57 protein-coding genes and 1 riboswitch (1 of these 58 running past the window's edge) are annotated in these 55,826 nt (G+C 61.6%); of the genes, 30 read left to right on the top strand and 27 right to left on the bottom strand.

Annotation, left to right across the window (positions count from 1 at the left end; genetic code table 11):
• Positions 1-93: the 3' end of a murein transglycosylase A gene (mltA, locus tag LVD08_RS02565; protein WP_247267311.1), read on the top strand. It extends 1,092 nt beyond the left edge of the window; the window shows 93 of its 1,185 coding nt (coding positions 1,093-1,185); the start codon falls outside the window, past its left edge; its stop codon occupies positions 91-93.
• A 140-nt stretch (positions 94-233) separates the two neighbouring features.
• On the opposite strand, the gene LVD08_RS02560 is transcribed toward mltA, so the two are convergent.
• A complete protein-coding gene (locus LVD08_RS02560) occupies positions 234-617 on the bottom strand; it encodes an MAPEG family protein (RefSeq protein ID WP_027610617.1) in 384 nt (127 codons plus the stop codon).
• A gap of 39 nt (positions 618-656) precedes the next feature.
• On the bottom strand, positions 657-1,490 hold the full coding sequence (locus tag LVD08_RS02555) for an EamA family transporter (RefSeq protein ID WP_247267310.1): 834 nt from the start codon (positions 1,488-1,490) through the stop codon (positions 657-659).
• A 155-nt stretch (positions 1,491-1,645) separates the two neighbouring features.
• Here LVD08_RS02555 and LVD08_RS02550 point away from each other — a divergent pair, with 155 nt between their 5' ends.
• Complete coding sequence (locus LVD08_RS02550; protein ID WP_247267309.1) at positions 1,646-2,908, top strand: cation:proton antiporter; 1,263 nt, start codon at positions 1,646-1,648, stop codon at positions 2,906-2,908.
• Between the two features lie 30 nt (positions 2,909-2,938).
• Here the strand turns inward: LVD08_RS02550 and LVD08_RS02545 are convergent, their stop codons facing one another.
• Positions 2,939-3,802 (bottom strand): LysR family transcriptional regulator, encoded by an 864-nt coding sequence (locus tag LVD08_RS02545; RefSeq protein WP_247267308.1) that lies wholly within the window; start codon positions 3,800-3,802, stop codon positions 2,939-2,941.
• A gap of 91 nt (positions 3,803-3,893) precedes the next feature.
• Between LVD08_RS02545 and LVD08_RS02540 the strand changes: the two genes are divergently transcribed.
• A complete protein-coding gene (locus LVD08_RS02540) occupies positions 3,894-4,307 on the top strand; it encodes a VOC family protein (protein ID WP_027610613.1) in 414 nt (137 codons plus the stop codon).
• 39 nt (positions 4,308-4,346) lie between these two features.
• Positions 4,347-5,636, top strand: a complete 1,290-nt coding sequence (locus tag LVD08_RS02535; RefSeq protein ID WP_247267307.1) for a cation:dicarboxylate symporter family transporter — start codon at positions 4,347-4,349, stop codon at positions 5,634-5,636.
• A 2-nt stretch (positions 5,637-5,638) separates the two neighbouring features.
• Here the strand turns inward: LVD08_RS02535 and LVD08_RS02530 are convergent, their stop codons facing one another.
• Together LVD08_RS02530 and LVD08_RS02525 are read right to left on the bottom strand one after the other, a co-directional pair.
• Positions 5,639-6,535: a formate/nitrite transporter family protein gene (locus tag LVD08_RS02530; RefSeq protein WP_247267306.1), complete on the bottom strand. Its 897-nt coding sequence runs from the start codon at positions 6,533-6,535 to the stop codon at positions 5,639-5,641.
• 174 nt (positions 6,536-6,709) lie between these two features.
• Positions 6,710-7,117 carry an acyl-CoA thioesterase gene (locus LVD08_RS02525; RefSeq protein WP_027610610.1) on the bottom strand — a complete coding sequence of 136 codons (408 nt, stop codon included), beginning with the start codon at positions 7,115-7,117 and terminating at the stop codon, positions 6,710-6,712.
• Between the two features lie 196 nt (positions 7,118-7,313).
• Positions 7,314-7,412: riboswitch (S-adenosyl-L-homocysteine riboswitch) on the top strand.
• A gap of 23 nt (positions 7,413-7,435) precedes the next feature.
• Here LVD08_RS02525 and ahcY point away from each other — a divergent pair.
• The 4 genes from ahcY to LVD08_RS02505 all read left to right on the top strand — a co-directional run bounded on the left by ahcY (position 7,436) and on the right by LVD08_RS02505 (position 12,894).
• The gene (gene ahcY, locus LVD08_RS02520; protein WP_096795737.1) at positions 7,436-8,845 is read left to right on the top strand and encodes an adenosylhomocysteinase; all 1,410 of its coding nucleotides are present in this window, start codon (positions 7,436-7,438) and stop codon (positions 8,843-8,845) included.
• Between the two features lie 160 nt (positions 8,846-9,005).
• A complete protein-coding gene (gene metF / locus LVD08_RS02515) occupies positions 9,006-9,851 on the top strand; it encodes a methylenetetrahydrofolate reductase [NAD(P)H] (protein WP_003229047.1) in 846 nt (281 codons plus the stop codon).
• 146 nt (positions 9,852-9,997) lie between these two features.
• On the top strand, positions 9,998-10,810 hold the full coding sequence (locus tag LVD08_RS02510) for a substrate-binding periplasmic protein (protein WP_123588961.1): 813 nt from the start codon (positions 9,998-10,000) through the stop codon (positions 10,808-10,810).
• A gap of 221 nt (positions 10,811-11,031) precedes the next feature.
• Positions 11,032-12,894, top strand: a complete 1,863-nt coding sequence (locus LVD08_RS02505; RefSeq protein ID WP_103369196.1) for a DEAD/DEAH box helicase — start codon at positions 11,032-11,034, stop codon at positions 12,892-12,894.
• Between the two features lie 249 nt (positions 12,895-13,143).
• Here LVD08_RS02505 and LVD08_RS02500 read toward each other — a convergent pair whose 3' ends face one another.
• The 3 genes from LVD08_RS02500 to LVD08_RS02490 form a co-directional block, all read right to left on the bottom strand.
• Positions 13,144-13,737: a YceI family protein gene (locus LVD08_RS02500; RefSeq protein WP_096795740.1), complete on the bottom strand. Its 594-nt coding sequence runs from the start codon at positions 13,735-13,737 to the stop codon at positions 13,144-13,146.
• Positions 13,738-13,768: 31 nt separating this feature from the next.
• Positions 13,769-14,320 (bottom strand): cytochrome b, encoded by a 552-nt coding sequence (locus tag LVD08_RS02495; RefSeq protein WP_096795741.1) that lies wholly within the window; start codon positions 14,318-14,320, stop codon positions 13,769-13,771.
• Positions 14,321-14,660: 340 nt separating this feature from the next.
• A complete protein-coding gene (locus LVD08_RS02490) occupies positions 14,661-16,448 on the bottom strand; it encodes a flavin monoamine oxidase family protein (protein WP_247267305.1) in 1,788 nt (595 codons plus the stop codon).
• A 224-nt stretch (positions 16,449-16,672) separates the two neighbouring features.
• Between LVD08_RS02490 and LVD08_RS02485 the strand changes: the two genes are divergently transcribed.
• Complete coding sequence (locus LVD08_RS02485; protein WP_024164438.1) at positions 16,673-18,079, top strand: adenosylmethionine--8-amino-7-oxononanoate transaminase; 1,407 nt, start codon at positions 16,673-16,675, stop codon at positions 18,077-18,079.
• A gap of 142 nt (positions 18,080-18,221) precedes the next feature.
• Positions 18,222-18,941: a 16S rRNA (uracil(1498)-N(3))-methyltransferase gene (locus LVD08_RS02480; RefSeq protein WP_098966038.1), complete on the top strand. Its 720-nt coding sequence runs from the start codon at positions 18,222-18,224 to the stop codon at positions 18,939-18,941.
• Positions 18,942-19,061: 120 nt separating this feature from the next.
• Here LVD08_RS02480 and trhA read toward each other — a convergent pair whose 3' ends face one another.
• A complete protein-coding gene (gene trhA / locus LVD08_RS02475) occupies positions 19,062-19,679 on the bottom strand; it encodes a PAQR family membrane homeostasis protein TrhA (protein ID WP_007964065.1) in 618 nt (205 codons plus the stop codon).
• A gap of 142 nt (positions 19,680-19,821) precedes the next feature.
• Here trhA and LVD08_RS02470 point away from each other — a divergent pair, with 142 nt between their 5' ends.
• On the top strand, positions 19,822-20,736 hold the full coding sequence (locus LVD08_RS02470; RefSeq protein WP_247267304.1) for a LysR family transcriptional regulator: 915 nt from the start codon (positions 19,822-19,824) through the stop codon (positions 20,734-20,736).
• A 111-nt stretch (positions 20,737-20,847) separates the two neighbouring features.
• Here LVD08_RS02470 and madM read toward each other — a convergent pair whose 3' ends face one another.
• The 16 genes from madM to pilG form a co-directional block, all read right to left on the bottom strand.
• Positions 20,848-21,612 (bottom strand): malonate transporter subunit MadM, encoded by a 765-nt coding sequence (madM, locus tag LVD08_RS02465; protein ID WP_115988712.1) that lies wholly within the window; start codon positions 21,610-21,612, stop codon positions 20,848-20,850.
• A gap of 1 nt (position 21,613) precedes the next feature.
• Complete coding sequence (gene madL / locus LVD08_RS02460; protein ID WP_003229065.1) at positions 21,614-22,030, bottom strand: malonate transporter subunit MadL; 417 nt, start codon at positions 22,028-22,030, stop codon at positions 21,614-21,616.
• Between the two features lie 66 nt (positions 22,031-22,096).
• Entirely contained in the window at positions 22,097-23,017 is a 921-nt protein-coding gene (gene mdcH / locus LVD08_RS02455; RefSeq protein WP_247267303.1) for a malonate decarboxylase subunit epsilon, read from the bottom strand.
• Complete coding sequence (locus LVD08_RS02450) at positions 23,014-23,634, bottom strand: malonate decarboxylase holo-ACP synthase (RefSeq protein ID WP_247267302.1); 621 nt, start codon at positions 23,632-23,634, stop codon at positions 23,014-23,016. Before LVD08_RS02450 ends, mdcH begins: the two co-directional genes overlap by 4 nt.
• Positions 23,628-24,413 carry a biotin-independent malonate decarboxylase subunit gamma gene (gene mdcE / locus LVD08_RS02445; protein WP_247267301.1) on the bottom strand — a complete coding sequence of 262 codons (786 nt, stop codon included), beginning with the start codon at positions 24,411-24,413 and terminating at the stop codon, positions 23,628-23,630. The genes LVD08_RS02450 and mdcE overlap by 7 nt, the downstream gene beginning before the upstream one ends.
• A complete protein-coding gene (locus LVD08_RS02440; RefSeq protein WP_247267300.1) occupies positions 24,410-25,261 on the bottom strand; it encodes a biotin-independent malonate decarboxylase subunit beta in 852 nt (283 codons plus the stop codon). Before LVD08_RS02440 ends, mdcE begins: the two co-directional genes overlap by 4 nt.
• Positions 25,254-25,553 carry a malonate decarboxylase subunit delta gene (locus LVD08_RS02435; RefSeq protein WP_003229075.1) on the bottom strand — a complete coding sequence of 100 codons (300 nt, stop codon included), beginning with the start codon at positions 25,551-25,553 and terminating at the stop codon, positions 25,254-25,256. Before LVD08_RS02435 ends, LVD08_RS02440 begins: the two co-directional genes overlap by 8 nt.
• Positions 25,553-26,425: a triphosphoribosyl-dephospho-CoA synthase gene (locus LVD08_RS02430; protein WP_247267299.1), complete on the bottom strand. Its 873-nt coding sequence runs from the start codon at positions 26,423-26,425 to the stop codon at positions 25,553-25,555. The genes LVD08_RS02435 and LVD08_RS02430 overlap by 1 nt, the downstream gene beginning before the upstream one ends.
• Entirely contained in the window at positions 26,425-28,095 is a 1,671-nt protein-coding gene (gene mdcA / locus LVD08_RS02425) for a malonate decarboxylase subunit alpha (RefSeq protein ID WP_247267298.1), read from the bottom strand. Before mdcA ends, LVD08_RS02430 begins: the two co-directional genes overlap by 1 nt.
• A gap of 202 nt (positions 28,096-28,297) precedes the next feature.
• Positions 28,298-28,663 carry a DUF6124 family protein gene (locus LVD08_RS02420; protein ID WP_247267297.1) on the bottom strand — a complete coding sequence of 122 codons (366 nt, stop codon included), beginning with the start codon at positions 28,661-28,663 and terminating at the stop codon, positions 28,298-28,300.
• Between the two features lie 508 nt (positions 28,664-29,171).
• The gene (locus LVD08_RS02415; RefSeq protein WP_096795755.1) at positions 29,172-29,642 is read right to left on the bottom strand and encodes a chemotaxis protein CheW; all 471 of its coding nucleotides are present in this window, start codon (positions 29,640-29,642) and stop codon (positions 29,172-29,174) included.
• Positions 29,635-35,535: an Hpt domain-containing protein gene (locus LVD08_RS02410; RefSeq protein ID WP_247267364.1), complete on the bottom strand. Its 5,901-nt coding sequence runs from the start codon at positions 35,533-35,535 to the stop codon at positions 29,635-29,637. The genes LVD08_RS02415 and LVD08_RS02410 overlap by 8 nt, the downstream gene beginning before the upstream one ends.
• An 11-nt stretch (positions 35,536-35,546) precedes the next feature.
• Positions 35,547-37,601, bottom strand: a complete 2,055-nt coding sequence (locus LVD08_RS02405; RefSeq protein ID WP_247267296.1) for a methyl-accepting chemotaxis protein — start codon at positions 37,599-37,601, stop codon at positions 35,547-35,549.
• 154 nt (positions 37,602-37,755) lie between these two features.
• Positions 37,756-38,295: a chemotaxis protein CheW gene (locus tag LVD08_RS02400; protein WP_007964098.1), complete on the bottom strand. Its 540-nt coding sequence runs from the start codon at positions 38,293-38,295 to the stop codon at positions 37,756-37,758.
• A 10-nt stretch (positions 38,296-38,305) separates the two neighbouring features.
• On the bottom strand, positions 38,306-38,671 hold the full coding sequence (gene pilH, locus LVD08_RS02395) for a twitching motility response regulator PilH (protein WP_025109154.1): 366 nt from the start codon (positions 38,669-38,671) through the stop codon (positions 38,306-38,308).
• Positions 38,672-38,731: 60 nt separating this feature from the next.
• Positions 38,732-39,136 (bottom strand): twitching motility response regulator PilG, encoded by a 405-nt coding sequence (gene pilG / locus LVD08_RS02390; protein WP_003229093.1) that lies wholly within the window; start codon positions 39,134-39,136, stop codon positions 38,732-38,734.
• A 225-nt stretch (positions 39,137-39,361) separates the two neighbouring features.
• Between pilG and gshB the strand changes: the two genes are divergently transcribed.
• The 7 genes from gshB to LVD08_RS02355 all read left to right on the top strand — a co-directional run bounded on the left by gshB (position 39,362) and on the right by LVD08_RS02355 (position 45,412).
• On the top strand, positions 39,362-40,333 hold the full coding sequence (gene gshB / locus LVD08_RS02385; RefSeq protein WP_095137531.1) for a glutathione synthase: 972 nt from the start codon (positions 39,362-39,364) through the stop codon (positions 40,331-40,333).
• Between the two features lie 107 nt (positions 40,334-40,440).
• Positions 40,441-41,340 (top strand): energy transducer TonB, encoded by a 900-nt coding sequence (locus tag LVD08_RS02380; protein ID WP_007964106.1) that lies wholly within the window; start codon positions 40,441-40,443, stop codon positions 41,338-41,340.
• A 173-nt stretch (positions 41,341-41,513) separates the two neighbouring features.
• Positions 41,514-42,086, top strand: coding sequence for a YqgE/AlgH family protein (locus LVD08_RS02375; RefSeq protein WP_247267295.1), 573 nt, complete (start codon positions 41,514-41,516; stop codon positions 42,084-42,086).
• Positions 42,086-42,523 (top strand): Holliday junction resolvase RuvX, encoded by a 438-nt coding sequence (gene ruvX / locus LVD08_RS02370; RefSeq protein ID WP_003229101.1) that lies wholly within the window; start codon positions 42,086-42,088, stop codon positions 42,521-42,523. The genes LVD08_RS02375 and ruvX overlap by 1 nt, the downstream gene beginning before the upstream one ends.
• 81 nt (positions 42,524-42,604) lie before the next feature.
• Entirely contained in the window at positions 42,605-43,111 is a 507-nt protein-coding gene (pyrR, locus tag LVD08_RS02365; protein ID WP_027610583.1) for a bifunctional pyr operon transcriptional regulator/uracil phosphoribosyltransferase PyrR, read from the top strand.
• Between the two features lie 28 nt (positions 43,112-43,139).
• A complete protein-coding gene (locus tag LVD08_RS02360; protein ID WP_003229107.1) occupies positions 43,140-44,144 on the top strand; it encodes an aspartate carbamoyltransferase catalytic subunit in 1,005 nt (334 codons plus the stop codon).
• The gene (locus tag LVD08_RS02355) at positions 44,141-45,412 is read left to right on the top strand and encodes a dihydroorotase (RefSeq protein WP_247267294.1); all 1,272 of its coding nucleotides are present in this window, start codon (positions 44,141-44,143) and stop codon (positions 45,410-45,412) included. Before LVD08_RS02360 ends, LVD08_RS02355 begins: the two co-directional genes overlap by 4 nt.
• 112 nt (positions 45,413-45,524) lie before the next feature.
• On the opposite strand, the gene LVD08_RS02350 is transcribed toward LVD08_RS02355, so the two are convergent.
• On the bottom strand, positions 45,525-45,956 hold the full coding sequence (locus LVD08_RS02350) for an NINE protein (RefSeq protein WP_007964113.1): 432 nt from the start codon (positions 45,954-45,956) through the stop codon (positions 45,525-45,527).
• A 248-nt stretch (positions 45,957-46,204) separates the two neighbouring features.
• On the opposite strand from LVD08_RS02350, the gene LVD08_RS02345 reads away from it, so the two are divergent.
• On the top strand, positions 46,205-46,831 hold the full coding sequence (locus LVD08_RS02345) for a C40 family peptidase (RefSeq protein ID WP_003229112.1): 627 nt from the start codon (positions 46,205-46,207) through the stop codon (positions 46,829-46,831).
• Positions 46,832-46,963: 132 nt separating this feature from the next.
• Here the strand turns inward: LVD08_RS02345 and LVD08_RS02340 are convergent, their stop codons facing one another.
• Entirely contained in the window at positions 46,964-47,998 is a 1,035-nt protein-coding gene (locus LVD08_RS02340; RefSeq protein ID WP_003229114.1) for a type IV pilus twitching motility protein PilT, read from the bottom strand.
• A gap of 56 nt (positions 47,999-48,054) precedes the next feature.
• Here LVD08_RS02340 and LVD08_RS02335 point away from each other — a divergent pair, with 56 nt between their 5' ends.
• From LVD08_RS02335 to LVD08_RS02280, 11 genes are all read left to right on the top strand, one after another.
• A complete protein-coding gene (locus LVD08_RS02335) occupies positions 48,055-48,741 on the top strand; it encodes a YggS family pyridoxal phosphate-dependent enzyme (protein ID WP_003229116.1) in 687 nt (228 codons plus the stop codon).
• 28 nt (positions 48,742-48,769) lie between these two features.
• The gene (gene proC, locus LVD08_RS02330) at positions 48,770-49,588 is read left to right on the top strand and encodes a pyrroline-5-carboxylate reductase (protein ID WP_247267293.1); all 819 of its coding nucleotides are present in this window, start codon (positions 48,770-48,772) and stop codon (positions 49,586-49,588) included.
• A 10-nt stretch (positions 49,589-49,598) separates the two neighbouring features.
• A complete protein-coding gene (locus LVD08_RS02325; RefSeq protein WP_027610578.1) occupies positions 49,599-50,189 on the top strand; it encodes a YggT family protein in 591 nt (196 codons plus the stop codon).
• A complete protein-coding gene (locus LVD08_RS02320; protein ID WP_247267292.1) occupies positions 50,186-50,479 on the top strand; it encodes a DUF167 domain-containing protein in 294 nt (97 codons plus the stop codon). Before LVD08_RS02325 ends, LVD08_RS02320 begins: the two co-directional genes overlap by 4 nt.
• Before the next feature lie 184 nt (positions 50,480-50,663).
• The gene (gene metX / locus LVD08_RS02315) at positions 50,664-51,803 is read left to right on the top strand and encodes a homoserine O-succinyltransferase MetX (RefSeq protein WP_247267291.1); all 1,140 of its coding nucleotides are present in this window, start codon (positions 50,664-50,666) and stop codon (positions 51,801-51,803) included.
• A 7-nt stretch (positions 51,804-51,810) separates the two neighbouring features.
• On the top strand, positions 51,811-52,431 hold the full coding sequence (metW, locus tag LVD08_RS02310) for a methionine biosynthesis protein MetW (RefSeq protein ID WP_103369351.1): 621 nt from the start codon (positions 51,811-51,813) through the stop codon (positions 52,429-52,431).
• A 26-nt stretch (positions 52,432-52,457) separates the two neighbouring features.
• Positions 52,458-52,892, top strand: coding sequence for a DUF4426 domain-containing protein (locus LVD08_RS02305; RefSeq protein WP_247267290.1), 435 nt, complete (start codon positions 52,458-52,460; stop codon positions 52,890-52,892).
• Positions 52,889-53,485 (top strand): RdgB/HAM1 family non-canonical purine NTP pyrophosphatase, encoded by a 597-nt coding sequence (gene rdgB / locus LVD08_RS02300; RefSeq protein WP_096795762.1) that lies wholly within the window; start codon positions 52,889-52,891, stop codon positions 53,483-53,485. Before LVD08_RS02305 ends, rdgB begins: the two co-directional genes overlap by 4 nt.
• Entirely contained in the window at positions 53,482-54,687 is a 1,206-nt protein-coding gene (gene hemW / locus LVD08_RS02295) for a radical SAM family heme chaperone HemW (RefSeq protein ID WP_247267289.1), read from the top strand. The genes rdgB and hemW overlap by 4 nt, the downstream gene beginning before the upstream one ends.
• Positions 54,688-54,716: 29 nt before the next feature.
• A complete protein-coding gene (locus LVD08_RS02290; protein ID WP_003229134.1) occupies positions 54,717-55,040 on the top strand; it encodes a DUF3392 domain-containing protein in 324 nt (107 codons plus the stop codon).
• 138 nt (positions 55,041-55,178) lie between these two features.
• A complete protein-coding gene (locus tag LVD08_RS02280; RefSeq protein WP_247267363.1) occupies positions 55,179-55,727 on the top strand; it encodes an RNA 2'-phosphotransferase in 549 nt (182 codons plus the stop codon).
• Positions 55,728-55,826 lie beyond the last annotated feature (99 nt).

Below are 55,826 nucleotides of genomic sequence, written 5' to 3'. Positions count from 1 at the left end.
AAGCAGCAGGGGCAGATCTGGATGCTCTGGCCTAAGGGTGCGGCGTTGCCGCAAGTACCGCAGGTGGCCGATACGGTTAAGGACAAGCCTTAAGCGCCTCGGCGCCAGAGCTACCGCCTTCGCGGGCAAGCCCGCTCCCACAGGGTTCTTTGGTGTACACAGGATTTGTGCTCGCCATTGATACCTGTGGGAGCTGGCTTGCTCGCGAAGAGGCCGGCAGCAACACCCGAGATTCAGACCGACACAAAGAAGAACGCAGCAATGAGCCCCATCCCGACAAACCACACCAGCGACCGCAAGATCGCCCAATCCGCCAGGTAGCAGATGATGTACAGCAGGCGACTGGTGATAAACAGCACCGCCAGCACATTCACTGTCACCAGCTGCGCCGTGCCCACAAGATGCGCAACAATCACTGCGGCAGCAAATGCCGGCATCACCTCGAAGCTGTTCAACTGCGCCGCATGCGCCCGTCGGGCGACGCCGCCCACGCTATCGAGAAAATCCCGAGGATCATGATTGTCACTGAGCCTGAAACCGCCTGAGACCTTGGCCACGATCGTGCACACATACGGCAGGAAAATCGCGATCAATACACACCACAGAGCCACCGTCATAACGCCGTCCTTTTTTCGAGTGTTGGAAATGGCGGGCGGTCAGAACTTCATCACCAGCATGCCGATCAGCACCAGCCCACAGGCTAAGAGCCGCGGCCTGCCGAAAGGTTCTTTCAAGTACCGCATGCCGAACAGCACCACCAGAATCACGCTGATCTCACGCAATGCCGCCGCTTCGGCAATCGAGCCCAACTGCATCGCCCACAGCACCAGAGCGTAGCTGAGCAACACGCAGAACCCGACCGCCAGACCCAGCTTCCACTGCTCGCGCCAGAACACCATAAACGCCGGGCGTTTGGCGACCCATGCCAGCAACGGAAACGGCCAGGCGCTGAGCAGCGTGACCCAGACCAGGTAATCCAGTGGATGCGACCAGCGCCGCAAGGCCTGACCGTCAATGTAGGTGTAACAACCGATGCACAAGCCGATCAGCGCCACCACGGGTAGCATCGACCACGGCAGATGTTTGCCGCCACCGCCCTGCCAGAGCAGGCAGGCCATGCCCAGCGGAATCAGCATGATCCCGAAGATCTGCTGCGCAGTGAGCACTTCGCCGGCGAAGATCAGGGTCAGCGCCAGCACCACCAGCGGCGACAAGCCACGCATCAGCGGATAGACCAACCCGAGGTCGCCGACCCGATAGGCTTGAATCAGCAGATAGCGATACAGCAATTCGAACGCCGCGGAAGCCAGAATCCACGGCCAGATGTCCAGCGGCGGCAGACTGATGAAGGGCAACGCCAGCGCCACGAACAGCAGCGCCACCGTGTCCATGCACGCCACCACCAGCAGCCGTTCGGCACTGAACTTGATCAGGGTATTCCACGTCGCATGCAACAGCGCCGCCATTAACACCAGAACTGTCGCCGCCACGTCCCACTCCTTGATTTTCTTGTTGACCCTACACCAATGTCTGCGGCTGACCAACCGAGGGGGCATGATTGTGTCCCCACCCCGAAACAGCCCATCCAACCTTTGCACCGAAGAATCGGGGCGCTGTCTTTCCACCCCCATCCAATGGAGCCCGGATGCTAGAACTTGTCGCCGCTTTTATCTGCCTCACCACCCTCCTCACCTTCGTCAATTACCGCTTCATCGGCCTGCCGCCGACCATCGGCGTGATGGTCACCGCGCTGATGTTTTCCCTGTTGCTGCAAGGCCTGAGCGTGCTCGGCTATCCCGGCCTGGAAGAACGCGTGCAACAACTGATCGGCCAGATCGACTTCGGCGATCTGCTGATGAACTGGATGCTGTCGTTCCTGCTGTTCGCCGGCGCCCTGCACGTCAACCTCAACGACCTGCGCAGCTACCGCTGGCCGATCGGCCTGCTGGCAACGTTCGGCGTGCTGATTGCCACCGCCGTGATCGGCAGCCTCGCCTATTACATTTTTGCCCTGTTCGGCTGGCACGTGAGCTTCCTCTACTGCCTGCTGTTCGGCGCGCTGATTTCGCCTACAGACCCGATCGCAGTGCTCGGCGTACTGCGTACCGCCAATGCCTCCAAGCCGCTGAAAACCACCATCGTCGGCGAGTCGCTGTTCAATGACGGCACTGCGGTGGTGGTGTTTACCGTGTTGCTGGGCATCGCCCAACTGGGCGAGACGCCGACCCTCAGCGCCACGGCCATGCTGTTCGTGCACGAGGCCCTTGGCGGCGTACTGTTCGGCGGGCTGATCGGTTATGGGGTGTACCGGATGATCAAAAGCGTCCAGCAGCATCAGATCACGGTGATGCTGACTCTCGCGCTAGTGATCGGCGGTTCGGCGATGGCCACCGAGCTGCACGTTTCCGCACCGATTGCGATGGTGGTGGCCGGTCTGATCATCGGCAACCTGGGGCGCAACCTGGCGATGAACGACATGACCCGCAAGTACCTTGACGGCTTCTGGGAGCTGCTCGATGACATGCTCAATGCGCTGCTGTTCGCACTGATCGGCATGGAGCTGTTGCTGCTGCCGTTCAACTGGGCGCACGTGGCGGCGGCCAGTTTGCTGGCGCTGGCGATCCTGCTGTCGCGCCTGCTCACCGTGGCCCCGGCCATTGTCCTGCTGCGGCGCTGGCGCACGGTGCCGCGCGGCACCATCCGCATCCTGACCTGGGGTGGTTTGCGCGGGGGGGTCTCGGTGGCACTGGCGCTGGCCCTGCCGCTGGGCCCGGAGCGCGATCTGCTGCTGAGCATCACCTACATCGTGGTGCTGTCGTCGATCCTGTTGCAGGGCCTGACCATCGGTAAACTGGTCAAGCATGCCACCCGTGACGAGCCGACGTCCGTGGCTGAACCCGCACACTGATGTATCACCGCAGCGCCGTCGTGAAGCCCTTCACGACGGAGCGCACAGCAAATCAAGCAGATGTCGCATCGCCAATGGGCGGTGCGGCGTCGAGCCATGCATCACCACCAACTCGCGCGCATGACGCTGACCGTCCTCGACCGGTAAAACGTACATCCCTTCCAGCCTCATCCCGGCCCACTGCGGCACCAGCGATACCCCCATCCCCTGCGCGACCAGCATGACGATCGTTTCCAGCGCATCCAGTTCGCACAGCACGTTGGGCTCGATGGCCTGTTCATCGAGGTAGCGCTGAGCAATCTGCCCACCCCACGAGCGTGCGTCATAACGAATGAACGGATGAACGCGCAACAGCGTTTCCAGCGACTGCCCGGCGTACGCGGCTGGAGCCACCAGAATCAGCGGCTCTACCTTGAGCACGACCAAGGCCAATGCCTTGGGCGGCTGGAATGGAGGCCTGACCAGAATCGCTGCGTCCAACTCCCCTGCAAGCACCTTCTCGTAAAGACTTTTCGAGTCACCCGGGGTGATCTTCAGCTTCAAATCAGGTGCTGTAAGCGCCAATCGTTCGATCAAGGTGGGTAACACGCCGGTCAGCGCTGTGGAAATTGCACCGATTGTCAGTTCACCGGCCACCCCATCGGGATGCAGATCGCTCTGTAGATCCTGGGCCAATTCGATGATCGCCCTGATCTTCGGCAGAATCAGCAGGCACTGGTCCGAGGGCCGGGCAGCGTGCGCGGTACGCAGCAGTAACGTGCAACCCAGCAATCTCTCGAGCGCCTGGACGCGCTGACTGATAGCCGCCGCAGTGCGACTCTCGCGCCGTGCCGCTGCCGCAATCGAACCGGCCTCAACCACCGCCACCAGACTTTTCAGAAACCGTACATCCATAAGTTTTCCTTTCGCTCAGAACAAGGCGAAGTCGTTATGCCCCGCCGCACGGTCTGTTTACCCTGAGCGCTCCTTCACTTGGGGACATCGCATGAACAGACCTTTTCACGCTGCATACCATGTTTGCGACCTGGAACAGGCGCGGACTTTTTATCGAGATGTGTTGGGCTGCACCGAAGGCCGCAGTACCGAGACATGGGTCGACTTCGACTTTTTCGGCAATCAGCTCTCGCTTCATGTGGGCACGCCCTTCACCACTACCCGTACCGGCCAGGTTGGCGATCACAAAGTATTGATGCCGCACATTGGCGTCGTCCTGCCGCTGGAGGAGTGGCTGGAGCTGGCCGATCGTTTGAGCCGCCTCGGCACAACGTTTGAAATCCCTCCGGTGATCCGCTTCGCCGGCGAACCCGGCGAGCAGCGCACAATGTTCTTTCTCGACCCCAGCGGCAACCCGATCGAAGTCAAGGGTTTCAAGGACTTCGACGGCCTCTTCGCACACTGAGCTTCACCCCAACAAACACAACAACAAAAGGGGCACATCATGACTACCAGGAAACCCACCAGTCTGGTCACCCGCATCATGCTCGGGCTGGCAGCCGGAATAATCGTCGGCATCCTTCTCAACCAGTTTCCCGAACACAAGATCTGGTTCATCGACAATCTGCTGCAACCGGCCGGTGACCTGTTCATCAGGCTGATGAAAATGATTGTCGTACCGTTGGTCTTTGCGTGCATGGTCGTCGGCATCGCCGGGGCAGGCAGCACCAAGGCGCTGGGTCGGGTCGGAATAAAGACGCTGGTTTATTTCTTTACCATCACCAGCATCGCCATCGTCTTCGGACTGATCGTCGGCAATGTTTTTCAGCCCGGCGCCGGCGCGGACTTCAGCAGCACCCTGCAATCACCGGCCATTGGTCTGGCGAATACGGGAGAAACACAGAACCTGGGCCGAACTCTGGTGAACATCGTGCCGGACAACATCGTCCTGGCCATGTCTCAGGGCAAGCTGCTCTCAGTACTGTTTTTCGCCATCCTGTTCGGCTGTGCCCTGTCGATGCTGCCCGGGCCGCAGAAGGCGCCATTGATCGCCGTGATTCAGGCGGTATCGGACACCATGTTCAAGGTCACGCATCTGGTCATGCACTATTCACCCATCGGCATCTTCGGCCTGATCGGGGTCACCGTGGCCAGCTTCGGCCTCAGTGCGTTGCTGCCGCTGGCGAAGCTGATCGGCATCACTTACGTCGCGGTGTTGCTCTTCGCGTTGGGCGTGCTGGGGTTGGTGGCGCGGATGGCCGGCATTCGCTTTTTCCACCTGATTCGGGAAATACGCAGTGAATTGATACTGGCTTACAGCAGTGCTGCGTCGGCCACGGTGATGCCACAACTGATCGAGAAAATGGAGAAGTATGGCGCTCCGCGCCCGATCACCAGCATGGTCATTCCACTGGGGTACTCGTTCAACCTTGATGGCGCCTCGCTGTTCGCGGGACTGGGCACGCTGTTTATCGCCCAGGCGTACGGGATTGATCTGGGTCTGGCGGATCAGGCCATGCTGGTGCTGATCATGGTGTTGACGTCAAAGGGCGCGGCGGGAGTGCCGGGTTTCATGTTCATCATACTCACAGCGACCCTGACCACCGCCGGTTTGCCAGTGGAAGGCGTGGCAATCATCGCCGGCGTCTACCGCTTGATGGACATGCCGGTCACCGCGCTCAACGTGTTGGGCAACGCACTGGCACCGCTGGTCATAGCGCGCTGGGAGGGACAGCTCAAGGCACCTGAAAGCGAACCGACGACAGAACCGGTCAGCCCGCCGTTCAAGGCCTGAAACTATCGGGGCTTGCTGTCGGACTCATCTTCGCGGGGTTTGCCGGAGTTCGGTTTATCCGTCTTGGGCGCCCCGCTTTCGCTGCGGATCTGCGCATGGCTGATCAGGGCGAAGATGAAACTGCCGCCGATGATATTCCCCGCCAGCGTGGGCCCGGCAAACACCATCCAGAAATCACTCCACGGCAGCTCGCCGGCAAACACCAGATACGACACTTCCGCCGAACCGACCACGATGTGGGTGAAGTCGCCCAGCGCCATCAGGTAGGTGATGAGGATGATGATCCACATCTTCGCGCTCTCCATGGACGGGATCATCCAGACCATGGTGGCGATCATCCAGCCGGAAACGATGCCCTTGGCGAACATCTGACTGGCGTGGTTTTCCATGACCTTGCGGCCGATTTCAAGGAAGGCGTGATCAGTCTTGCTGTCGAAGATCGGCAGCTCAAGCATCACGTACGCCACCACAATCGTCCCGCACAAGTTGCCGAACAGAACCACGCCCCACAGGCGGATCAGCCGGCCGAAGTTTTTCAGGGTCGGTTTGGTCATCACCGGCAGAACGGCGGTCAGGGTGTTTTCGGTGAACAGTTGCTGGCGGGCGAGAATCACCGCGAGGAAACCGGCGCAGTAGCCGAAACTGGCGATGACCTTGAATTCGTCGCCCTCGGGCAGGCGCGAATTGAGCAGGCCCATGCCCATCAGCGACAGGCCCATGGTCAGCCCGGCGGCGAGCGCCGACCACCACAATGCAGCGATGCTGCGCTCCAGTTCCTGATCGCCCTGAGTGCGGATGATTTCATGCAGAACCGCCGCGCGGGGCGGCTGGTTTTTCTCGACTTCGTGTTGTTCGTCGGTCGAGAGGTTTGGGGTCTTGCCGTCTGTCGGGGTGGTCATGGCGTGGGAACCGTGGGGGTGGTGTTTACCTACGACCCCGGCGGTTCATGGCTGTTCAGTGGCCAGATGATTCTTCGCTGACTGAACAACCGCCTTCGCGAGCAAGCCCGCTCCCACAGGTACAACGCAATCCATGTGGGAGCGGGCTTGCTCGCGAAGGGCGCGCCGCCGATGTTACTTGCTGACCAGTTCATCTTCCTTGAACTGGTCTTTGACGTACTTGATCTCGGTGCGACCGTGCGGCGCCGGCAGGCCGTCTTCGCCGAGGTTGACGAAGACCATCTTCTCGACCGTGAGGATGCTCTTGCGGGTGATCTTGTTGCGCACTTCACAGGTCAGGGTGATCGAGGTACGACCGAACTCGGTGGCGGTGATGCCCAGCTCGATGATGTCGCCCTGGCGCGAGGCGCTGACGAAATTGATCTCGGAAATGTACTTGGTCACCACGCGCTGATTGCCCAACTGGACGATCGCGTAAATCGCCGCTTCTTCGTCGATCCAGCGCAGCAGGCTGCCGCCGAACAGGGTGCCGTTGGGGTTCAGGTCTTCGGGTTTTACCCATTTGCGGGTGTGGAAATTCATGTTCACTCCTGAGCGTTTGCCGAAAGATGGCGCCATCTTGGCAGACCGGGCGGTCAGGCTCCATGAGCCTTCTACTATGGTCGCTATTAACGATCTTCATCTGGCCGACAGAAACCCTTTGGAAGATCAGTCTAGACGGCTATAATCGCCCCCGTTTCAAAACGGTAACCTTCACTTGCTACCGTTTTCCCGCCACCTGTCCGAGGGGCGCTGCAGCAGGATCAACCTGTCAGGCTCGGATGGGGCGTTGACTGGCCACGGCCGGACACTAAACGCACAACGGCGCCCATTCGCATACATTACGAATGGAGGCTCTTCATGAGCGCTGTTATCACGCCTGCAGATTTTAACGATTACAAAGTTGCCGACATGTCCCTGGCTGCCTGGGGCCGTCGCGAAACCATCATCGCCGAGTCGGAAATGCCGGCCCTGATGGGTCTGCGCCGCAAGTACGCCTCCGAGCAGCCGCTCAAGGGCGCGAAAATCCTCGGCTGCATCCACATGACCATTCAGACTGCCGTGCTGATCGAAACCCTGGTTGCCCTGGGTGCCGAAGTACGCTGGTCGTCCTGCAACATTTTCTCGACTCAGGATCAGGCCGCTGCGTCCATCGCTGCCGCCGGCATCCCGGTTTTCGCCTGGAAAGGCGAGACTGAAGAAGAGTACGAGTGGTGCCTGGAGCAGACCATCCTGAAGGATGGCCAGCCATGGGACGCCAACATGATCCTCGACGACGGCGGCGACCTGACTCAGCTGCTGCACGACAAGTACCCACAAGTACTGGATCGCGTTCACGGCGTGACCGAAGAAACCACCACCGGCGTTCACCGCCTGCTGGACATGCTGGCCAAGGGCGAGCTGAAAATCCCGGCGATCAACGTCAACGACTCGGTGACCAAGTCCAAGAACGACAACAAGTACGGCTGCCGTCACAGCCTGAACGATGCGATCAAGCGTGGTACCGACCACCTGCTGTCCGGCAAGCAAGCGCTGGTCATCGGTTACGGTGACGTGGGCAAGGGTTCGGCCCAGTCCCTGCGTCAGGAAGGCATGATCGTCAAGGTTTCCGAAGTTGACCCGATCTGCGCCATGCAGGCCTGCATGGACGGTTTCGAACTGGTTTCGCCGTTCATCGACGGGATCAACGACGGCACCGAAGCGAGCATCGACAAAGCGCTGCTGGGCAAGATCGACCTGATCGTGACCACCACCGGTAACGTCAATGTTTGCGACGCGAACATGCTCAAAGCCCTGAAGAAGCGCGCTGTTGTCTGCAACATCGGTCACTTCGACAACGAAATCGACACCGCTTTCATGCGCAAGAACTGGGCATGGGAAGAAGTGAAGCCACAGGTACACAAGATCCACCGTACCGGCCCGGGCGCTTTCGACGCGCAGAACGACGACTACCTGATCCTGCTGGCCGAAGGCCGTCTGGTGAACCTGGGCAACGCCACTGGTCACCCGAGCCGCATCATGGACGGTTCGTTCGCCAACCAGGTACTGGCGCAGATCTTCCTGTTCGGCCAGAAGTACGCCGACCTGTCGCCAGCCGAGAAAGCCGAGCGCCTGACCGTTGAAGTACTGCCGAAGAAACTCGACGAAGAAGTGGCCCTGGAAATGGTGCGCGGCTTCGGCGGCGTGGTCACTCAACTGACCAAGCAACAGGCTGACTACATCGGCGTGACCGTCGAAGGCCCGTTCAAGCCGCACGCTTACCGCTACTGATTGACGCGGCGGCCTGCTCTCCCTGTGGGAGCGGGCTTGCTCGCGAAAGCGGTCTGTCATTCAGCATTGATGTTGCCTGACCCGCCGCTTTCGCGAGCGAGCCCGCTCCCACATGGGCGGTGCAAGCCTCACAGGCTTCGTGTTTCCAAGGGTATTTCCCATGTCCCAAGACCGTCGCTACAGCTTCGAGTTCTTCCCGACCAAGACCGATGCTGGGCATGAAAAACTGCTCAACGTTGCCCGTCAGTTGGCAACGTACAACCCCGACTTCTTCTCCTGCACCTATGGCGCTGGTGGTTCGACCCGTGATCGCACCCTCAACACCGTTCTGCAACTGGAAAGCGAAGTCAAAGTACCGGCCGCACCGCACCTGTCGTGCGTCGGCGACAGCAAGGACGACCTGCGCGGCCTGCTGAACGAGTACAAGGCTGCCGGCATCAAGCGCATCGTTGCGCTGCGCGGTGACCTGCCGTCCGGCATGGGCATGACCAGCGGCGAGCTGCGTCACGCCAACGAACTGGTTGAATTCATTCGTGAAGAAACCGGTGATCATTTCCACATCGAAGTTGCCGCTTACCCGGAGATGCATCCGCAAGCGCGCAATTACGAAGACGATCTCGCCAACTTCGTGCGCAAGGCCCGCGCTGGCGCCGACAGCGCGATCACCCAGTACTTCTTCAACGCCGACAGCTACTTCTACTTCGTCGACCGTTTGCAGGCGCTGGGCGTGGATATTCCAGTCGTGCCGGGGATCATGCCGATCACCAACTACAGCAAGCTGGCGCGTTTCTCCGATGCCTGCGGTGCGGAAATTCCGCGCTGGATCCGCAAGCAACTGGAAGCCTACGGCGATGACAGCCAGAGCATTCAGCGCTTCGGCGAGCAAGTTGTCAGCGAAATGTGCGAACGCCTGTTGCAGGGCGGCGCACCGGGGCTGCACTTCTATTCCATGAACCAGGCTGAACCTAGTCTGGCGATCTGGAATAACCTGAAGTTGCCGCGCTAAGCACTAAAAGAAAGATCAAAAGATCGCAGCCTTCGGCAGCTCCTACAGGGGTGTCGTTGCTGCGATTTTTTGCTTTTGAATCCCCGAATTAGAGCTTGTGCAGGCACTTTCTGGCTCTTTCGCGTTTCTCGTCGTAATCTCAAGCCATGCCTTTTTTCGCGCAGTTACTCACCGTGCTGGTTTTTGCTTGCCTGAGCTTTGCCGCTCGGGGCGAGAAGCTGCGTATTGTCACCGAGCCGTGGGCACCTTACGTCTACGAAGAGGATGGCAAGAACCTCGGACTGGACTACGAAACCACCGCCATCGTGTTCAAGCGTCTGGGAATCGAAGTCGAATGGCAGTTCCTGCCGTGGAAACGTTGTCTGTCGATGCTCGAAACCGGCCAGGCTGATGGCGCGCTGGATATTTTTCACAGCGATGAGCGCGATGCCACCCTGCTCTACCCCATCGAACCGCTGTCGGACGTCGAGTTCGTGATGTTCTACGCCAACGACCGTCCCCATCCGTTCCGCCAGCTCGAAGACCTCAAAGGCCTGACCATCGGCACTTCGCCGGGCTATCTGTACAGCCCGGATTTCAGTCAGTCGACACTGTTCACCCGCGAGCCGGCACCGACCCACGAGGCCAATTTCGGCAAACTGCTGCGCGGACGCATCGACTTGCTGATCACCGATCGCCGCGTGGGCCAGCATTTGCTCGATCAACTGAATATTCGCGATCAAATCACCGAAAATCCCACGGTCATCAGCCGTCAGAGCCAATATCTGGCGGTTCGACGCAATGCCGGCATGGATCTGCTGGTGGCGCGTTTTGGCGCCGAGCTCAAGCGTTTCAAGCGCGAACCGGCCTACGCCGAGCTCAGCGCACGTTACGGCGCAGCACCGGTCGATGCCGTGCCGCTGGGCAATGCTTCGGCCAGCCGCAAAACCGTTGAGCAGCAGGAAAGCAGCGCGCAGTGATTGCTCTGTTATACTCCGGCGTTCCCGCCAGGCTCACGCCCGGACGCCCGGAACCGTAACAGGCCTCTCGACCCGCTACAGCGCAGCTTTCAGCCCGCGCGAGCGCTCCTGACGTGCCTTCGGAACCGCAGCAGGACCGGACGGGATCGCGTCCTCTTAAACGCGATTCGCGCCAGGCAAGACTCCCATTGGGCCAAGCCCTAACTAAAACAGGATTACTCATGTCCTTTGCTTCCCTCGGTCTCTCCGAGGCTTTAGTCCGTGCCATCGAAGATGCGGGCTATACCGAGCCTACTCCGGTGCAACAGCGGGCCATTCCCGCCGTGTTGCAAGGTCGCGACCTGATGGTTGCGGCACAGACAGGTACCGGTAAAACCGGCGGTTTCGCCCTTCCGATCCTGGAGCGGTTGTTCCCCAACGGTCACCCGGACAAATCCCAGCGTCATGGCCCGCGCCAACCGCGCGTACTGGTCCTGACCCCGACCCGCGAACTCGCGGCCCAGGTTCACGAGAGCTTCAAGATCTACGCCCGTGACCTGAAATTCGTCAGCGCCTGCATCTTCGGCGGCGTCGGCATGAACCCGCAAGTCCAGGCCATGTCCCGTGGCGTTGACGTGCTCGTCGCGTGCCCGGGTCGTCTGCTCGACCTCGCCGGCCAGGGCAGCGTCGATCTGTCCCACGTCGAAATCCTCGTGCTCGACGAAGCCGACCGCATGCTCGACATGGGCTTCGTCCACGACGTGAAGAAAGTCCTCGCGCGTCTGCCGGCCAAGCGTCAGAACCTGCTGTTCTCGGCGACGTTCTCCAAAGACATCACCGATCTTGCCGGCAAGCTGCTGCACAACCCGGAACGCATCGAAGTCACGCCGCCGAACACCACGGTCGAGCGCATCGAGCAACGCGTGTTCCGTCTGCCGGCCAGCCACAAGCGTGCCCTGCTGGCGCACCTGATCACCGCCGGCGCCTGGGAACAAGTGCTGGTGTTCACCCGTACCAAGCACGGCGCCAACCGTCTGGCCGAGTACCTGGACAAACACGGCCTGCCGGCTGTGGCGATTCACGGTAACAAGAGCCAAAACGCCCGCACCAAAGCCCTGGCCGACTTCAAGGCCGGTGAAGTGCGCATCCTGGTCGCGACCGACATCGCCGCGCGCGGTCTGGACATCGACCAGTTGCCACACGTGGTCAACTTCGAGCTGCCAAACGTCGATGAAGACTACGTGCACCGTATCGGCCGTACTGGCCGCGCCGGGCGTTCGGGCGAAGCGATCTCGCTGGTGGCCCCGGACGAAGAAAAACTGCTGAAAAGCATCGAACGCATGACCAAGCAGAAAATCGCCGACGGCGACCTGATGGGCTTCGATTCGAGCACTATTGAAGCCGAGAAGCCGGAAGCCCGTGAGCGTCCGGACATGCGCAACCCGCGCAACTCCCGTGGCCCACGTGGTGATGGTCCGAATGGCGGTGGTGGCGGCGGTCGCAAGGACAAAGGCAAAGACAAGGGCAAGGAAAAACCCGCCGGCGAACGCGGCGAGCGCCCTGCCCGTCAGCAGAAACCACGTGAAGGCACCCCGGCCCGCGAACAGCGTCCGAGCCAGCCACCACGCGCGGCGGCTGATCGTGCACCGGACGAGTTCCTCGACGACGATATCGATAACTTCGGTAACCGTGTCGACTACGTGCCGAAAGCTGCTCCAGCCGGTGGCCGTGGCCGTCGTCCGGGTGCTCCGGCACAAGGTGCAGGCGCAGGCGCTCCACGCGGTGGTCAATCGCAAGGTCGCCAGAACGGCCCGCGCAACAGCAACGGATCGAGCACCGGCACTCCACCGGGCAAACGCAACGGCCCGCGCAACGGTGCTCCGCGTGATGGCCAGGGCCGTCGTGACGAGTCGTCGCGCAACCGTCGTCCGGCTCGCGACGATCAGCAACGCGCCGAACCGGCCGTGCAGAACCCGCGCAGCACCGGGCCGAAGATCATGCACAAGGAATCGAAAGCCGACCGATTCCCGACGCCTGAGCAGCTCGATCAACTGCCGACCCGTCCGCGCGGCGAAAAACCAGCTTTGCTGACCCGCAATCGCTGAGTTATCGCGGCAATGAAAAATGCCCCGGTTCGAAAGAGCCGGGGCATTTTTTTATGCCGTCACAATATCTTGAATCGCACACTCCCCCCTGTGGGCGCGGCCTGCCCCGCGATGGCGTGGGACCGGCCAAAATTTTTTTGTAATCCCCCACCGCATTCGCGAGCACCCCCCCTCCCACAAGGGATGTGGCAGGCAATAAAAAACGCCCCCGGCCTTACGACCGGGGGCGTTTTTGTATGACGGCGAAAATTACTTCGCTTTCACACCTTCGAACGAGATGTACAGGTCGACCTTGTCGGACTGTGGACCCAGATCCATCATCTTGCCGAAATCAGAGCGCTTGATGCTGGTGGTGCCTTCAAAGCCGGCACGGTAGCCGCCCCATGGATCCTTGCCTTCGCCCAGGAACACAGCCTTGACCACGATTGGCTTGGTCACGCCGTGCAGGGTCAGGTCGCCGGTCACGTCGGCAGTGTCTTTGCCATCGGCGTTCTTGCCGGTGGATTTGACGCTGGTGGAGACGAACTTGGCGTCAGCGTATTTGCCCACGTCCAGGAAGTCTTTGCTGGAGATGTGCTTGTCGCGCTCGGCGTGGTTGGTGAACACGCTGGCGGTTTTCACGTTGAATTCGATTTTGCTGTCTTCAGGCTTGGCGGCGTCGAAGCTGAACTTGCCGTCGATGTCCTTGAAGGTACCGGTGATGTAGCTGTAGCCCAGGTGGCTGATCTTGAAGTCGACGAAAGCGTGCTGGCCTTCCTTGTCGACGGTGTAATCAGCAGCCATCACGTTCGCGGACAGTACGGCCGAACCGATTGCCAGAGCGGCCAGAGTCTTTTTCAACATGCTTTCTTTTCCTTTGAGTCGAGGTTGAATTTCAGGCTTTGCGACCGAGCATTCGAGTGAGGGTCGCATCACGATCGATAAAGTGGTGCTTCAATGCTGCCAACGCATGGAGACCGGAAAAAATTACCAGCGCCCATGCCAGCCAGAGATGAATCACCCCAGCGGTGTCTGCCTGATCCGGTAGCCCGGAAACCAGTGCAGGAACTTCAAACAGGCCAAACACCGGGATACCGACACCGTCTGCGGTGGAAATCAGGTAACCGGCAAGCATCACAGCGAACAGCCCAAGGTACAGAAACCCATGGCCGAACTTGGCGCCGATGCGGGTCATGCGGCTGTAGCTTTGCAGCGTCGGCGGCGGTGGGCTGATAAAGCGCCACAACACCCGCAACACCATCACACCCAACAACACCAGACCGATGCTCTTGTGCAGATCCGGCGCGTCTTTGCGCCAGCTGCTGTAGTAATCCAGCCCCACCATCCACAAACCCAGCGCGAACAGCCCGAAGACCGCCAGCGCCACGCCCCAGTGCATGAAGATGCTGACCCAACCATAGCGTGAAGCAGAGTTACGTAGCTGCATTGCCCAAATCCTGTGAGAACTGCGAACCAAGACTAGCGAGTTATCTATCGAATTAAAGCGGAAAATTTTGCTTTGAAATATCGAGAAATACGATCAAGAGTCTGTAAGTGGCTTGTTAAGGAAAGATTAAGCGGGAAAAGTGTGGCGGGGTGTTGTTGCCGGACAATGGAATTGCGTTGTCTTAGCCGCCCCTATCGCGAGCAGGCTCACTCCTACAGTGACCGTATTCCAACTGGAGAAATGCGATCCCCTGTAGGAGTGAGCCTGCTCGCGATAGCGGTCTTACAGGCCAAAAAAAAGCGCGGCCTGCAAGCCGCGCTTTTTCATTCACCGCAAAGCCTTACTGCGCTTTGCTGTCGGTGCTTGCAGCTGGAGCCGGAGCAGCAGCAGGTTTCGCCGCAGGCTTCTTCGCCGGTTCAGCCTTTTTCGCCGCCGGTTTGGCCGCAGGCTTCTTCGCCTCGGTTTTCGCCGCCGGCTTCTTCGCTGCCGGCTTGGCTGGCGCTTTCTTCGCCGGCTCGGCTTTCACCGGAGCGGCGGGTTTCGGCGCTTCTACCGGAGCTGGCGCAGGGGCTGGAGCCGGTGCAGGCGCTGGAGTCACTGGCGCTGGAGCCGGTTCAGGCGCCTTCACAGGTTCTGGCTTCTTCTCGTCATCCGAACCGCCAAACAGGTTGCTGAAGAAGTTGCCCTTCTTCGCCGCCACGGCACCCGCCGCGCCTGCCGCTGCTGCGGCCGGAACCACTTTGACCGGTTCAAACGACTTGCCGGCAGCCAGGTCTTCAACCTGACTGGCCGCACGCTGACCGGTGCGCAGCGCGCCTTCCAGAGTGCCCGGATACAGAGTGTCGGTGTGCTCGCCGGCAAACGCTACGCGTTGCAGTGGGCGCTCCCACATGCGCCAGAACTTGCTGATCTGGCCCGGGCCGTAAGCCAGGTAGGCGCCGCCCATCGACGGGTCAGTGCTGTAGCGACGGATTTCATAACCGGTGAACGAGCCACGGGCCTGTGGATAAAACGCGTGCAGACGGATCAGCACCTGATCGACCATCTGCTTGTCGCCGAACGCTTGCATCACGCGGGCATTGTCGCCGGACAGGTTGATCACCACGTTGGCGCCACCCTTCAGCGCCGGTTCGATCCAGAGCATGCCCAGACCTGCGTTGCTGTAGATCTCGCCGGACATGCGCGCCTTGCTTTCCCACACAGGCGTCTTGAACTTGAGCATGATCTGGTCGCGCCAGCCGTAGTTGGTACCCTTGATCGCGGCCAGGTGCTGAGCGTCCAGCGCCGGGGTCAGCGCAATCTTGTTCAGTGCACGCAGCGGCACGGCCAGCACCACGTAGTCAGCCTGATAGCCAACACTGCCGACCTTGACGGTCACGCCGTCCTTGTCCTGAGTGATCGCGGAAACCGGCGAGTTGGTCTTGATGGTCTTTATCTGTTTGACGAAGGCCTGGGCCAGTACCTGGCTGCCGCCAACCAGACGCGAGGCGCGCAGGTCGCGATCAGAAACGCCGCGATACACGCGGTTCTGCTGGGCGAAATACAGCAGCGACAGACGCGAAGGCTCGTCGTAGTGGGTGCGGATGTCCTGGTTGATCAACTGACGCGCGGTGGCCGGCAGGTTCTGCTTGTCGAGCCAGCTCGAGACGTTGATCTGGTCCAGTGCATGCAGGGTATTGGTCGCGGCCGGGTTCTGCGGGTCGTCGATCGAGCGCGCCAGATCGTCGAGGGTTTTCTGGTAGCGCTTCAAGGCGTCGGCGGTGGCCGGCTGCTTGGTCGCCAGATCGGCCGCGGAGAAGTACTCACCGTCGATCAGATAACCCGGTGTACGCACAAATTCAGGGGCTGGCGTGGTGCCCAGCTTGAAGGTCGAGACGTACTTGTTCAGCACCGGCTGGGTCTTGTCGTTGCCGATCCACTCGCTGGTGGCCATGCCCGAGCGACCGCCGAGGCTCGGCTTGGCTTCGAGCAGCGTGACCTGCCAGCCCTTGTTTTGCAGCTCGTAAGCTGCGGTCAGGCCCGACAGGCCGCCGCCGATCACGATTGCGGTTTTATCCTTGGCCAGCGCCGTAACGCTGAACAGCCCCAACATCACCAGCGCACAGGCGCGCAGCCAACCGACAGACATTCAGCGAACTCCGGAAATACACGTAGGAAAAAAGCAGTTTTGCGGGTCAGACGACCCAAAGAACCGCGAAGAATACGTCAGCCATCAAAACGCCGCCAGCGACGTCTATCGGCCCATACAAAGTAGCTCAATCGACGCAATGGGTTGTCCCGGCGCGATGCATTGCATAGGCTTGCGCGATTGTTTGCCCGCGCCTGACGCGAGCCGCCTCGAGGAGACTGTAAATGGGCCTGAATAACCAGTGGATGCAACGCGACCTCGCGGTGCTGTGGCATCCCTGCACCCAGATGAAAGACCACGAACAGCTGCCGCTGATCCCGATCAAGCGCGGTGAAGGCGTCTGGCTCGAAGACTTCGAAGGCAAGCGCTACCTCGATGCCGTCAGCTCCTGGTGGGTCAACGTGTTCGGCCACGCCAACCCGCGCATCAACCAGCGCATCAAGGATCAGGTCGATCAGCTGGAGCACGTGATTCTGGCCGGTTTCAGCCATCAACCGGTGATCGAACTGTCCGAGCGTCTGGTGAAGATGACCCCGGAAGGCCTGAATCGGGTGTTCTACGCCGATAACGGTTCGTCCTGCATCGAAGTCGCGCTGAAAATGAGCTTTCACTACTGGCTCAACCGCGGCCAGCCGAACAAGAAACGCTTCGTCACCCTGACCAACAGCTACCACGGCGAAACCATGGCAGCGATGGCAGTCGGCGACGTGCCGCTGTTCACCGAAACCTACAAAGCGCTGCTGATGGACACCATCAAGGTGCCCAGCCCGGATTGCTACCTGCGCCCCGAAGGCATGAGCTGGGAGGAACATTCGCGCAACCTGTTCGCCGCCATGGAACAAACCTTGGCAGAACATCATGACAGCGTTGCGGCAGTCATCGTCGAGCCGTTGATTCAGGGCGCCGGCGGCATGCGCATGTATCACCCAGTGTACCTCAAGCTGCTGCGCGAGGCCTGCGACCGCTACGGCGTGCACCTGATCCACGACGAAATCGCCGTCGGCTTCGGCCGCACCGGCACCATGTTCGCCTGTGAGCAGGCCGGCATCCGCCCGGACTTCCTCTGCCTGTCCAAGGCCCTGACCGGCGGCTACCTGCCACTGGCGGCGTGCCTGACCACCGATGAGGTCTACAGCGCCTTCTACGACGACTACCCGACCCTGCGCGCCTTCCTGCATTCGCACAGCTACACTGGCAACCCGCTGGCCTGTGCAGCCGCGTTGGCGACGCTGGATATCTTCGAGCAGGACAACGTCATCGAGAACAACCAGGCACTGGCCCGGCGCATGGCCTCGGCCACTGCGCATCTGGTCGATCACCCGAATGTCTCGGAAGTGCGGCAGACCGGCATGGTGCTGGCGATCGAAATGGTCAAGGATAAAGCCACCAAAGAGGCCTACCCTTGGCAGGAGCGACGAGGCCTGAAGGTGTTCCAGCATGCGCTGGAGCGTGGCGCGCTGCTGCGTCCGCTGGGCAGTGTGGTGTATTTCCTGCCGCCGTACGTGATTACCCCGGAGCAGATCGACTTCCTCGCCGAAGTCGCCAGCGAAGGCATCGACATCGCCACCCGGGACAGCGTCAGCGTCGCGGTGCCGAAGGATTTCCACCCGGGTTTCCGTGATCCGGGCTGATTGAGAATTTGTGGCGCCTGAACTGCCGCTTTCGCGAGCAGGCTCGCTCCCACCCTGGAATGCATTTCCCTGTGGGAGCGAGCCTGCTCGCGAATGAAGTCGACACCGATCCAACTGATCCACATCTTTCCAGAGACCCGAAATGAGACTGTCCCGCTTCTTTATCGACGCCCCCCTGAGCACCGGCGAACACGAACTGCCGGAAGCCCAGGCGCATTACATCAGCCGCGTGCTGCGCATGGCCGAGGGCGATGCGGTGCAGTTGTTCGACGGTTCCGGCCATGAGTTTCGCGGCTCGCTGGTGGAGGTCGGCAAGAAACGCGTCGTCGTGCAGATCGACGAGCAGTTAGCCGGGCAGATTGAATCGCCGCTGCAGATCCACCTCGGCCAGGGCCTGTCCCGGGGCGAACGGATGGACTGGGCGATCCAGAAAGCCACCGAGCTGGGCGTGACGGAAATCACCCCGATCTTCAGCGACCGCTGCGAAGTGCGCCTGAAGGACGAACGCGCCGACAAACGCCTGCTGCACTGGCGTCAGGTGGCGATCAGCGCCTGCGAGCAGTGCGGTCGCTCACGGGTACCGGTGATTCATCCGCCGGTGCTGCTGGCGGACTGGTTGAAACAGACCGAAGCCGAGCTGAAACTGGTGCTGCACCCGGTGGCGGAGCCGTTGGTCAGCCATGCCAAACCGGCGACGCTGGCGTTTCTGATCGGGCCGGAGGGTGGTTTGTCGGATGCCGAGGTCGAGCAGGCCAAGGGCAACGGCTTCCATGCAGCTCGGCTTGGGCCGCGAGTATTGCGCACCGAGACCGCGCCAGTGGTTGCACTGGCGGTGGCTCAGCAACTTTGGGGTGATTTTTAGAATACGTAACCCCTGTAGGAGTGAGCCTGCTCGCGATAGTGGTCTATCAGTCACAAACACTGTCGACTGACAGGACGCCATCGCGAGCAGGCTCACTCCTACAAGGGGATGGCGGTGTGTTCAGAGGACATAAAACAGAATCGCCACAAAGTGCAGCAGACTCCCGGCGATCACAAACAAATGCCAGATCCCGTGCGCATGCCGTAACCGGTGATCCAGGGCAAAAAAGATGATGCCCACGGTATACAACACCCCGCCCGACGCCAGCCAGGCAAAACCTGCCGTGCCCAAAGCAGCAATCAACGGCTTGACCGCCACCAGCACGATCCAGCCCATCACCGCGTAGATCACGATCGACAGGATCCGCGCTTCCGAGCGTGGTTTGATCTCCTGCAGGATGCCGATCAGCGCCAGCCCCCAGACAATCCCGAACAACGTCCAGCCCCACGGCCCGCGCAGCGTCACCAGGCAGAACGGCGTGTAGCTGCCGGCGATCAGCAGGTAGATCGAAAAGTGATCGACCTTCTTCATGATCGCTTTCTTGCGCCCGCGCACGCTGTGGTACACGGTCGAGGCGCTGTAGAGCACCAGCAAGGTAAAGGCGTAGATCGCCACGCTGACAATTTTCCACGGACTGCCGTCGAGGCTGGCAATCACCAGCATCCACACGCCACCGATAAATGCGGCCACTGCCCCGACCAGGTGCGTCCAGGCGTTGAGTTTTTCCCCGTGATACATGTGTCGCTCACCTCGTTATTCGTTACCGCAGCGCGCAAGGCTCGGGCCTTGAGCGTAAAAGCGCAATGTTTCTGTTCAACGCGGACCTGCGCACGCCACGGTAATTGGGCACAATCGGTCGATACCAAAAAGAGTCCGCGCCATGCTGATCGACGAAGAATTGACCCTGAAAAAACTCGAGGTGTTCCTCGCCTTCATGCGCACCGGCAACCTGGCGCGCGCCGCTGTCGAGTTGCAGACCAGCAATGTCAGCGTGCACCGGGCGATCCATTCGCTGGAAAGCGCCCTGCGCTGCCCGCTGTTCAAGCACGAAGGGCGCAACCTGACGCCACTGGAAAGCGCCTACGTGCTCGAAGAACGCGCGCAGAAGTTGATCAACGACGTCGTCGAAAGCGTGCGCCTGACTCGCGAAGCCGCCGGGTTCTCCGCTGAACGCTTCAAGCTCGGCTCGCTGTATTCGCTGACAGTGAAAACCGTACCGCAACTGATCATGGGCCTGAAGATCCGTCGCAGCGAACTCAACATCGACCTGATCCTCGGCTCGAATATCGACCTGCTCTACAAGCTGAAGAACATGGAAGTCGACGCGATTCTGGTGTCGCTGGACGACACGGTCAGCGACCCGGACTGCGAGCAGATCCCGCTGTTTTCCGACGACATTTTCCTCGCCACACCGGCAGATTCAAGATTCGCCCAGCGTCAGGAAGTTGATCTCGCGGAAGTGCGCGATGAAACCTTTATCACCCTGACCCAAGGCTTCGCCACCCATCAGGACGGCATCCGGGTGTTCAAACAGGCGGGGTTCGAGCCGAAGGTGGCGATGCAGGTCAACGACATCTTCACCCTGCTGAGCATGGTCAGCTCGGGGGTGGGTTATGCGTTGCTGCCGGGAAGGATTGCGGCGGTGTACGAGAACCGGGTGAAGCTGATTCCGTTGCAGGAGAAGTATCGGTTGCAGCAGCACATTGGCGTGGTGTTTCTCAAGGCCAAGGAGCGCGATCCGAATCTGCTGGCGTTGCTGGCGGAGTGTCGGATGTATGCCAATCGCCAGGCCTGACACCGCGTCGCCGCAATCGCGAGCAGGCTCACTCCTACAGGGGAACGCATTCCAATGTAGGAGTGAGCCTGCTCGCGATGACGTCAGCACGGGCATCGCAGAACCCGAGAATCAGCCCACAATCCCGCGAACAATGAAGAACAACAGCGAAGGCCCGAGCAAACAGCCAAGCCCGGTGTGGAACGTCGCCGTCAACGCCCCATAAGGCACCAACCGCCGATCCGTCGCCGCCAGCCCTGCGGTCACCCCGCTCACCGTTCCGGCCAAACCACCGAACACCATCGCCGAACGCGGGTTATCCAGGCCCATCCAGCGCGCCGCGACCGGCGTGCCGACCATCACCAGAATCGCCTTGATCAACCCAGTGGCAATCGACAGCGCCATCACATCCGAGGTCGCGCCAATCGCTGCACCGGTCACCGGGCCGACGATGTAGGTCACCGCGCCCGCGCCGATGGTGGTCATGCTCACCGCATCGCGATAGCCGAAGGCCCAGGCCATGCACGCGCCAACAATGAACGGCAGGATGGTTCCGAGCAGCAGCGCAATCACACCAATCATCCCGGCCTTCTTCGCCTCGGTCGCCTGCACTTCGAACGCCGTGGCGACGATCGCGAAATCACGCAGCATCGCCCCGCCCATCAAGCCGATGCCGGAGAACAGCGTCAGATCCGCCAGGCCTTTCTGGCCACCCGTCAGGGTGCCGCCGACCCAGGCCAGCACCAGACCGATGACGATGGCAATCGCCGAGCCGTGAATGCGCCCGAAGGTCAGGCGTTTCGAGAGAATCACCGAGACCCACATGATCACGCCGACGAAAGCGAACGCGGTGATCAGGCCGTTGTGTTCCAGACCGTTTTCAATGAGTGCCCACATGTCAGCGACCTCCTACCGGGGTGCCGACCGGGGTGACTTCCACCGGTTCGTCGGGCAATGGTTCACCCTTATGGGTGCGGCTGATCAAGGCAATCGTGCAGCCACAGACCACTACCGAACCGATTGCCGCGAGCACCGCCACCGGGCCGCCGTGCAGGGCGGTGACGACGTTCTGTTGCGCGGCCATCGCCACCACCACCGGAATGTACATCGCGCCCCAGAAGCCGACGCCCATCTCGCAATCCTTGGTCATGCCGCCGCGTTTCTGCATCCACAACCGCGCGCAGATCAACAGGATCATGGCGATGCCGACCCCGCCGACGTTGGATTTGACGCCCAGCAACACGCCAAGCATGTCACCCATGATCACCCCTGCCAGCGTACAGATCGCCAACAGCGCCACACCGTAAATAATCATTGTTGTAGTCCTCAAAGTGCATCGTCGAATGTTGTTTTTGTTGTTCGAAGCCTGAGTCGCGGCAGTTTAGGGTCGGCGGTTTCCCTCCTCACGCAACAGCGCTTGCAGGGTGTCGAGCCGCGCACTGTCAAAGGCAGTGACCGTGCCCGATTCGAACACCCGGCGCGCCAGCCCGGTCAGCACCGCACCGGGCGGCAGTTCGATTTGTAAACGTACGCCGCGCTCGTAAGCGCTTTGCACGGTGCCGCGCCAGTCCACCACGCGGCACATGTTGAAAGCGAGGTCGTCGCGCAGGGCATCAAGCTTGATCAGCGGACGCGCGCGGCTGCCACTCAGGTAAGCGATTTTCGGGGTCTTCAGTGCAACCTTGGCGAAGGCTTCGGCGAGGGTTTGCGCAGGTTTTTCCAGTAACGGGCAGTGCGACGGCACGCTCACCGCCAGGCGTTTCGCCAGACCGGCGCCACGACTGCGCGCCAGTTCCGCCACCGCTTGCATGGCCTTGTCGCTGCCGGCAATCACCACCTGGTTATCGGCATTGATGTTGGCCAGATACACCGGCGACTCCGCGCTGTGCACCTGCGCCAGCAGCGTTTCGACGGTGGATAATTGCAGACCGATGATCGCGGTCATGCCATAGCCCTGTGGATAAGCCTGCTGCATCAACTCGCCACGCAGGCTGACCAGATGCAGCGCATCGCTGAAGCTCAAGGCCCCGGCGACCACCGCTGCCGGGTACGCACCGATGGACAGGCCGGCGACGTAATCCGCCGTGAGTCCGTCCTGCAGCAACTGCCGCGAAGCAGCGACCCCGGCGATCAACAGGCACAGCTGAACCGCCCGGGTGCTGCGCAACGCATCGGCAGAATCGAGCCGCGCGACATCTTCACCGAGCACCTCGCTGGCCTCGGTCAAGGTCGCCCGAGGCAAACGCTGGAGCATGCCCGGTTGCTGCGCGCCCTGGCCGGGGAACACCAACAGGCTGCTCACGCTGCCTGCTCCTGCGGGTTCCACGGATCAGCCACCAGACACGCTTGATGGGCGTTTTTCAACAGCACCCGTGCAGCCCCGCCGGCCCATTCGCGCAACGCGACTGCACCGAACGGCGTCTGCAACTGCATGTCGACCCGGCACACGGCTTGATCAAAGAGCTCGACCAGTTTGCGTGCCTGATTGCGAGTAATCAGCTGCGGGGTACGCAGAATCAGATCGAGATCGCTGGCCGCGTGCATCGCTCTAAAACCACTGGCCAACTCGAACCCGACACTGCCGCTGATACCCCAGACCCAACCGCAGTCATCAAGCATTGGGCGCAGTTGTTTGAGCGCCTGCATCACTGGCAAATCGCGCTCGCAACCGACATGACAAAGCGCTTCCGGACTGACCCGACGCACTATCGCATCAAGGCTCAGGAACGCCGCCAGCCGCTGCTCACGCACCACACCGCGCACGCCCACCGCCACAAAACCTTCAGCGCTAACAGCCCGCCGCACCACCACCGGTTGCCCGGCAGCCAGCGACTCGATCGCCCACTGCGGCGCATCCGCCGGCAGCTGCGCCGGGGTCATGCCCCACAGCAGGTCGTGGGCCAGTGGCAGGTTCACCACTGCGCCCTCAGCAGTTCACGCACGCGGCTGGAGGCTTCACGGTTTTTCGCGCCGAGTCGGTTGCGCAAGTCAGTGCCGGAGACATCGTCGATGGCCTGTTTCAGGCACTCGGTCACCCGCGCCAGATCCTCCGCCGTCGGCTGCTCGATCTGCTGCACCGACAGGGTTTCCCAAAGCAATCCGAGGCTGGCGTAGCTGTCGATGTCATAGGCCATCGGCGGCACGCTGGCGGCCAGTGCTTCCAGTTCCTCGACACTGCGCAGCGTCACCCGCGCCGCCGAGGCCTTGCCCATCGCATGCACCATCACCCCGGGATCGCGCAGGGCAATCAAGCGGTTGGCCTGATAACCGTGGGCAAGAAACGCCCCGGACATCGCCTTGCCCACCAGCAGCGCAATCACCGGATGCCCGGCCAGACGGGCGCGGGCATAACTATCCGCCGCACCGGCCAGGGCCTGATGAATGCCGAGGGCTTCTTCGCGACGACCGTAAGCCTGGCTCGGGACGTCGACGATGGCGATGATCGGGCGCTTCCGCGCTTTGTCGCGATCTGCCGTGATCACCTCATCCACCGCCTTGGCCAGACCCCAGCCTTCGAGCAAACCGACTTCGCCATTGCGAGCGCGTGGAAAGCGGTTGTCCGGGTCAGCGACCACAGCAATAAACCGCCCGAGTTCGCCATCGGCGACCTTCAACGATGGCGGCAAACCTTCGACCGCTTTCGCCCCACCGGTCAGGGCGTTGAACCAGTTCAAACCGCGCACGGAATAACCACTCATGAGCGCTCTCCTTGATACAGGTCGCGAACCACCGACGGTTCGATTTGCCTGGCAGTGTCCAAACGGTTCAGGCGTTGCAGGAACCATTCGGCACGCTGACTGCGCGGTTGTGCTGGCAAACCTTGCTGCAACAGTTCACCGATTTGCTGGCGGATCTGCGCCACATCATCGGCGACATAACGATCCACCAGCCCACTGGCGAAACGCTGCTCGCCGCCAGTCAGGCTCCAGATGAAGGGCCGGTCGCGGGAGTCGTACTCTTCGATCCCGGCCTCCTGCTCGATCACCTGTGGCCCGTTGAGGCCGAGGCGTGCTTCCTGGGTCACCAGCAAATAGCTGCACAGCGCGGCAGCAATCGACATGCCGCCGAAGCAACCAACACTGCCCGCGACCACACCGACCACCGGTTGGTACTGCTGCAAATCGACAATCGCCGCATGAATATCGGCAATCGCCGCCAGCCCGAGGTTGGCTTCCTGCAATCGCACGCCACCGGTTTCCAGCAGCAGAATGGCGCGGGTCGGAATGCCTTTGCGGTTGTCTTCGGCGGCCAGTTCCAGCGCGCCGGCAATCTTCGCTCCGCCGACTTCGCCAAGGCTGCCGCCCTGGAACGCGCCTTCGATGGCGGCGATCACCACCGGCAGGCCGTCGAGGCTGCCTTTGGCAATCACCACGCCGTCATCGGCTTGCGGCACCACGCCCTGGCGTTCGAGCCACGGCGACATGACCCGTTGAAACGGGTCGAGCAATTCGCGGAAGGTCCCGGCGTCGAGCAAGGCTTTCGCCCGTTGCCGCGCCCCGAGTTCGACGAAGCTGTGCTTGTGCAACAGCGCTGCGCTGTCAGTCATGGCCGATCTCCTCGAAACCTTGTTCCAGACGCAGCCGCACCACCCCCGGCGTGGCGCCGAAATCGTGGATATCGATGGCCATCGCCGGTGGGGTGGTGCCGTCGAACATCCGCGCAAACAGATGCTGCCAGCGCTGCTGCGCACCGTTGACCGAGGTCTGCACATTGATCGTCAGCTTGCCGGCCAGCCCCGGTTCGATCAGCACTTCCAGATCGCCCGAGCCGACACAACCGACCAGCGCGCGCCCGCGTGGCGGCTGCCCGGCGGGGAATTCAAAGGATAAGGTTTCCATCAAAACGCTCCCTGAAGGATGCCGTCGCGCTCGATTCGATCGAGCAGCAGCGTGGCGGCGAACAAGTCGGCGGCGCCACCGGGCGAGGCATTCAATGCGATGAGTTGTTGATCCAGTTCGTGCAGGCGCCGACGCCCGCCGAGGCTGGCGCTGCCGCCGGCGTCGAGCACCGCTTGCGCGCCTTGTTGCATGGCCTGAAGACCTTGTTCACCGGCGCGGTAGAGCACGCAGGTGTCGGCCAGATCGGTCATGATCGCCAGCAGTGCATCGAGCCGGGCGTTCTGTTCGCCGTGGCCGCTGGCGCGGCTGCGTTTGAGTTGCGGCAGGCCGCGTTGCAGCACAGACGGAAAGCCGAGTTGCGCTTCCTCACGGGCACCGCGTGCGCCGTAACGCAGGGCGACTTGTGCGCCGTGGCTCAGCGGTTTTGGTGCGTAGCGGTCATCGAGTAATGCCAGACGTGCGGCGCGAACAGAGACGGCGTTGGCACTTGAGGATTTCGGTTCCAGCGCAGCGGCGGTCACCAGTAATCCCAGTGCCCAAATTGCCCCGCGATGGGTATTCACCCCGTTGGTGGTCGCGAGCATCGCTTGCTCGCCTTCGCGACCGATGCGACCAATCGCTTCGCGTAACGGCAAACCGACTTCGCCCATCGCGCTGGCGGCCTCGGCCATTTCCTTGAACGCCGGCCACAACGACAACGCCGAGGCGTGCATCAGGCCCAGGTGCAGATCGGTGTGCGCGCCATTGCCACGCCGATCCACCAGCGCCGGTTTCGGCGACAGATCGGCTTCGTCGATCAGCGCATCCACCGCCAGATCGGCCAGACGTTCGCTCAGGCTCAGGGGTTTCGCTTGCAGGTTGAGTGCGTGCATTACCAGCTCCTGAATTTGGCGGGCGGGTTGTACAGGCCGCCGGACCACTCGACCAGATCAGCCACGCTTTTCGCTGCCAGCAGTTCGCGGGTGGCGTCGGTGCGGCGGATGCCGAGGTCTTCGGGCAAGGCGATCAGGCCTTCGCGGCGCATGCGTTCGGTATCTTTCGGGTTGTGGCGCAGGCCGATGGCGGTGACGCCGGCCACCGCTGCGATCATCGCTTGGCGTTCTTCCAGCGAGCGCGCTTTGTACAGGTAGGCGATGCCCTCTTCGGTGAGCAGGTGGGTAACGTCGTCGCCGTAGATCATGATCGGTGCCAGCGGCATACCGCTTTTCTTCGCCACTTCCACCGCGTCGAGGGTTTCGACGAAGGTCGGTTTGCCGCCCTCCTGAAAGGTCTCGACCATTTGCACCACAAGTTTCTTGCCGCGTTCGAGCATCGGTTGCTGTGAATCGTCGTGGCGCATGTCGAGCCAAGCCGGGGTGCCGTGACGGCGACCGCGCGGGTCGTGGCCCATGTTCGGCGCACCGCCGAAACCGGCGAGGCGACCACGGGTCACGGTCGAGGAATGGCCGTCGCCATCGACCTGCAACGTCGCGCCGATAAACAGATCCACCGCATACTGCCCGGCGAGTTGGCAGAACATCCGGTTGGAACGCAGCGAGCCGTCGCGCCCGGTGAAGAACACGTCCGGGCGCGCGGCGATGTAGTTTTCCATGCCCAGTTCGGTGCCGAAGCAATGCACGCTCTCGACCCAACCGCTCTCGATCGCCGGGATCAGGGTCGGGTGCGGGTTGAGCGTCCAGTTGCGGCAGATCTTGCCTTTGAGGCCGAGGGATTCGCCGTAGGTCGGCAGGATCAACTCAATGGCAGCGGTGTTGAAACCGATGCCGTGGTTCAGCGACTGCACGTTGTGTTTTTCGTAGATCCCGCGAATCGCCATCATCGCCATCAACACGTGCACCGGTTTGATGTGCCGTGGGTCGCGGGTGAACAGCGGTTCGATATAGAACGGCTTGTCGGCCACCACGACGAAATCGACCCATGACGCCGGGATGTCGACGCGCGGCAGTTCGCTGACGTCGTCGACCAACTGGTTGACCTGGACAATGACGATGCCGTCGCTGAACGCGGCCGGTTCGATCAGTGCCGGGGTGTCTTCAGTGCTGGGGCCGGTGTAGATGTTGCCGGCGCGGTCGGCCATGAACCCGGCCGAGAGCACGACATTGGGGATCAGGTCCACCACCAGCCGGGCGTAGAGTTCGATGTAGGTATGAATCGCGCCGATTTCCAGCAGACCGTCTTCGAGCAACTGGCTGATGCGCAGGCTCTGGGTGCCGGCGAAGGAGAAATCGAGCTTGCGGGCGATGCCGCGTTCGAACAGATCCAGATGCTCGGAGCGACCGACGCTGGGCATGATCATGTGCAGATCATGCAGCTTTTCCGGATCGGCTTTGGCCAGCGAACGGGAAAGGAAATCCGCCTGTTTCTGGTTGTTGCCCTCCAGCACCACCCGGTCGCCGGGATGGATTAGCGCTTCGAGCGCGGCGACGATCTTGTCGCTGGGCAACACCACACCGTCGGCCAGCCCGCGCACCTTGTCGAGACGCCGCTGCTTCTCGTCACGCCGCCGCGTCCAGCGCGAGTCGGGGGAAATTATTGTTGTCATGCTCACTCCACGGGGTTCGCTGTCGTGGAGCTACGTTAGGCGTGTGGATTGGGGGCATCAATCAAGCGCGGTGGTGAATTATTACGCTGAGCGTAATGATTGGGATAGCTATCGCGAGCAGGCTCACTCCTACAAGGAGAACGCATTCCAAATGTAGGAGTGAGCATGCTCGCGATGGCGTTAGAGGCCTCGCCGCAACTCTTCAGTCCGTGGGCACCAATTTGTCCAACACCCGATTCACCGCCATCTCCGCCACCATCACCACCTGAGCAATGCCCTGCAGCGTCTTGCGGTGCATGCCTTGCACCAGCGCCGCATGGTTGTTGAGCATGACCGTAGCGGAGCCGAGGGATTCGCTGGCGTCGGCCAGCAGGGATTCGCTGTCGGCGTCGGGGTTGGCCATGTACAGCGTGTTGGGGGTGTAGGGCGTGGCCATGAGGTCGGGTTTTGGCGGGCCGAGGTAATGGTCGAGCGCGCGTTCGGCGGCTTCGTGGAATTTCTTTGATTCGGGGGCTTCGTAAGGGGATGCCGTGTCGGTGACCGGCGGATTTGGCGTTACTTTGAACATGGGGATAAACCTCTATTAGGCCGCACCATCCCGCTGCTAAACGATAGGGTGGCGGCTATGCGCAAGTTAGCAGACCGGTCAATCCCCAACCCGGCGCACCCGAAGGTGCCATGCGCACAGCCACCATCAAGCGCAGGCGAATGCCTGACTGGATGAATCTCGTGCACCGGGGAAAGGACAAAGCCGGGCTGCTAAACCCGATCACTGGGAATCAGTGACGCAATCAAGTTACGCAGCCTGCCGAGGGCGCACAAGCCGGCGGATTCTGGTGCATGCGTAGGCAGCGGCGCAAGGATTTGTAGGCTGGTGAGGCGTAACACTGAGTGTTTTTAAACAACCATGCTGAATAGTGTTTATTGCACTGAAGGGATTGAGATTTGTCTCTCAGATTTTGGGTGATGCCGCAGGCGCTATCGCGAGCAGGCTCACTCCTACAGGAGGAACGCATTCCAATTGTAGGAGTGAGCCTGCTCGCGAAGAGGCCAGTCAGAGCAGCACAAAGGCTGGATCAGTGAACCAGCCCTGCCTCCACCAACAACTGCTCCAACCCCAACAAATCCGGCACCTTGGCCACCTGCTCCCCGACCTGCACCGCCGCCTGCTCCAGCGCACACAACGGCACATCGACATAACTCAACTGACTGTCGAGCTTGTACGAACGCGGTATCCCCTGCACCAGCAGCGCAATGAACTTCAGCTGTGGCAAGCCGCCGAGGGCGTTGAGGATGACGATCCGCGCGCGTTCGCCGATGACGACTTTCTGCCCGCAGGCCGACTCGAAACTCAGCAGCGGAATCTGCCGTTCGCGCCAGCTCACCCGCCCCAGGTACCACGGCGGTGTGTCGAGGTCGAAGGCGCTGGCCTGATAGTCGATCAGTTCGGCGACGGCGACGTTGGGCAGGATCAGGTTGCGATCGGCCAACGGCAGCAGCAGGCCGGTGAGTTGGCTGGTGCGCGCGTTGTGGCGGCGCTCATGCATGTTTCTTGCTCCAGTGGGCAATGCTTTCGAGCAGCACCGATTCCTGATACGGCTTGCCGAGGTAGTCGTTGACGCCGATGGCCATCGCGCGGTCGCGGTGTTTCTGCCCGGTGCGCGAGGTGATCATGATGATCGGCAGGTGCTGCAGGCGTTCATCGTTGCGCACTTGGGTGGCGACTTCGAAGCCGTCCATGCGCGGCATTTCGATGTCGAGCAGCATCAGGTCAGGCATGTGTTCTTCGAGCAGCAACATGGCGTCGACGCCGTCCTTGGCGGTCAGCACGTTCATGCCGTGACGTTCGAGCAGACGGCTGGTGACCTTGCGCACGGTCACCGAGTCATCGACCACCAGCACCAGCAGTGGCTTCTGCGGTTCGCTGTCGATTTCCGCCTGCGCCGGACGCTGTGCAACCCGCGCCTGCATCGCGCGGATCGGCGCGAGCAAGTCAAGAATCAGCACCACCCGGCCATCGCCGAGAATCGTCGCCCCGGACACCCCCTGCACCGCTGCGAACTGCGGGCCGAGGCTCTTGACCACGATCTCGCGAGTGCCGGCCATCGCATCGACCTGCACCGCGATGTGCCGGTCATTGCACTGCACCAGAAGCACCGGCAACGGCAGGCTCTGGCCGAGCAGTTTGGGCCGCGGCGCGGTTTTCAGCAGCTCGCCCAGGTAGCACAACTCATAGCGCTGGCCGGCGTAGTGGTAGCTCGGTGGATCGTTACGGAAGTGCCCTTCCAGATCATTCGGCAGGACGCGGACGATGCCTTCGATGGTGTTCAGCGGAATCGCGTATTGATCCTCGCCGCACTGCACCATCAGCGCGCGGTTGACCGACACGGTGAACGGCAGACGAATGCGAAAATGCACACCCTGCCCCGGCACCGAGTCGATGCTCATGGTGCCGCCGAGCTGACGGACTTCTTCGTGAACCACGTCCATGCCGACGCCGCGCCCGGAAATCTGGGTGATCTTTTCCGCCGTGGAGAACCCCGGCTGCAGGATGAATTGCAGCACGTCGCGGTCGCTGAGTTCGGCGTCCGGTGCCAGCAGGCCGCGCTTGATCGCCTTGCGCCGCACCGCGTCCAGCGGCACCCCGGCGCCATCGTCGCGAATATCGAAAACGATGTCGCCGCCCTCGCGGGTCAGATCCAGCGTAATCGTGCCCTGCGCCGGTTTGCCCGCCGCCAGCCGTACTTCGGCCGACTCCAGACCATGGTCGACGGCGTTGCGCAGCATGTGCTCCAGCGGCGCGGCCATGCGCTCCAGCACATTGCGGTCCATCTCGCCTTCGGCGTTGCCGATGATGAACGCGACGTCCTTGTTCAGCTCTTCGGCGACCTGCCGCACGATACGTTTCAGGCGCGGCAGCATGCGTTCGAACGGCACCATGCGCGTGCGCATCAGGCCTTCCTGCAATTCGGTGTTGATCCGCCCCTGTTGCTGCAACAGGTTCTCGGCGTCGTGGTTGCGGCGCTCGAGAGTTTCCTTGAGATCGAGCAGGTCGGAGGCAGACTCGAACAGCGCCCGCGACAGTTGCTGCAACTGCGAATGGCGGTCCATTTCCAGCGGGTCGAACTCTTCGTAACCGAGGCGTTCGGCATCAACTTGCTGACGGCTGAGGATCCGTCCCTGGGTTTCGGTGTCGAGTCGGCGCAACTGATCGCGCATGCGTTCGATGGTGGTTTCCATCTCGTTCAGCGCGGTTTGTGCATCGCTGACTTGTTGCTCGATACGGCCACGGAAAATCGAGGTTTCGCCGGCCAGATTGACCAAGTCATCAAGCAGTTCGGCGGAGACCTTGACCATGTCTGCGCCGGCATCGGCGGCGGGTACCGCAGGCTCGGCCTTGGCCGGAATCGGCAACGGCGACGGTGTGTCAGGAGTCGCCGGGTGGCTGAAATTCTGGATCGCGTTGATCAGCCGATCCGCCGGCGGGCATGGCTGCCCGGCGCGCACGCCATCGAGCATTTGCGCCAGGCGGTCATGCCCGCGCTGCACCAGCGCGAACAGTTCGGCGGACGGTTGCAGCACGCCGGTGGCGAGGCTTTCGTAAAGGTATTCGAGCTCATGGGCGAGGTCGCCGATCGGGCCGATCTCGACCATCCGCGCGCCGCCCTTGAGGGTGTGCAGATCGCGCAGCAGGGTTTCCACTTCCTGCCGATTGCCCGGCTCGGCCTGCCAGCGCAACAACGCCGCGCCGGAGCTTTCGATGATGTCGAAACCTTCTTCGAGGAAGATTTCCAGCAGTTCCGGATCATGCGCCGCGCTGTCGGGTACAGCCGTCGGCTGCGCCGTTTCGGCACTGCCGGACTGGCCCTGACGGAATTGGCGGATCGCTTCGATCAAGTCTTGCGCCGGGGTCAGTGGCTGATGGTTGTGCAACTGTTCAAGCAACTGGGCCAAGCGGTCGTGGCTCTTGTGCAGCAAGCGTCCGAGCAGCTCGCTGTAACTGTGGCGACGATCTACCAGACCTTCGTAGAGACTTTCCAGCTCATGGGCCAGATCGCCGATGGCATCGACCTCGGCCATCCGCGCGCCACCCTTGAGGGTGTGCAGATCGCGCTGCAACGACGACAGCGGCGCAGCGTTGTCCGGGTCGCTCAACCAGCGCTGCAAGGCTTGTCCGGCACTGTCGAGAATGTCCACCGCTTCTTCGAGAAAGATCTCGACGATCTCGTCGTCCGGTGCGGTCTCGGCATTGGCGTGGGCGAGTTCGGCGGTCGCGGCGCCCAGTTCGCTGATGCTCAAGGTGCGGCTGCCGTCGCTGCGAATCAGCCCCATCGCTGCCGGGTCGAGGCTTTCATCGAGCAGTTCGTGCAGGGCGCGAATGCGCTGCGGCTGTGGGGTGATTTCCTGACCGGCGGCCAGTTCGTCGAGCATGTTGATCAGCGCTTCGTGAGCGTTCTGCGCTTCGTGGAAAAACCTGTCGCTGACCGCCAGGCTGCTTTCTTCGACGGCGCCATAGAGGTCGAGCAAGGCTTCGCAGAGCACGTCCACCGGCAGCAGATCGGCGAGGTGTGCGCCTTCGCCCAGAGTAGTGAGTTCGTCCAGCAGCGCGCTGAGCTCCTGGCGCTCGCCGGGGTGTTGCTGCCAGCGTTGCAACAGGCTTTCGGCGTCGAGCAGGATGTCCATGCCTTGAGCGAGGAAGTTGTTGATCAACTGCGGATCGCGCTTGATCCGCAGGCCGGTGTTCGGCGCGTTGAGGATCGCCTCCAGGCGTTCGGCCAGCAGCGTTTCGGTGCGTTTGATCAGCGACTGCGCACCGACAATCGGTGCCAGCGGATCGTGCTTGAGCTGGCGCAGACCGACGCGGAACAGGCCTTCGGCTTCAAGGAGCAATTCCACTTCATCGAGATCCAGCGGCAACTGATGCGCCTTGAACTCGCGCGCCAGTTTATCCAGCGGCGCGGCCAGTTCGGCAATCGGCAACACGCCGGCCATCGACGCACTGCCCTTGAGCGTGTGCAAGGCGCGCTGCAATTCGTCGCTGGCCGGCAGCGGCACATGCTCGGCAGCCTGATCGAGGAAGCGGTTGAGGCTGGCGAGGTGGGTTTCGGCCTCGTTGCGGAAGATCTCCAGCAACAACGGGTCGAGGGCTGCCACGTCGGCGACGTCTTCGGCCGCCAGCGGCTCGACGCCTTTGGCCAGCGCATGCGCGCGGGCCGCCAATTGATCGACATCGCTGCGCTGACGCTGGCGGTGCGTGGCGAATTCGCTGATGAGTTCCGGCAGCAGCAACACGGTGTCGGTGAGCAACTGCTGCACCTGCGCGCCAGGTTCGACGCTGTGTTCCAGCACGCGGTTGAGCAGGTTTTCCACCGCCCAGGCCAGCTCGCCAAGGATCAACGCGCGCACCATGCGCCCGCTGCCCTTCAAGGTGTGAAAAGCGCGGCGCAGTTCGGTCAGGGCGGCGCGGTCGTGGGTGTCGGCCGTCCAGCGCGGCAGGTATTCGTGCAGGACTTCGAGGACTTCGTCGGTCTCTTCGAGGAACACTTCGCGCAGTTCATCGTCCACCGGTGCTTCATCGACCGGCGGCGGCATCAGGCTGCCGGGAGTGATCAAGGCCGGCGGGTTGACTGCTGACACCGGGCTGGCCAGCACGTCGGCCAGCGACTGCACGGCCTCGGGGTCATCCAGTGCCTGCAGATCCTGCATCACCAGCGCTTCGCTGGGGCTGAGCACATCATCGAGCAGCGGCACGTGCTGTTCGTGTGGAAAGAAACCGAGGCTGGCGAGGCTCTTTTGTGCGACATCCAGCAGTTGTTCATTCGGCGCCTGCGGGTCGTCGCTCAGGCGTTCGAGGTAATACTCGAGGCTGGTGATGACGTCGGCGAGATGATCCAGTTGCTGCCAGCCCGGCTCGTGCGGATCGAGCAGCAAATGCTCGCGAATGAAGCTGTTGCAGGCTTCGACCAGACTCGCCGCCCGGCTCAGCGGAATCATCGCCAGCGCGCCGCGCACCTGGGTCAGCAGTTCCGGCAACGGTTGCAGTTGCTGGCGATCCCAGTCGGCGTCGATGTAATCGACGATCATGTCCTTGGCCTGTTGCAGGCAGATGCGTGCTTCCTTGATCACGATCTGATGGATCTGTGTCAGGTCGGTGGTCGGCAGGCGCGCGTCTTCGGGGCTTTCCGGCTCGACGGTGCCGACCATTCCGGCGAGGTTGGCTTCGACGTAAAGCAGCGCGCCGGCAACGTCCATCAGGGTCGCGTCATTCGGCTCGCGCTGGCCCTGAGCGAGGCTGAGCACCACCGCCAGTTGATCGATGATGACTTTGCGCGGCTGGCCGAAACCGAGCACCGCGAGGGTGTCGGCGATCTGTCGCAACGGCGCCAGCAGGCTCTCCAGATCGGAGGTGTGTTGACGGTCGCTGCGCACGAACAGGTCGAGACGCTCCTTGACCCGCACCAGCTCTTCGCACAGCGCCGCCAGCACCGAACGCATCGCATCGCGGTCGGGGCCGGCCAGACGCGCGCGTTCTTCGTCGACCATCGCGCTGTCGGGCAACGCGTCGTCCAGGGAGTAGCGATCTTTCATGGTCAGCATCTGCCCGGTGGGATGTTCGGCTTTGGCAATATAGAACAGCAGGCTTTTCAGCAACTCCGGCGGGGGCGGCTGATTGAGGCCGCGCGGGCCTTGTTCGAGCAGGCGCTTGAGTTCCTTGTCGGCGTCCTTGAACAGGCTGCGCAGCGCCGGACTGTTGGCGATGGCGCCTTCGCGCATGCCTTCGACCAGCGCTGAAGCGACCTGCCACAGCGGGCTCAGGGGCGCATCGGCGCTGAGCGCTTCGAGGCGCTGGAAGACTTTCGCCAGGTATTCGAGGTGGGTCTGGTCATCCTGCTCGCGCAGCAAACCGACCAGCGCCATTTGCAGCATCTGGCGCAACTTGCGCAGCATGTTGGGCCACTCGGCCGGCTCCAGCGCGGCCAGCGCTTCTGCGCTCAACGGCGGCAAGTCCGGCAGTGGCGGGCTGAACAGGCTGGTTTCCGAGAGCAGGCTGTCGCCGCGCGCACTGCGCAGATCGTTGATCAGCGGCAGCACCACCAGCGGCAGGTCGCGGCGGGCGCTCTGCACCCGATCAAGGTAAATCGGCAATTGCCCGAGGGCTTGCAGCAGCAAGTGCAGGGCTTCGTCGCGATGGGCGACGCGCCCGTGCTGCAAGGCTTCGACCAGATGCTCCATTTCTTCGGCGAGCAACGCCGCGCCGTAGAACTCGACCATCTGCAAACTGCCGTGCACCTGATGGATATAGGCCAGACACTCATCCAGCCCCGGCGTGGCCTGCGGGTCATCGAGCACGGTTTCAATCGCCTGATGCGCCTGTTTCAGCGTTTCGGCAATTTCACCCTTGACCCATTCGAGGGCCACGTAGTCGTGCCGGTCACCCATAACCACTCCACTCACGCCTTATCCGTCGCGGACGCCGACGGCAAGGTGAAACCGGATACCGAACGGCGCAGCTGACTGGCCATTTTCGCCAGATTGCCGATGCTCTCGGCGGTGGCGGTGGAGCCGGACGAGGTCTGCGTGGTGATCTGCTGAATCACGTTCATCGTCAGCGAGATCTGCCCGGCCGACGAGGTCTGCTGCTGCGCCGCGTTGGAGATGCTTTGAATCAACGCGGCGAGGGTTTTCGAAACGCCTTCGATTTCTTCCAGTGCCACTCCGGCATCCTGCGCCAGTCGGGCGCCGCGCACCACTTCGGTGGTGGTCTGCTCCATGGAAATCACCGCTTCGTTGGTGTCGGTCTGAATCGCCCGCACCAGGGTTTCGATCTGCCGGGTGGCGGCGGACGAACGTTCGGCCAACCGCTGCACTTCGTCGGCGACCACGGCAAAGCCGCGCCCGGCATCCCCGGCCATCGAGGCCTGAATCGCCGCGTTGAGCGCGAGGATGTTGGTCTGGTCGGCAATGTCGTCGATCAGGCTGACGATGTCGCCAATTTCCTGCGACGACTCGCCCAGACGCTTGATGCGCTTGGCGGTGTCCTGAATCTGTTCACGAATGTTGTCCATGCCGTGGATGGTGTTGTGCACCACCTCGTTGCCCTTGTTGGCGATCTCCACCGAGCGCTCGGCCACCGCCGAGGATTCAGCGGCGTTGGCCGAGACCTGATCGATCGACTGAGCCATGTCGCTGATCGCGGTCGAGGCTTCGGAAATCTGCTGCGCCTGATGCTCCGAGGCCTGGGCCAGGTGCATGGCGGTGGCCTGGGTTTCCTGCACGGCGGCGGCGACCTGGCCGGCGGTGAGGTTGATGGTCGCGACCAGATCGCGCAGTTGGTCAACCGAGTAGTTGATCGAATCGGCGATGGTCCCGGTGAAGTCTTCGGTCACCGAGGCGGTCACCGTCAGGTCACCGTCGGCGAGGTCTTCGATCTCGTCGAGCAGGCGCATGATCGCGTTCTGGTTGCGCTCGTTCTTCTCGGCGGTCTCGCGCAACTGGCGGTTGGTTTCACGAACCATGACCATGCCGATCAGGATGATCGAGGCCAGCGCCAGCAAACCAAGGACGTAGCCGCCGATGGTGTCGGTGTTGCGCCCGCCTGCAAGGTTTTCGAAACCGCTGGCGAGGTGTGAGGCTTCGTCGAGCAGGGTCTGCGACAGGCTGAAGATATTGCTCGCCGACTCCCGGACCTTGAACAGCTCCGGCGAGGTTTCGAGGATTTCGTCCACCGAGCCGGAGACGAACTGGAACAGCTCGGAAATTTCACTCAGCCGCGCACGGGCATCACGGTCTTCGACTTGGCTGATTTTCAGGGTCGGGTTGCCCTGCAACATGCCGTTGAGCACCTGGCCGAAACGGGTGGCGTCGCGGCCAAACGCATCGGCAGCCTGCTGCGAGTTTTCGTCACCGGCCAGCACGGTGTTGACCGCGCCGAGAATGCGTTCGGCCAGCAGCGATTGGCGCTGGGCCATCGCCACCTGCGCTGCCGGGGCGCCGCGTTGCAGAAGGATCTCGACGACTTTTTCGTATTCGATCTGCAACTGCGGCACGGTTTCAGCCAGGGTCGCGGCGACCTGATGCAGCGAGAGCACGGTCTGCTCACTGGAGAGAATCGCATCGGTGTTTTTCAGCAGGCGTTCCCAATCCAGCTGCACCGCGCGCATTTCCGGGCGCACGGTGGCCGGCGCGGGCGGCAGGCCGGTGGCCGGATCGCCCTTCTTCAGGTAACCCCAGCGCTGGGCAAAATCGTTGCGCGCATCGCTCAGCAGCTTGAACGCTGCCGACTTCCCGGCAGCCGCTTCGGTGGCGTTCTTGGCGATGCGTTGCGACAGCACGCGCAGCTCACCGGCGTGGCCGATGTACTGCTTGTCGTAGTTGGCCTGGGTGTTGAGGTAGGCGAAGTTGGCGAACAGCAGCATGATGAACACGATCAGTGCGATGAACAGCACGATGATCTGCGAGCGACTGCGCGACCCTTCCGCCGATTTGCCTGTTTTTGCCTTTATCATCGGTCCTCGCCCTTAACCCACATCTTTGAGGCCTGCTGCAATCCCTGTGGGAGCGAGCCTGCTCGCGAAAGCGTCGGGTCAGCCAATATTTATCTTGCCTGACACGCCCTCTTCGCGAGCAGGCTCGCTCCCACAGGGGACAGTGTTGAATCTGTTATATCGCGACGCTCATGAACACTGGCGATTTGGCCAGCGCAAACAGGCTGAACACCCGCCAGTTCTGCTCGCGCCGGAAATAGCCTTTGACGAACTCGGCCTTGGAGCCCTGGCGCTTGCTGATCGAGATCGGTTCGAAGCTGTCCTGCTCGAAGTGCTGCAGACCGAACACCTCATCCACCAGCAACCCGGCGAACACATCGTTGTGCTCCACCACCAACACACGCCGCTGTTTGCGCAGCGGCGACAGCTCGTGACCGAAGAAGCCGCACAGGTCCATGATCGGCAGCAAGCGCCCACGCAGGTTAGCCACCCCTTTGACCCACGGCTTGACCCCGGGCAACTGAGTGCAGCGCGGCTCGTGCAGCACTTCGCTGACTTCGCCCATCGGCGTCACGTACCAATGCTCGCCGAGGCGAAAGCCGATGCCGCTCCAGCGATCCTGACGGCCGGGCTGCGACGGCAGGTCCGCCGCCAGCAGACGGCAGCGCTGGTCGATCTGCCACAGCAGCTCGAACGCGGTCAGCGACTGGTTCATGGCCGCGCGATCAACCGGCCAGCACGTTGTTCAGGGTCTTGATAAGCATGTCTTCTTCGACCGGTTTGGTCAGGTAATCCTTCGCGCCCTGGCGCGTGCCCCAGACCTTGTCGGTTTCCTGATCCTTGGTGGTGATGATGATCACCGGGATGTGGCTGGTCTCGGCATCCTTGGTCAACTGGCGGGTGGCCTGAAAACCGTTGAGGCCGGGCATGACGATGTCCATCAGCACCGCGTCGGGTTTTTCCTGACGGGCCAGGGCCACGCCGTCGGCACCGTTTTCGGCCTTGAGCACTTCATGGCCGTGCTTTTCCAGCATGCCGGTGAGTTTGTACATTTCAGTCGGCGAATCATCGACGATCAGGATACGTGCCATGGTCTTCCCCATTTTTCTTGTCGACTCCCGGCCCGCTGGCCGAGCGTCACTGTACGTGTCTTACTGCGGCAAAACGGCGGCGAAGCCCGGAACATGGGCCTGAATCGCGTCGAGCAGTTCTTCCTTGCTGAAAGGCTTGGTCAAAAATTGATCAGAACCGACAATCCGCCCCTTGGCCTTGTCGAACAGCCCGTCACGCGACGACAGCATGATCACCGGCGTGGCCTTGAACGCACTGTTGTTCTTGATTAAAGCGCAGGTCTGATAACCATCCAGACGCGGCATCATGATGTCGACAAAAATGATCCCGGGGTGGTGGTCGGCGATCTTCGCCAAAGCGTCGAAGCCATCGATCGCCGTGATGACTTCGCAGCCCACATTTTTCAACAGCGTTTCGGCGGTGCGACGAATCGTTTTCGAGTCATCGATCACCATGACCTTCAAGGCGCTGGACTGCTGTTCCATAAGAGGGCTCTACCGTCGCCTTTGCGAATCAAATTGTCCGTTTTGCGATGAGTAATGGCTGGAAACCCTTGATGCTCAAGGGCCAGCACGCTATGCCAGCCTTTTTAGCACAGTCTCCAGATGCAATCTATCGACGGGTTTTTCCTTGACCGAAAACCCTGCCAGCGCCACTCTGGCGGCACTTTTTCAATACCGATCCGGTAGCCAATTTTCGAGGAAAACCCAATGAGCGTTCGCGTCGGGATTGTCATGGACCCTATCGCCAGCATTTCCTATAAAAAGGATAGCTCGCTGGCCATGCTGCTGGCCGCGCAGAAACGTGGCTGGGAACTGTTCTACATGGAGCAGCGCGACCTGTATCAGGCCGAAGGTCAGGCCCGGGCGCGCATGAAGCCGCTGAAAGTCTTCGCCAACCCGGAAAAATGGTTCGAACTGGACGCCGAGCAGGACAACCTGCTGAGCGACCTCGACGTGATCCTGATGCGCAAGGATCCGCCGTTCGACATGGAGTTCGTCTACTCCACCTACCTGCTGGAACAGGCCGAAACCGCCGGCGTGCTGGTGGTCAACAAGCCGCAGAGCCTGCGCGACTGCAACGAAAAACTGTTCGCCACGCTGTTCCCGCAGTGCACCCCGCCGACCATCGTCAGCCGCCGCGCCGATGTGCTGCGTGAATTCGCCGCCAAGCATGGCGACGTAATCCTCAAGCCGCTGGACGGCATGGGCGGCACTTCGATTTTCCGTCACCGCGCCGGCGACCCGAACCTGTCGGTGATTCTGGAAACCCTGACTGCCCTCGGCAATCAGCAGATCATGGGCCAGGCCTACCTGCCGGCGATCAAGGACGGTGACAAGCGCATCCTGATGATCGACGGCGAGCCGGTGGATTACTGCCTGGCACGGATTCCGGCGCAAGGCGAAACCCGTGGCAACCTCGCGGCCGGTGGTCGTGGTGAAGCAAGGCCGTTGACCGACAAGGATCGCTGGATTGCCGCCCAGGTCGGCCCGACCCTGCGCGAGAAAGGTCTGCTGTTCGTCGGTCTGGACGTGATCGGCGAAAACCTCACCGAAATCAACGTCACCAGCCCGACCTGCATCCGCGAAATCGACAATGCTTTCGGTACCGATATCGGCGGCATGCTGATGGATGCCATCGACAAGAAGCTGCAAGCCGCCGGCAAAAAGCCGCAAGCTTGACGTGTGTCACATGCAGCCTGTCGCTTGAAGCGTGAAGCCCAAGGCGCGAAACCAACATTGCGTTATCATGCGCAGCCTCTGAAAAACGCGATGTTGGTTTTCTTGTCATGACCCTCCCGTCCGATCTGCCCGCAGAACTCGCCCACCGTGGCGTGCGCCCGGCCGATCGCCTCGGATTTACCCTGTTTCTCGCGGCGCTGATTCATTTGGCGCTGCTGCTCGGCGTCGGCTTTACCATGGTCGAACCCAAGCAGATCAGCAAAACCCTGGAAATCACCCTCGCCACCTTCAAGAGCGAAACCAAGCCGAAAAAGGCTGATTTCCTCGCTCAGGAAAACCAGGAAGGCAGCGGCACCCTCGACAAGAAGGCGATTCCCAAGACCACCGAGGTCGCGCCGTTCCAGGACAATCAGGTCAAGAAGGTCACCCCGCCCCCGGCCGCCAAACCGGAAGTACGCGAAGCGGCGCCCAAGGCTGCGGTGACCACGGTGGCGCCGAAACAGCAAAAGGCGCCGACCAAGAAAGAAGAAACCAAAACCGAGACCAAACCTGCGGTCAACGCGCCGACGTTCGACAGTTCACAGCTGTCCAGCGACATCGCCAGCCTCGAAGCGGAACTGGCCAACGAACAACAGTTGTACGCCAAGCGCCCGCGGATTCACCGCTTGAGCGCGGCCTCGACCATGCGCGACAAGGGCGCCTGGTACAAGGATGACTGGCGCAAGAAGGTCGAGCGCATCGGCAACCTCAATTACCCGGAAGAAGCGCGGCGCAAGCAGATTTACGGCAACCTGCGGCTGATGGTCTCGATCAACCGCGATGGCTCGCTGTATGAAGTGCTGGTGCTCGAGTCCTCCGGCCAGCCGCTGCTGGATCAGGCGGCGCAGCGCATCGTCCGGCTGGCGGCACCGTTTGCACCGTTTACCGGCGATCTGTCGGATATCGACCGACTGGAAATCATCCGCACCTGGAAATTCGCCCGGGGCGACAAGCTCTCCAGCAATTAAGAACACCGCAAAACCCCTGTGGGAGCGGGCTTGCTCGCGAATGCGGTGGGTCAGCTACATTGACTTTGCCTGACACGCCCTCTTCGCGAGCAAGCCCGCTCCCACCCTTTGATCTGCGTTGTTCTCTGATCGTCAGCTTGTCAGTTTGCCCCTACGACGCCACACTATCGCTCATGAAAAACGTCAGCCCCAGCTACCTCAAGCATCACTTCCTGATCGCCATGCCGCACATGGCCGACCCGAACTTTGCCCACACCTTGACCTACATCGTCGAGCACACGGCCAATGGCGCCATGGGACTGGTGGTCAATCGATCGCAAGAGCTGAATCTGGCTGACATTCTCGAGCAATTGCGCCCGGACATCGATCCGCCAGCGCTGTGCCAGCATGTGCCGATCTTCATTGGTGGCCCGGTGCAGACCGATCGCGGTTTCGTCCTGCACCCGGCGGGCAAGACCTTTCAGGCCACCGTCGAGCTGGACGGTGATCTGGCGCTGTCCACCTCCCAGGACGTGCTGTTCGCCATCGCCGACGGCGTGGGCCCGGCGAAAAGCGTGATTGCCCTTGGTTACGCCGGTTGGGAAGCCGGGCAACTGGAGGCAGAACTGGCCGACAACGCCTGGCTGACCTGCCCGTACGACGCCGACATCCTGTTCAACACCAGCAGCGAACTGCGTCTGGAAGCGGCGGCACGGCATCTGGGGATCAACCTCAGCCTGCTGACCAGTCAGGCGGGGCACGCCTGATGGCCCTGCGCCTGATTCTGGGCTTCGACTACGGCACCAAACAGATCGGCGTTGCGGTCGGCCAGGTGATTACCGGCCAGGCCCGTGAGCTGTGCACCCTGAAAGCGCAGAACGGCGTGCCCGACTGGAATCAGGTCGAAGCGCTGTTCAAGGAATGGAAACCCGACGCCGTGGTGGTCGGCCTGCCGCTGAACATGGACGGTACGCCCAGCGAGATGTGCCTGCGCGCGGAGAAATTCGCCCGCCGTCTCAATGGCCGCTTCAATGTGCCCTTCTATACCCACGACGAACGCCTGACCACCTTTGAAGCCAAGGGTGAGCGACTGGTGCGCGGCGGGCAGAAAGGCAGTTACCGCGACAACCCGGTGGACGCCATCGCCGCCGCTCTGCTGCTGCAGGGCTGGCTCGATGAAAACACTGCATTGTTTGAATCCTGACAAGCGCTTCGGCGCTTTTCTTTTGGTTATAAACCCAGCCACGTCCGGCAGGACGCGGCTCGGAATCACGAAGGAGCAACCATGAGCCTGCCCAATCCCGCCGATCTGATCAGCCAGATGGCGACCCGCCTCAAGGCGCACCTTGCACAGCGTGATATCAGCGAACCGCGTTACATCGGCATCCGCACTGGCGGCATCTGGGTCGCGCAGGCCTTGCTCAAGGAATTGGCCAGCGACGCGCCATTGGGCACGCTGGATGTTTCCTTCTACCGCGACGACTTCAGCCAGAACGGCCTGCACCCGCAAGTGCGCCCCTCGGCCCTGCCCTTCGAGATCGAAGGCCAGCACTTGGTGCTGATCGATGACGTACTGATGAGCGGCCGGACCATCCGCGCCGCCATGAACGAACTGTTCGACTACGGCCGCCCGGCCAGCGTGACGCTGGTCTGCCTGCTCGACCTGGACGCCGGCGAGCTGCCGATCCGTCCGAACGTGGTGGGTGCGACCCTGTCGCTGGCCGCCAACGAGCGGGTCAAGCTGTCCGGCCCGGAGCCGCTGACGCTCGAACTGCAAGACCTGAATTCCTAACCCGCCCTTATTGAGAGTCCCCCTCGCGATGACGCCTCTAGATACCAAGCGCCCGCTGCAGCTCAATGATCAGGGCCAGCTGCGCCACTTCCTCTCGCTCGACGGCCTGCGCCGCGAGTTGCTGACGGAAATCCTCGACACTGCCGACTCGTTCCTCGAAGTCGGTGCCCGGGCGGTGAAGAAGGTCCCGTTGCTGCGCGGCAAGACCGTGTGCAACGTGTTCTTCGAAAACTCCACCCGCACCCGCACCACCTTCGAACTGGCGGCCCAGCGGCTGTCGGCGGACGTGATCACCCTGAACGTGTCGACCTCGTCGGCCAGCAAAGGTGAAACCCTGCTCGACACCCTGCGCAACCTCGAAGCCATGGCCGCCGACATGTTCGTCGTGCGCCACGGTGATTCCGGCGCCGCACACTTCATCGCCGAGCATGTCTGCCCGCAGGTGGCGATCATCAACGGCGGCGACGGCCGGCACGCGCACCCGACCCAGGGCATGCTCGACATGCTCACCATCCGTCGGCACAAGGGCGGTTTCGAAAACCTCTCGGTGGCGATCGTCGGCGACATCCTGCACTCGCGGGTGGCGCGCTCGAACATGCTCGCCCTGAAGACCCTCGGCTGCCCGGACATCCGCGTGATCGCGCCGAAGACCCTGCTGCCGATCGGCATCGAGCAGTACGGCGTCAAGGTCTACACCGACATGAACGAAGGCCTGAAGGACGTCGACGTGGTGATCATGCTGCGCCTGCAGCGTGAGCGCATGACCGGCGGCCTGCTGCCGAGCGAAGGCGAGTTCTATCGCCTGTTCGGCCTGACCACCGCGCGTCTGGCCGGGGCCAAACCCGATTGCATCGTCATGCACCCGGGGCCTATCAACCGTGGCGTGGAAATCGAGTCCGCGGTGGCCGACGGCCCGCACTCGGTGATCCTCAATCAAGTCACCTACGGCATCGCCATCCGCATGGCCGTGCTGTCGATGGCCATGAGCGGGCAAACAGCGCAACGTCAATTCGAGCAGGAGAACGCCCAGTGAAGCTCAGCATTCTCGGCGCCCGCGTCATCGATCCAAGCAGCGGTCTGGATCAAATCACCGACATTCACGTTGAAGCCTGCAAGATCGTCGCCCTCGGCGCCGCACCGGCCGGTTTCACCGCTGTGGAAACCATCAACGCCAACGGTCTGGTTGCAGCACCGGGCCTGGTCGACCTGAATGTGGCCCTGCGCGAGCCGGGCTACAGCCGCAAAGGCAGCATCGCCAGCGAAACCCGCGCAGCGGCGGCCGGCGGCGTGACCAGTCTGTGCTGCCCGCCGAAGACCAAACCGGTGCTCGACACCTCGGCCGTGGCCGAACTGATCCTCGACCGCGCCCGCGAAGCCGGCAACACTAAGGTGTTTCCGATTGGCGCGCTGAGCAAAGGGCTGGACGGCGAACAGCTGGCAGAGCTGGTGGCGCTGCGCGACGCCGGGTGTGTGGCGTTCGGCAATGGTCTGGAGAGTTTCCGCAACACCCGCACCCTGTGCCGGGCATTGGAATACGCGGCGACCTTCGACCTGACGGTGATTTTCAATTCGCAGGATCACGATCTGGCCGATGGCGGTCTGGCCCATGAAGGCGCGGTCGCCAGTTTCCTCGGCCTGCCGGGGATTCCGGAAACCGCTGAAACCGTGGCTCTGGCTCGCGATCTGCTGCTGGTCGAGCAGACCGGCGTGCGCGCGCATTTCAGCCAACTGACCAGCGCGCGCGGCGTGGCCCTGATCGCTCAGGCGCAGGCCCGTGGTTTGAAGGTCACCGCCGATGTCGCCCTGTATCAGTTGATTCTCACCGATGAAGCGCTGATCGACTTCAGCAGCCTGTATCACGTGCAACCGCCGCTGCGCACCCGCGCCGACCGCGACGGCCTGCGTGAAGCGGTGAAGTCCGGGGTGATTTCGGCGATTTCCAGCCATCACCAACCGCATGAGCGCGACGCCAAACTGGCACCGTTCGGCGCGACCGAGCCGGGCATCAGCAGTGTTGAATTGCTGCTGCCGCTGGCGATGACGCTGGTTGAGGATGGTCTGCTGGACCTGCCGACCCTGCTTGCACGCCTGAGCGCCGGGCCTGCTGACGCGCTGCGTCTGCCGGCGGGCAAACTGGCGGTGGGCGGTGCGGCGGATATCGTGCTGTTCGATCCGAAGGCGTCCACCGTGGCCGGTGAAGGCTGGCTGTCGAAGGGCGAGAACTGCCCGTTCCTTGGGCACACCCTGCCGGGTGTGGTGCGTTACACACTGGTGGATGGGCGGATCAGTCACCAGGCCTGATACCGCGCTGCCTGTATTCGCGAGCAAGCCCGCTCCCACACTGGATCGCCGATCGACACAAACTCTGTGTTCAATGGAGATCTAATGTGGGAGCGGGCTTGCTCGCGAAGGCTTACTGAAAAGCGCCGCGATTCTGCGCGTTACGCACCGAAACCTGATCATTCAGGGTCCAGAAGTCATACAGCACACCAATAAAGAACAACCCGCCGGTCAGCAGATACAGCAACCCGCTGATCCACTTGCCCTGGTACATCCGGTGCACGCCGAACACGCCCAGGAACGTCAGCAGAATCCACGCCACGTTGTATTCGATCGGCCCTGCGGTGAAACGCAGATCCGCCTCGCGATCCATTGCCGGGATCAGGAACACGTCGATCAGCCAGCCAATGCCCAGCAGACCGAAGGTGAAGAACCAGATCGTCCCGGTCACGGGCTTGCCGTAATAGAAGCGGTGAGCGCCGGTGAAACCAAAAATCCACAGCAGATAACCGATGATTTTGCTGTGCGTATCCTGCGGTGCAGCGACCTGCTGATAGCGGTTCATGAAGACCTCGATTCACACGATAGATAAATTTTCTTTAATTCTTTGTGACTTTTTTACATGTAGCCGACGTACGGCAAATGTTACCGTGTCGTCCGTCAAAGCCTTATAGCACCGGACTTCTGTCCGACAATTGCGTCCGTTTGCCGCTTGTTTGGTTCCGTTGCCCTCCGATGGAATCGACCAACGGCCTCGGAAGGGACAAAAAAGCTGTTATAAAGTTGCGCGCTAACACATAAGAGCCACGCCTAATGCGACCATTTTTCAAGACATGGCTAACTATTTGCCTATTAATGCCACTGGCCGCCCACGCCACCAATCGTGAGCAACGTCTTCCCAACGTTAACGGTTTCACCCCTAAATCCCATGCTTCGGCTCCTTCGAGCAAGAGCAGCAAACAAACGAAACACACCACGCTCGCCAGCAAGAATCACGGCAAGCTGGTGCCACCGATGGCCAACAAGGAAAGCAGCAACGTCCTGAGCCGTGCGGTGAACGTCCTCGGTACTCCCTACCGTTGGGGCGGCAGCAGCCCAAGTAAAGGCTTCGACTGCAGCGGGCTGGTGAAATATGCGTTCAACGACGCCACGTTCGACCTGCCACGCACTTCCAACGCGATGGCCAGCGGGCATGGCGAGAAAGTCGAACGCAAGGATCTGAAGCCGGGCGACCTGATTTTCTTCAACATCAAGAGTCGTCGGGTCAACCACGTTGCCATCTACCTGGGCAACGACCGCTTCATCCACGCCCCACGTCGTGGCAAAGCGGTGAGCATCGATACGCTGAACAAGCCTTACTGGGAACAGCATTACGTGGTTGCCAAGCGTGTGCTGCCGAAAGAACCGGCTGGCAAACAGATGCGTGTGGTTCAGCGCTGAGTCGACTGATCCGGAATCTGCTCAAGCAGTACTGACCCCTTCGCGAGCAAGCCCGCTCCCACATGGAAATGCATTCCAATGTGGGAGCGGGCTTGCTCGCGAAGAGGCCAGTGAAAGCAACACAAGCCTCTCTTAAAAATTATCCGGCGTACGCGCCTTTTCCCGCGCATGCTCGCGGCTGATCAAGCCCTTGGTCACCAGTTCCTTCAGGCACATGTCGAGTGTCTGCATCCCCAACGACCCTCCGGTCTGAATCGCCGAATACATTTGCGCCACCTTGTCCTCGCGGATCAGGTTCCGGATCGCCGATGTTCCCAGCATGATTTCGTGCGCCGCGACCCGCCCGCCGCCGATTTTCTTGATCAGCGTTTGCGACACCACCGCCAGCAACGACTCCGAAAGCATCGAGCGGACCATGGACTTCTCGTCCCCGGGGAACACATCGACAACACGGTCGATGGTCTTGGCGGCGGACGTCGTGTGCAGCGTGCCGAACACCAGATGCCCGGTCTCGGCAGCGGTCAGTGCGAGGCGAATGGTTTCCAGGTCGCGCATCTCGCCCACCAGAATCACATCCGGGTCTTCGCGCAGCGCCGAACGCAACGCCGTGGCGAAGCTGCGGGTATCGCGATGGACTTCGCGTTGATTGATCAGGCATTTGCGCGATTCGTGGACGAACTCGATCGGGTCTTCGATGGTGAGAATGTGGTGGTGACGATGGGTGTTGAGGTAGTCGATCATCGCCGCCAACGTGGTCGACTTGCCGGACCCGGTCGGCCCGGTCACCAGCACCAGCCCGCGCGGCGCATCGGTGATCTTGCGAAAGACGTCGCCCATGCCGAGGTCTTCCATGCTCAGCACTTTCGAGGGAATGGTGCGAAACACCGCGCCAGCGCCACGGTTCTGATTGAACGCATTGACCCGAAAGCGCGCCACGCCGGGGACTTCGAACGAGAAATCCGTTTCCAGGTGTTTCTCGAAGTCGACCCGCTGGGTGTCATTCATGATGTCGTAGATCAATTCGTGCACTTGCTTGTGATCCAGCGCCGGCAGATTGATCCGCCGCACATCGCCATCGACGCGGATCATCGGCGGCAGACCGGCCGACAGGTGCAGGTCGGAAGCGCCCTGTTTGGCGCTGAACGCCAGCAGTTCAGTGATATCCATAGCGTCCCTCAATTCCAGTAGAATGCCGCGAACCTTCAGACCGCTGGCGCCTCTTGATGTCCACGATAGCAGACAACATTCTTCAGGTTAGTTCGCGTATCCAGGCAGCGGCCAAAGCTGCAAACCGCGATGAACACAGCATCCAGTTGCTGGCCGTGAGCAAGACCAAACCGGCGCAGGACCTGCGTGAAGCCTACGCCGCCGGCCTGCGTGACTTTGGCGAGAACTATCTGCAGGAAGCCCTGGGCAAACAGCTCGAACTGGCCGACCTGCCCTTGATCTGGCACTTCATCGGCCCCATTCAATCGAACAAGACTCGCGCCATCGCCGAGCATTTCGACTGGGTGCACTCCGTGGATCGCCTGAAAATCGCCCAACGCCTGTCCGAACAGCGCCCGGCCGAGCTGCCGCCGCTGAACATCTGCATTCAGGTCAATGTCAGCGGCGAAGCCAGCAAGTCCGGCTGCACCCCGGCCGACCTGCCGGCGCTGGCCGAGGCCATCAGCGCCCTGCCCCGGCTGAAACTGCGCGGGCTGATGGCGATTCCCGAGCCGACCGAAGATCGCGCCGAACAAGATGCCGCTTTTGCTGCCGTGCAACGTTTGCAGGCCAGCCTGAATCTGCCGCTCGACACACTTTCCATGGGTATGAGCCACGACCTCGAGTCGGCTATCGCCCAAGGCGCCACCTGGGTGCGGATCGGTACCGCGCTGTTTGGCGCCAGAGATTACGGTCAGCAATGACCGACAGCCATCTGAAAAAGGACCTGACATGAGCAACACACGCATTGCCTTTATCGGTGCCGGCAACATGGCCGCCAGCCTGATCGGCGGCCTGCGGGCCAAGGGTCTGCAAGCCAGCCAGATTCGCGCCAGCGATCCGGGCGAAGAGACCCGCCAACGCGTCGGCGCCGAACACGGCATTGAAACCTTCGCCGACAACGCCCAGGCCATCGACGGCGTCGACGTGATCGTACTGGCGGTCAAGCCACAGGCGATGAAAGCCGTGTGCGAAGCCATCCGCCCAAGTCTGAAACCGCAGCAACTGGTGGTGTCGATCGCCGCCGGCATCACTTGCGCGAGCATGACTGCGTGGCTCGGCGAGCAGCCGATCGTGCGCTGCATGCCCAACACCCCGGCGCTGTTGCGTCAGGGCGTCAGCGGTCTGTATGCCACCAGCGAAGTGACCGCCGAGCAGCGTCAGCAGGCTGAAGAGCTGCTTTCCGCCGTGGGTATCGCGCTGTGGCTGGACGAAGAGCAGCAACTCGATGCCGTGACCGCCGTCTCCGGTTCCGGCCCGGCGTACTTCTTCCTGCTGATCGAAGCGATGACCGCCGCTGGCGTCAAACTCGGCCTGCCAAAGGAAATCGCCGAGCAACTGACCCTGCAAACGGCTCTGGGCGCCGCGCACATGGCGGTATCCAGCGATGTCGACGCTGCCGAACTGCGCCGCCGCGTGACCTCGCCAAACGGCACCACAGAGGCCGCAATCAAATCATTCCAGGCTAACGGCTTCGAAGCCCTGGTAGAAAAAGCACTCGGCGCCGCCGCGCACCGCTCGGCCGAAATGGCCGAACAACTGGGCAAATAAGGAGCCTTACATGATTGGATTGAACACCGCAGCGGTTTACGTGCTGCAAACCCTCGGCAGTCTGTACCTGCTGATCGTGCTGCTGCGCTTCGTCCTGCAACTGGTGCGCGCGAACTTCTACAACCCGCTGTGCCAATTCGTGGTCAAGGCTACCCAGCCGCTGCTCAAACCACTGCGCCGGATCATCCCGAGCATCTTCGGCCTCGACATGTCGTCGCTGGTGCTGGCGATTCTGGTGCAACTGGCCCTGATGGCCCTGACCCTGCTGCTGACCTACGGCACCACCGGCAACCCGCTGCAACTGTTCATCTGGTCGATCATCGGCGTGACCGCGCTGTTCCTGAAGATCTTCTTCTTCGCCCTGATCATCAGCGTGATCCTGTCGTGGGTCGCCCCGGGCAGCCACAACCCGGGCGCTGAACTGGTGAACCAGATCTGCGAGCCGGCGCTGGCACCGTTCCGCAAGATTCTGCCGAACCTCGGCGGTCTGGACCTGTCGCCGATTTTCGCCTTCCTGGCGCTGAAGCTGATCGACATGCTGGTGATCAACAATCTGGCGGCGATGACCATGATGCCGGAAATCCTGCGCCTGCTGATGTGAGCTGGTTTCGCTGGGACGGGGACGACTTGATCCTCGAATGTCATCTGCAACCGGCAGCCCGTAGCGATGATTTCGCCGGGCTGCACGGTGACCGCCTGAAGATCCGCCTCACCGCGCCGCCGGTCGAGGGCAAGGCCAATGCGTATCTGATGGGCTTTCTGGCCAAGGCGTTTGGGGTTTCCAAAAGCCAGGTCAGTTTGCTCAGCGGCGAGTTGAACCGGCAGAAACGGGTGAAGATACGTGCACCGAAGAAGCTGCCGGAGTTGCCTGATCTGGTGCGTCCGGCCTGATCCACCGAGTCGCTCCATTCGCGAGCAAGCCCGCTCCCACAGGAGATCGCATTCCCCTGTGGGAGCGGGCTTGCTCGCGAATGGCCGCACCTCGGTCCAAAGCGAACAAACAGGCCCCAACGTTGCTTGCCGCTAACCCCCCCGGTCTTTAGACTTACGCCTCATTTCAACGAGAGCAGGGTCGATGCCAGCTGCCTTTCCCCCCGATTCTGTTGGTCTGGTGACGCCGCAAACGGCGCACTTCAGTGAACCTCTGGCCCTGGCCTGTGGCCGTTCGCTGCCCGCCTACGACCTGATCTACGAAACCTACGGCACGCTGAACGCACAGGCGAGCAACGCCGTGCTGATCTGCCACGCCTTGTCTGGTCATCATCACGCTGCCGGCTATCACAGCCCCGACGACCGCAAGTCCGGTTGGTGGGACAGTTGCATCGGCCCGGGCAAACCGATCGACACCAACAAGTTCTTCGTGGTCAGCCTGAACAATCTGGGCGGCTGCAACGGCTCCACCGGCCCGAGCAGTATCAACCCCGAGACCGGCAAGCCGTTCGGCGCCGATTTCCCAGTGCTCACCGTCGAAGACTGGGTGCACAGTCAGGCGCGTCTGGCTGACTTGCTCGGCATTCGTCAGTTTGCCGCAGTGATCGGCGGCAGCCTGGGCGGCATGCAGGCGCTGCAGTGGACCATCACCTACCCGGATCGCGTGCGCCACTGCCTGGCCATCGCCTCGGCCCCCAAGCTGTCGGCGCAGAACATCGCCTTCAACGAAGTGGCGCGCCAGGCGATCCTTACCGACCCGGAGTTCCACGGTGGTTCGTTCCAGGAACAAGGGGTGATCCCCAAGCGCGGGCTGATGCTGGCGCGGATGGTCGGGCACATCACCTACCTGTCCGACGACTCGATGGGCGAGAAATTCGGCCGCGGCCTGAAGAGCGAAAAGCTCAACTACGACTTCCACAGCGTCGAGTTCCAGGTCGAAAGCTACCTGCGCTATCAGGGTGAAGAATTCTCCGGGCGTTTCGATGCCAACACTTATCTGTTGATGACCAAAGCCCTGGACTACTTCGATCCGGCGGCGAACTTCGACGATAACCTGGCGAAAACTTTCGAAAACGCCACCGCCAAGTTCTGCGTGATGTCGTTCACTACCGACTGGCGCTTCTCCCCGGCCCGCTCGCGGGAGCTGGTGGACGCGCTGATGGCGGCACGCAAAGACGTCAGCTATCTGGAAATCGACGCGCCACAGGGCCACGACGCCTTCCTGATTCCGATCCCGCGCTATTTGCAGGCGTTCGGCAATTACATGAACCGAATTACGGTGTGAACAAGCCATGAGAGCTGATCTGGAAATCATCCAGGAATGGATCCCCGCCGGCAGCCGCGTGCTCGACCTCGGTTGCGGCGACGGCGAATTGCTGACCTGGCTGCGCGACCACAAGAACGTCACCGGTTATGGCCTGGAAAACGACGCCGACAACATCGCCGAGTGCGTGGCCAAGGGCATCAACGTCATCGAGCAGGACCTGGACAAGGGGCTGGGCAACTTCGCCAGCAACAGTTTCGACATCGTCGTCATGACCCAGGCCCTGCAAGCCGTGCACTACCCGGACAAGATCCTCGACGAGATGCTGCGGGTCGGTCGTCAGTGCATCATCACCTTCCCCAACTTCGGGCACTGGCGCTGCCGCTGGTATCTGGCAAGCAAGGGCCGGATGCCGGTGTCGGAGTTTCTGCCGTACACCTGGTACAACACGCCGAACATTCACTTCTGCACCTTCGAAGACTTTGAAGAACTTTGTCGCGAACGTGATGCGAAGGTCATTGATCGGCTTGCCGTGGATCAACAGCACCGTCACGGGTGGGCCAGTAAGCTATGGCCTAATCTGTTAGGTGAGATTGGTATCTACCGCGTCAGCAGCCCGGTGCTTGCAGATCATCGGGTCGCGGTCTGAACCACGACATTTCGAGGAGAACGATCATGGGTCGCTTGATTACTGTGCTATTGGCCGCCTGCCTGAGTCTGTCGGCGGTGGCCGCCGATGCCATCAAGGGCGAACGCAAGGAAGTGTTCGGCGACGTTACCGTGCACTACAACACTTTCAACTCGACCTTCCTGACACCCGACATCGCCAAAGCAGCCGAGCTGATCCGCAGCAAGAACCAGGGCGTGATCAACGTCTCGGTGATCAAGGACGGCAAACCGCTGATCGCCAACGTCACTGGCACGATCAAAGATCTAACCAGCCAGAGCGTGCCGCTGAACTTCCGCCAGGTCACCGAACAGGGCGCGATCTACTACATCGCGCAGTACCCGGTGGAGCAGCAGGAAACCCGCACCTTTGAAATCAAGGTGCAGAACGGCGACAAGATCAACACCATCAACTTCAACCAAGAACTCTTTCCCGGCGAATGATGAACCTCACGCAACTCGTACTGGCCAGCCATAACGCCGGCAAACTCAAGGAACTCCAGGCCATGCTCGGCGACTCGGTGCAACTGCGCTCGATCGGCGAGTGGAGCAAGGTCGAACCGGAGGAAACCGGTCTGTCGTTCGTCGAGAACGCGATCCTCAAGGCGCGCAATGCCGCGCGCATCTCCGGCCTGCCGGCGCTGGCTGACGATTCCGGTCTGGCGGTGGATTTCCTCGGCGGTGCACCGGGCATCTACTCGGCGCGTTATGCCGACGGCAAGGGCGATGCGGCGAACAACGCCAAACTGCTCGAGGCCCTCAAAGACGTGCCGCAAGCCGAGCGCGGCGCGCAGTTCGTCTGCGTGCTGGCACTGGTGCGGCACGCGGATGATCCGCTGCCGATCCTCTGCGAAGGCCTGTGGCACGGGCGCATCCTGACCGCCGCCAGCGGCGAGCACGGTTTCGGCTACGACCCGCTGTTCTGGGTGCCGGAGCGAAACGTGTCCAGCGCCGAACTGAGCCCGGCCGACAAGAACCAGATCAGCCACCGCGCCCGTGCAATGGATCTGCTGCGCCAGCGTCTGGGCCTGAAATGACCGACAGCCACCCCGCGTCGTCGCTGATCATCGGCGGCGCCGCCTCTTCGCCTCGGGCGCCGCTGCCTACGCTGCCGCCTCTGGCGCTGTACATCCACATCCCGTGGTGTGTGCGCAAATGCCCGTATTGCGATTTCAACTCGCACACCGCCAGCCCGGTGCTACCGGAAGAGGAATACGTCGACGCGTTGCTGGCCGATCTCGATCACGACCTGCACGCGGTGTATGGCCGTGAAATCAGTTCGATCTTCTTCGGTGGCGGTACGCCGAGCCTGTTCAGCGCGCAAGCCCTCGGGCGCTTGCTCAAAGGCGTCGAGCAGCGCATCCCGTTCGCCCACGACATCGAGATCACCCTGGAAGCCAATCCCGGCACCTTCGAGCAAGAGAAGTTCGTTGCGTATCGCAAGCTCGGGATCAATCGCCTGTCGATCGGCATTCAGAGCTTCCAGCAGCAGAAACTCGAAGCCCTCGGACGTATCCACAACGGCGACGAAGCGGTGCGCGCGGCCGGTATGGCGCGTCAGGCCGGGTTCGATAACTTCAACCTCGACTTGATGCACGGTTTGCCCGATCAGTCGCTGGAAGATGCCTTGAGCGACCTGCGTCAGGCCATCGAACTGCAACCGACGCACATCTCCTGGTATCAGCTGACACTGGAGCCGAACACGGTGTTCTGGAACCAGCCGCCGGTGCTGCCGGAAGACGACACGCTGTGGGACATTCAAGAAGCCGGGCAAGCGCTGCTCGCCGCGCACGGTTACGCGCAATACGAAGTCTCGGCCTATGCCCAGCCCGGGCGGCCGGCGCGGCACAACCTCAATTACTGGAGTTTCGGCGACTTCATCGGCATCGGTGCTGGCGCCCACGGCAAGCTCAGTCATCCGGACGGGCGCATTGTGCGCACCTGGAAGACGCGCTTGCCGAAGGACTATCTCAACCCGGCCAAGAGTTTCCAGGCCGGCGAGAAAGCCCTGAGCAATGACGAGATGCCGTTCGAGTTCCTGATGAACGCCCTGCGCCTGACTGCCGGGGTGGAATCACGCCTGTATCCCGAACGCACCGGCCTGCCGCTGGAAAGTCTCGCCGAACACCGCCGCGAGGCCGAACAAAGTGGCCTGATGCAGGTCGAACCGTCACGTCTGGCGGCCACCGAGCGCGGACAACTGTTTCTCAACGACTTGCTGCAGAAATTTCTGAGCTGAGCCCTAACGGCCGCCCCAAGGAAAACCGCATGGATTTGATACTCGATCTGCTCGCCACCGTGTCCCGCTGGAGCCGCAGCAACCTCTCGGAAATCGCCCTGGCCCTGGTGGGCTGCCTGCTGGTGCTGTTCGGCGCCGACTTCAAAGGCTGGGTCGAGCAGCGTCTGGGCAGCATCGCCGGCGCCCTGCGCGTACCACTGATGGCCCTGTTGTGCGTAATCGGCAGCGGCGCCGCGCTGATCTATGCGACGCCGTGGGTGGTCAAGGGCCTGAGCCAGTTCAACAACTACAGCCTGGCGCCGGTGTTGTTGGTGGTACTGGTGCTTATCGGCGTAGTCGCTGACCGCCGCTGATCTTTCAGCACACCCAAAACAACTGTGGGAGCGAGCCTGCTCGCGAAGGCGTCGTATCAGTCAACATCAACGTTGAATGATTCACCGCTTTCGCGAGCAAGCCCGCTCCCACAGTTGATCGCAATGACAGGGAAGTTCATGAGCAAAAAACTGTTGGACGAGACAAGCAAATTTCTCAGCTTCGTATTGCGCCACGAACCTCAGGCGATTGGTCTGACGCTGGATTCTGAAGGCTGGGCAAATATCGACGCGCTGATCAGCGGCGCCGCGCGTGACGGTCGTAAACTGGATCGCCAACTGATTGAAGCGGTCGTGACAAGTAGCGACAAGAAGCGCTTCTCGATTTCCGAGGACGGCCAACTGATTCGTGCGGTTCAGGGCCACTCAACGAAAAGCGTGGATTTGCAGTTCGAGCAGAAACAGCCACCGCTAACGCTGTATCACGGCACAGCGACGCGCTTTCTTGAGTCAATCAAAGAACAAGGCCTGATCCCGGGATCACGCCATCACGTGCACCTTTCCCAAGACATCGACACCGCTTCGGCCGTCGGGCAGCGCTATGGCACCGTGGTGATTCTGCAAGTCGCCGCACGGCAGATGGAAGAACAGGGCTTCAAGTTCTATCAGGCCGAAAACGGCGTCTGGCTGACAGAACAGGTGCCAGCTCGGTTTCTTTCAACCGTGTAATTGCTGAGCACACAAAACAACTGTGGGAGCGGGCTTGCTCGCGAAGGCGTCGTATCAGTCAACATCAACGTTGAATGAATCACCGCTTTCGCGAGCAAG

Origin of the sequence: Pseudomonas sp. YL2 (assembly GCF_023063025.1) — a bacterium.
GTDB lineage: Bacteria > Pseudomonadota > Gammaproteobacteria > Pseudomonadales > Pseudomonadaceae > Aquipseudomonas > Aquipseudomonas putida_A.
Note: the sequence above shows the minus strand (reverse complement) of the source record. Positions and strands in the feature narration are given on the sequence as shown.

Excerpts from the sequence above, each read along its gene's own strand:
- LVD08_RS02560 (WP_027610617.1), bottom strand. The coding sequence starts at position 617 with ATGACGGTGGCTCTGTGGTGTGTATTGATCGCGATTTTCCTGCCGTAT.
- LVD08_RS02550 (WP_247267309.1), top strand. The coding sequence starts at position 1,646 with ATGCTAGAACTTGTCGCCGCTTTTATCTGCCTCACCACCCTCCTCACC.
- LVD08_RS02545 (WP_247267308.1), bottom strand. The coding sequence starts at position 3,802 with ATGGATGTACGGTTTCTGAAAAGTCTGGTGGCGGTGGTTGAGGCCGGT.
- LVD08_RS02540 (WP_027610613.1), top strand. The coding sequence starts at position 3,894 with ATGAACAGACCTTTTCACGCTGCATACCATGTTTGCGACCTGGAACAG.
- LVD08_RS02535 (WP_247267307.1), top strand. The coding sequence starts at position 4,347 with ATGACTACCAGGAAACCCACCAGTCTGGTCACCCGCATCATGCTCGGG.
- LVD08_RS02530 (WP_247267306.1), bottom strand. The coding sequence starts at position 6,535 with ATGACCACCCCGACAGACGGCAAGACCCCAAACCTCTCGACCGACGAA.
- LVD08_RS02525 (WP_027610610.1), bottom strand. The coding sequence starts at position 7,117 with ATGAATTTCCACACCCGCAAATGGGTAAAACCCGAAGACCTGAACCCC.
- ahcY (WP_096795737.1), top strand. The coding sequence starts at position 7,436 with ATGAGCGCTGTTATCACGCCTGCAGATTTTAACGATTACAAAGTTGCC.
- metF (WP_003229047.1), top strand. The coding sequence starts at position 9,006 with ATGTCCCAAGACCGTCGCTACAGCTTCGAGTTCTTCCCGACCAAGACC.
- LVD08_RS02510 (WP_123588961.1), top strand. The coding sequence starts at position 9,998 with ATGCCTTTTTTCGCGCAGTTACTCACCGTGCTGGTTTTTGCTTGCCTG.
- LVD08_RS02505 (WP_103369196.1), top strand. The coding sequence starts at position 11,032 with ATGTCCTTTGCTTCCCTCGGTCTCTCCGAGGCTTTAGTCCGTGCCATC.
- LVD08_RS02500 (WP_096795740.1), bottom strand. The coding sequence starts at position 13,737 with ATGTTGAAAAAGACTCTGGCCGCTCTGGCAATCGGTTCGGCCGTACTG.
- LVD08_RS02495 (WP_096795741.1), bottom strand. The coding sequence starts at position 14,320 with ATGCAGCTACGTAACTCTGCTTCACGCTATGGTTGGGTCAGCATCTTC.
- LVD08_RS02490 (WP_247267305.1), bottom strand. The coding sequence starts at position 16,448 with ATGTCTGTCGGTTGGCTGCGCGCCTGTGCGCTGGTGATGTTGGGGCTG.
- LVD08_RS02485 (WP_024164438.1), top strand. The coding sequence starts at position 16,673 with ATGGGCCTGAATAACCAGTGGATGCAACGCGACCTCGCGGTGCTGTGG.
- LVD08_RS02480 (WP_098966038.1), top strand. The coding sequence starts at position 18,222 with ATGAGACTGTCCCGCTTCTTTATCGACGCCCCCCTGAGCACCGGCGAA.
- trhA (WP_007964065.1), bottom strand. The coding sequence starts at position 19,679 with ATGTATCACGGGGAAAAACTCAACGCCTGGACGCACCTGGTCGGGGCA.
- LVD08_RS02470 (WP_247267304.1), top strand. The coding sequence starts at position 19,822 with ATGCTGATCGACGAAGAATTGACCCTGAAAAAACTCGAGGTGTTCCTC.
- madM (WP_115988712.1), bottom strand. The coding sequence starts at position 21,612 with ATGTGGGCACTCATTGAAAACGGTCTGGAACACAACGGCCTGATCACC.
- madL (WP_003229065.1), bottom strand. The coding sequence starts at position 22,030 with ATGATTATTTACGGTGTGGCGCTGTTGGCGATCTGTACGCTGGCAGGG.
- mdcE (WP_247267301.1), bottom strand. The coding sequence starts at position 24,413 with ATGAGTGGTTATTCCGTGCGCGGTTTGAACTGGTTCAACGCCCTGACC.
- LVD08_RS02440 (WP_247267300.1), bottom strand. The coding sequence starts at position 25,261 with ATGACTGACAGCGCAGCGCTGTTGCACAAGCACAGCTTCGTCGAACTC.
- LVD08_RS02435 (WP_003229075.1), bottom strand. The coding sequence starts at position 25,553 with ATGGAAACCTTATCCTTTGAATTCCCCGCCGGGCAGCCGCCACGCGGG.
- LVD08_RS02430 (WP_247267299.1), bottom strand. The coding sequence starts at position 26,425 with ATGCACGCACTCAACCTGCAAGCGAAACCCCTGAGCCTGAGCGAACGT.
- mdcA (WP_247267298.1), bottom strand. The coding sequence starts at position 28,095 with ATGACAACAATAATTTCCCCCGACTCGCGCTGGACGCGGCGGCGTGAC.
- LVD08_RS02420 (WP_247267297.1), bottom strand. The coding sequence starts at position 28,663 with ATGTTCAAAGTAACGCCAAATCCGCCGGTCACCGACACGGCATCCCCT.
- LVD08_RS02415 (WP_096795755.1), bottom strand. The coding sequence starts at position 29,642 with ATGCATGAGCGCCGCCACAACGCGCGCACCAGCCAACTCACCGGCCTG.
- LVD08_RS02410 (WP_247267364.1), bottom strand. The coding sequence starts at position 35,535 with ATGGGTGACCGGCACGACTACGTGGCCCTCGAATGGGTCAAGGGTGAA.
- LVD08_RS02405 (WP_247267296.1), bottom strand. The coding sequence starts at position 37,601 with ATGATAAAGGCAAAAACAGGCAAATCGGCGGAAGGGTCGCGCAGTCGC.
- LVD08_RS02400 (WP_007964098.1), bottom strand. The coding sequence starts at position 38,295 with ATGAACCAGTCGCTGACCGCGTTCGAGCTGCTGTGGCAGATCGACCAG.
- pilH (WP_025109154.1), bottom strand. The coding sequence starts at position 38,671 with ATGGCACGTATCCTGATCGTCGATGATTCGCCGACTGAAATGTACAAA.
- pilG (WP_003229093.1), bottom strand. The coding sequence starts at position 39,136 with ATGGAACAGCAGTCCAGCGCCTTGAAGGTCATGGTGATCGATGACTCG.
- gshB (WP_095137531.1), top strand. The coding sequence starts at position 39,362 with ATGAGCGTTCGCGTCGGGATTGTCATGGACCCTATCGCCAGCATTTCC.
- LVD08_RS02380 (WP_007964106.1), top strand. The coding sequence starts at position 40,441 with ATGACCCTCCCGTCCGATCTGCCCGCAGAACTCGCCCACCGTGGCGTG.
- LVD08_RS02375 (WP_247267295.1), top strand. The coding sequence starts at position 41,514 with ATGAAAAACGTCAGCCCCAGCTACCTCAAGCATCACTTCCTGATCGCC.
- ruvX (WP_003229101.1), top strand. The coding sequence starts at position 42,086 with ATGGCCCTGCGCCTGATTCTGGGCTTCGACTACGGCACCAAACAGATC.
- pyrR (WP_027610583.1), top strand. The coding sequence starts at position 42,605 with ATGAGCCTGCCCAATCCCGCCGATCTGATCAGCCAGATGGCGACCCGC.
- LVD08_RS02360 (WP_003229107.1), top strand. The coding sequence starts at position 43,140 with ATGACGCCTCTAGATACCAAGCGCCCGCTGCAGCTCAATGATCAGGGC.
- LVD08_RS02350 (WP_007964113.1), bottom strand. The coding sequence starts at position 45,956 with ATGAACCGCTATCAGCAGGTCGCTGCACCGCAGGATACGCACAGCAAA.
- LVD08_RS02345 (WP_003229112.1), top strand. The coding sequence starts at position 46,205 with ATGCGACCATTTTTCAAGACATGGCTAACTATTTGCCTATTAATGCCA.
- LVD08_RS02340 (WP_003229114.1), bottom strand. The coding sequence starts at position 47,998 with ATGGATATCACTGAACTGCTGGCGTTCAGCGCCAAACAGGGCGCTTCC.
- LVD08_RS02335 (WP_003229116.1), top strand. The coding sequence starts at position 48,055 with ATGTCCACGATAGCAGACAACATTCTTCAGGTTAGTTCGCGTATCCAG.
- proC (WP_247267293.1), top strand. The coding sequence starts at position 48,770 with ATGAGCAACACACGCATTGCCTTTATCGGTGCCGGCAACATGGCCGCC.
- LVD08_RS02325 (WP_027610578.1), top strand. The coding sequence starts at position 49,599 with ATGATTGGATTGAACACCGCAGCGGTTTACGTGCTGCAAACCCTCGGC.
- metX (WP_247267291.1), top strand. The coding sequence starts at position 50,664 with ATGCCAGCTGCCTTTCCCCCCGATTCTGTTGGTCTGGTGACGCCGCAA.
- metW (WP_103369351.1), top strand. The coding sequence starts at position 51,811 with ATGAGAGCTGATCTGGAAATCATCCAGGAATGGATCCCCGCCGGCAGC.
- LVD08_RS02305 (WP_247267290.1), top strand. The coding sequence starts at position 52,458 with ATGGGTCGCTTGATTACTGTGCTATTGGCCGCCTGCCTGAGTCTGTCG.
- rdgB (WP_096795762.1), top strand. The coding sequence starts at position 52,889 with ATGATGAACCTCACGCAACTCGTACTGGCCAGCCATAACGCCGGCAAA.
- hemW (WP_247267289.1), top strand. The coding sequence starts at position 53,482 with ATGACCGACAGCCACCCCGCGTCGTCGCTGATCATCGGCGGCGCCGCC.
- LVD08_RS02290 (WP_003229134.1), top strand. The coding sequence starts at position 54,717 with ATGGATTTGATACTCGATCTGCTCGCCACCGTGTCCCGCTGGAGCCGC.
- LVD08_RS02280 (WP_247267363.1), top strand. The coding sequence starts at position 55,179 with ATGAGCAAAAAACTGTTGGACGAGACAAGCAAATTTCTCAGCTTCGTA.